This window comes from Ancylobacter sp. VNQ12 (genome assembly GCF_049445835.1).
Classification (GTDB): Bacteria; Pseudomonadota; Alphaproteobacteria; order Rhizobiales; family Xanthobacteraceae; genus Ancylobacter.
The window spans coordinates 1-56,063 of sequence record NZ_JBMSDU010000021.1 but is presented as its reverse complement, the minus strand read 5'-3'; the positions used below and the strand labels follow the sequence as shown (position 1 = coordinate 56,063).

The window sequence follows — 56,063 nt, the reverse complement described above, 5'->3', positions numbered from 1 at the left end:
GCGGCCGAAATGCCGAAGCGGGGGCGGCAGGTCGTTGTTGCGTGCATTGAGCGCCTCGCGCGGCGCCGTGGCGAACGGCGCCGGTCGTGTAACGAGCCGGGCGAAGGCATCGAACAATATCGGCGCCGCCGCCTCGCGGCCGATCATGCCGGGCACCGGCTGGCCGTCGGGCCGCCCGACCCAGACCGCGATCGTCCGCCGCCCGTCGAAGCCGACCGCCCATGCGTCGCGATAGCCGTAGGACGTGCCGGTCTTGAAGGCGATCCGACCCGCCCGCTCGTTCTGCGGCGCGGGCGTGCCCAGCAGCGCCTGCGCCAGATACCAGGCTGCGACGGGGCTCATGAGCTGCCGCGCCGGCCTCTCTTCGATAACCGCTCCGTCCATACGCTCGCGCAAGGCGTGAGCCATGCCGCCATTGGCGACGCCGGCATAGAGCCCGGCAAGCGCGTCGAGGCTCATTCCGACGCCCCCCAGCCCGACCGCCAGCCCCGGCACCTCGCCCGGCGGCAGGCTCAGCGCGAACCCCGTCTCGCCGAGCCGGCTGGCGAGCCGCTGCGGCCCCACCGCCTGAAGCAGCACCACCGCCGGCACGTTCAGCGACAATTGCAGCGCCTGTCGTACGGGGACCGTGCCCTGATATTCCCGGTCGAAATTGCGCGGACGATAGGCACCGAAGCGCACGGGCCGGTCGTCGATCAGCGTCTCGGGATGGGCGATGCCGTCCTCGAACGCCAGGCCATAGATGAAGGGCTTCAGCGTCGAGCCGGGCGAGCGGATGGCGCGCGTAAGGTCCACCGCCCCGGCCCGGCTCGCATCGAGCGGGTCGGCGCCGCTGACGCGGGCCAGCACCTCGCCGGTCGCATTATCCAGAACCACTATGGCCAGCGAGACGCCGTTGCCGAGCGTGCGCACCCGCTCGCGCGCCAGTTCCTCCAGTCGGGCCTGCACCGCCGCATCGATGGCAAGGCGATGCACGCTTGCGGCCGGCCGCTCGGCCCGCGCGTGTTCGGCAGCATGGGCGGCGAGCATCGGCATCGCGATACGCCGCGTCGGCACGCCGGTACGTTCGGCGAACTCCGCCTCGGGTGCGCCGAACAGACCCGCCCCTTTCAGCCGCGTCAGCACGCCGTCGCGGGCGCGCTGCGCCCGCTCGGGGAATCGGTCCGGCCGGCGCGATTCCGGCGCCTGCGGCAGAGCGACGAGCAAGCTCGCCTCGGCCAGCGAGAGCCGACGCGGCTCCTTGCCGAAATAGGCAAGGCTCGCCGCCCGCACGCCTTCGATATTGCCCCCATAGGGCGCCAGCGTCAGGTAGAGGCTGAGGATCTCCCGCTTGGAAAGCTGCGACTCCAGCTGAATGGCCCGGCGCATCTCCTGCCACTTCGCCCGCCATTTCGCGGCAAGACCGCGCCCGTCGCGCGGCTGCATGAGGCGCGCCACCTGCATGGTGAGCGTCGAGCCGCCGGAGAGGATGCGTCCATGCGTCAGCATCTGCCATGCCGCACGGATCTGCGCCAGCGGGTCGACCCCGCCATGCTGGAAGAAGCGCTTGTCCTCATAGGCAACCAGCATGTCGACATAGCGCCGGTCGACATCGGCCAGTTCCGCCTTCAGCCGCCAGCGTCCATCTTCCAGCGCGAAAGGACGCAGCAGGCGCCCGTCGCGGTCCAGCACCTCGACCGATGTGGCAAGCGCTGGCACAGGCGGGGCCGCCGCGCGCACCCCGGCCAGCCACGCGTAGAGCCCGCCTGCCAACAGCATCGCGCAGAGCACCGCGATGCCGGCGAGGCGGGCAAGGACCCGCCTCACCGCCCTGCCCTCCTCATCTGGCGGCCCCCGTCACCTCGACCCGTCCCGCATCGGTGCGGGCGAAGCGGCCCGGCCGGTACATGTCCTCGACGATCGCCGGCGGGTGAGCGTAGCTGCCGGGCGAGACGGCACGCACGACATAGGCCACGCGCAGGTTCAGCGCCTCGTCCCCGTCCTGAGTCCGGTCGAAGGCCGCGGCGAAGAAGGCGTCGCGGAATTCGACATGAGCGGTATCGCTGGTCTCGCCAAGCCAGGCCAGCGCGCCGGCATCCGAACCCACCGCCAGAGCGGGGTTGTCGATTTCGAAACCGGCCGGCAGGTAGTCGACCAGCAGCACATGCGAGGGACCGGCCTCGTCCTCCTCCGCTTCCAGCACCACGACAAGGCGCTGGTTCTGCGCCACCTTGGCAGGATCGACCGGCTTGCCCTCCAGCGTGAAATAGCTGCGCGTCAGGGCAAAGCCGGCCGCGTCGGCGGGTTCCGGCGTCGAGGGCGGACCGTCGATGGACACGGCGACGTCGAGCGGGGCGGTGCCGCGATTGGTGATGACCACCGGCTTGGCCGCCAGTTCCTCCGGCGTGAGCGCACGCTCATAGATGCCGGTATGCGCGGCGCCATCGATGTCCAGCGCGATGCCGCGGCCCTCGCGGGCGGCGCGGGCCGCGAGCAGCAGCCAGGCATCTTCCTGCGTCGAGGTCGGTCCGGCATCGATGAAGGCGGTGGCGAGCCGGCTGCGGGCGGTGCGTGCCGTGCCGGTGAAGCCGGCCTCGGAGGCGAGCGTCGCCACCCCGGCCGCGTCGCGCAGGATGGAGCCGAAATCCGGCCGGCCGGAGGTCAGCGTCTCCGGTGCGTCCGGCAGCAGCTCCAGCGCCGCGCCGAACACGCGCTCGGCCCGCCCCTTGTCGCCGAGCATGGCCAGCGCCGCGCCGAGCTGGCCGCGCGCGAACGGGCTCTGCACCTCCTCCAGCTTGGCGTCGACGACATAGCGCAGGTCACCCACCGGCGCCCTGCCGTTGCGCGCCAGCACATAGATGGCGTAGGCCGCGCCGTCGTCCGTCGCGCCGTCGCTGGCGAAAGCGAGCGCGTTGCGCAGCCGGTCCAGCGCCAGCGAGAAGGGCTGATCCGGGACATGATGGCCCTTTTCGCGCGCGCGGGTCAGGAAATCGGTGACATAGGCGTCGAGCCACACATCATTACCGCCCGCCTGCCACAGGCCGAACGAACCATCCGAGCCCTGCCGGGCGACCAGCCGGGCAATGGCACTGGCGATGGTCTCCTTGGGATCCTTGGTCAGGCGGAAGCGCGAGGCATTGCCGAAATCGCTGAGATAGAGCAGCGGCATGGCCGTGCTGGTCAGCTGTTCCGAACAGGCGAAGGGATAGCGGTCAAGCGCGCCGAGCAGCGCCGGCACGTCGAGCGCAGGGTCGGGACCGGCGAACACCGTCACCCCGCCCCGTCCGGGCACGAGGTCGGCCACCAGATCGCGACTGAGCGTGATGGACGCGCCCGGCGCGATGCTCTCCACGCTGCGGCGGGAGATCGCGGGATAGGCGGGCCGGACGTTCAGCCGGTAGTCGCGGACCACGGCAAGGCCGCCGGGGCCGGAGAGCCGCACCGAGACCTTCGCCTCGCCGAGCCCCTTGCCGTTCACCTGGAGGTTGAACGCCTGCCGTCCGCCCTTCTCCAGCGGCACGGTCCTGGGCGCACTGGCGACCGACACCGGACCATCCGTCACCACGTCGAGCGCATAGTCGCCGGCCTCGCCGTCGACATTGGCGATGGCGAGGTTGAGCGTCGAGCGGTCGCCATTGGCGAGGAAGCGCGGCAGCGTCGCGGTGATCACCACGGGATCGCGGATGGTCACGTCTTGCTGCGCATGGCCGACCGCCGCGGCCGACCACGCCACCGCCATCAGCCGGCCGGTGCCGTCGAAGGGCGGGATGGCGAAGTCGACGGTGCCCTTGCCGTCGGCGTCGAGCTTGACCGGACCGGAGAACAACGCGAGCGGCGGCTGCGTCGGCGGCTCGGCCTGCAACCCGGCATCCATGGCATCGCCGCCCGAGCGCAGGCGTCCACGCGCGCCCAGCATGCCGTCGATCAACTGGCCGTAGAAGTCGCGCACCTGCGTCCCCAGCGCCCGCTGGCCGAGATAGAAGCCGTCCGGGTCCGGCGTCTTGAAGCCGGTGAGGTTGAGGATGCCGACATCGACGAGGGCCAGCGTCACATAGGCTTCGCTGCCCCGTCCCGGACCGGACACCGAGATCGGCACGGACAGCGTCGTCTCCGGGCGCACCAGCGTCGGCGCGTCGAGCTTCACCTCTAGCGCGCGGGCGGCACGGTCGACGCCGAACCAGGCGAGGCCGATGGCCCGGCCGGGATTGCGGCCGGCCGCGACATCGAGCGGACGGTGCAGGAAGGCGAGCGCATAGGCACCCGGTCCCCAACTGGCGGCAACGTCGAACTCAACCGCGCTGTCGCCTGCCGGCACGTCGAGGGTTTTCGAAGCCAGCACGCCGTCGCCAACGATCAGCACCGTGGCCGAGCCGGCATAGCGGCTAGCCAGATTGACCTTCAGCGTCTCGCCGGCCGCGTATTGCGCCTTGTCGAGAGCGACTTCCAGACGATCGGGCGCATCGGCCGTCGCGCCGCCCCCCCAGCCCGCCTCGAAAGGCACAGCGGTGGCGATCTTGCCGTCGCTCACTTCCAGCCGGTAACGGCCCCACTCGACCGGCACGTCGAGCCGCGCCGGCGCGCCGGCGCCTAGTTCCAGCTTGCCGTCGGCAACCTTGCGGACTGACTCGACCGGCTCGAAATCCCAGTTGCTGCCAAGGCGATACCATTGGTAGCGCGTCTCGATGCGATAGAGCGTCCACTGCGCGCCGGCGAGCACCACGGGCTTGCCCGCCGCATCGAAGGCCTGCACCTCGAAGCCGGCATGGGCGTTCTCGCCCGGCCCGTTGCCGTCGAACAGCGGCTTCACGCCGATGCCGTTGCCGGAAGGCCGGACGGGCAGCACCACCGAGCGGCGCACGGCGCGCCCGCCGCCTTCGTCGAGGCCGACGAACACTTCCGCTTCCAGCGGGCGCGCGGTCGGCGGCAGGACCGGCAGCACCACCGACAGGCTCGCCTTGCCCTGCGCGTCCGTCACCGGTGTGTCGGCAAGCGGCTGGCGCTCCGGCGCGAAGCCGTCATCGGGGCGGCCGAAGCGCCAGCCCGGCAGGCCGGGACGCGCCTTGGCGACGCGCACCTCGATCTCGCCGGTGATGTCGAGCCCGGCGGCGGGCGGACCGAACAGCCAGCGCCCGTCGGCCCGGACATTAACGGCGGTATTGGGGGCGATGGAGGCGGCATCGGTGGACAAATCGAGCGCCAGCCGCTCGGGCACATAGTCTTCCAGCAGGAAGGTGGTCTCGCCCACCGGATTGCCGCGCGGATCGACATAGGCCTCGATGCGCCAGACACCGGTCATGGCATCGCCCATCAGCGCGAAGCCGACCGCGCGCCCGCCGGCGCCGCCGTCCTGCGCCAGCACGCGGCGTTCCTCGACGCCGTCGGGCCGCTTGAGGATCAACGTAAGCGGCGTGCCCGCCACGGCCTGAACCTGCGGATTGCGCAGCAGCGCGGTGACATGCACCTCCTCGCCCGAGCGGTAGACGCCGCGCTCGGTGGTGACGAAAGCGTCGAAGCGCTCCGGCGCCGCCCGCCCGCCGACGCCGCGGTCGGTGAGGTCGAAGGCCTGATCCTCCAGCGAGAGGAAGGCGTAGTCGCCCTCCTTCGCCCTGGCGACGACCACGGCAGGGGCGAAGCCGTCCTTGCCGCGCATCAGCCCGGCATCGAACGTTGCCGCGCCGGACGCATCGGTGCGCACGGTCGCCAGCACCTCGTTCGACTTGGCGAGCAGGCGCAATTCGACATCGGCCAGCGGCTGCGCGCTGCCGAGCGCGCGCACGATCACGTTCAGCCCGGTATCGCCCGACAGCGCGGTGAGGCCGAGATCGGAGACGACGAACCACTGTGTCGAGCGCGTGTTCCACTCATCGTCCGGACTGGCGGCATCGCCCGCCGGACGGGCCGCGAGCACATAGACGCCGGGCGCCAACGTGCCGACCGCCTCGTCGACCGGGAAGGAGGTGGTGACGTCCTCGTTCAGCGGCGAGCCGGTCTCCAGCTCGCCCTTGAACACGAGTTCGGCCTGGCCGTTCTTCAGCTTCTCAAGGTCGAAGGCCGCGAGGTCGCGACGGAATTCGCCGTCGAGCGCGGTCGGTATCAGGCTGCGGTCGCCGATGCGGTAGAGTTCGACGCCGACGCGCGAGGTGTTGACGGAGACGACCGGAATGCCGCGCGGACCCGTGCGCGGCAGCACATAGTTGCGTCCGGTGAAGCGCACGCCCGGCTTGCGGTCGCGCACATAGATGGTGAGGTCGGCGGCCTCCGGAAGCGACTCGGCGGCAATCGAGGAAGGCAGTCCCTGCCGCAGCCCGACCTCGTAGGTCTCGCCGTGCTTCAGCCCTTCGATGCACAGCTGGCTGTCGTCGACCGTCACCGCCGGCCGGTCGACCGCGCCCCCCGGCCCCTTCAGCGTCGCGAAGCTGGAGAAATCGACACCGCCCTTCGCCAGCGGTTCGGAGAACTGCACGCAAATGCGCGGGTTCGAGGCGTCCGAATCCACGCTGTAGTCGAGCATGCGAAAGCCGCGCTCGGCACGCAGCTTGTCATAGAAGGCACGCTGGTCCGGCACGTTGGCATAGGTGAGCGCCAGCGCCAGCGTGTCGAGCGCTCCGCGCCATAGCGAGCGCTGGTCATAGAGATGGCCGATGGCGAACAGCGCATCGGCCTGCGCCACGCGCGTCGTGGCATTGCGATAGGCCATGAAGGCGGCACCCTGCGCGCGATCGAGGAAGGTGTCCTCGCTCTCGTTCTCGTTCGGCTTGATGCGCGCGAGGGCCCGCGAGAGCCGCAGCCAGGCGCCGGCATCCACGCTGCCGCGGGCGAGCCGGCCATAGATATCGGCAGCGGTGCGCGCATCGCCGGCGGCGAGCGCCGCGTCGGCGTCCTTGCGCAACTGCGCCGCCGGCTTGGCGAGCGGCGTACGGTCGCGATCCAGCAGCGACTGAAGGCGACGGGCGGATTCGATGAGGTCGGGGCGCGAGAAGGTCTTCGGCAGCGCATCCGAGACCGCGGCGGGCGGGGCCGCCGCCGGCGTGGCCTGCTGCGTCGTCGTCGCCTTCTGCTTGGCCGCCTGTTTCGGGGGCGGCGTCTGGGCGAGGCCGGGGCCCGCCGTCATCGCCAGAACCAACATTAACGCGGCGCTTCCGCGCCAGAACCGCGACAAGCCTGCCGAAGACACGAACATACCACCCACCCCGAGACGCGCCGGCCGAACCGGCGCGCTAAGATTAGGACGGAATTGTCTGCAGGACCATGACCGTAGGTGATGGTCCTTACCTTTGCCCCGGCAGTTCAATGAACCATGCGGTGAATGACACGGATGTCACACTGCCGAGGATTGCCACGCCGGTGCCATTGAATAGCCGTTCGCGCTTCGGTATACGGGCCGTCATCCATTTCGGGCCTGCCGTCGCGACAGTGGCGGAGGAGCGTTCCGATTCAACCGTGGCCGGACGCGGCCGCCGAGACCAGAGGCATTCCATGTCGACCACGTTCGAGACCGTCGCCAACATCATCGCCGAGACGTGCGACATCCCGCGCGAGAACATCACGCCGGAAAGCCACGCCATCGATGATCTCGGCATCGACAGCCTGGACTTCCTCGACATCGCCTTCGCCATCGACAAGGCGTTCGGGATCAAGCTCCCGCTCGAGAGCTGGACGCAGGAAGTCAACGAGGGCAAGGCGACCACCGAGCAGTACTTCGTGCTGAAGAACCTGTGCGCTCGCATCGATGAGCTGATCGCCGCCAAGACCGCCTGATGACGGTTTCGCGACGTAGTGGCAGGACGGGGTAATGCGGCTCGAATATTTCCAGATGATCGACAAGGTGCTGTCCCTCGACCTTGAGGCACGCACCCTGAAGACCGCGAACACCGTTCCGACCGAAAGCCCGATCTTCGAAGGCCACTTCCCGGGGCACCCGTTGCTGCCGGGCGTGCTGCTGTTCGAGATCATGGCCCAGAGCTGCGGCATGCTGCTGCTGCGCCTGCATAATTACGACCGAATGGCCTTCCTTGCCTCGGTGGACAAGGGCAAGCTGCGCACCTTCGTCACGCCGGGTCAGGTCATCGAGGTCGAGGCGCGCATGGAGCATGACGGCTCGGGTTTCGCCCGGCTGAAAGCCGATGGCCGCGTGGACGGCAAGCTCGTCTGCAACGCCGATATCACTCTGAAGACCATGCCGTTCCCCGCGCCGGAACTGCGCGGCTATCTTCTCTCGACCGCCGAGCGTATCGGCATGCCGATGGGCGATGCCGCGCCGGATGCCGAGGCGACGCGCTCAGGAAATCTCTCGCATGTCTGACCGTCGCGACGTCTGGATAACCGGCATCGGGCTCGTCTCGTCGCTCGGTGAAGGCCTCGAAGCTCATTGGCAGGCCCTCTCCGCTGCGCCGCAGCCCGTCATCGACCAGACGGGCTTTGCTCCCTACGTCGTGCATCCGCTGGCGAAGATCGACTTCGACAAGCAGATCCCGAAACGGGGCGACCAGCGGCAGATGGAGCCGTGGCAGCGCATCGGCACCTATGCGGCCGGCCTTGCCCTCGCCTCCGCCGGCATCGCCGGCAACAAGGACATTCTCGGCACCACCGACATGGTGGTGGCGGCGGGCGGCGGCGAGCGCGACCAGTCGGTCGACGGTGCCATCCTCACCGACATCGAGAAACAGTCGAAGGCCGACGTCTTCCTGAATGAGCAGCTGCAGTCCAACCTGCGCCCGACGCTGTTCCTGGCCCAGCTGTCCAACCTGCTGGCCGGCAATATCTCCATCGTGCACGGCGTGACCGGCTCCTCGCGCACCTTCATGGGCGAGGAAAGCTCGGGCACGGATGCCGTGAGAATCGGCTGGTCGCGCATCTCTGCCGGCACCAGCGAGATCGCGCTGGTCGGCGGCGCCTACAATGCCGAGCGGCGCGACATGCTGCTGCTGTTCGCGCTGAAGCGGCTCGCCATGCATGCCCCGTGGGCGCCGGTCCTGGCCGACCCCAAGGGCGTGCCGACCGGCTCCGCCGGCGCCTTCCTGGTGCTGGAATCGCCCGAGCATGCGACCGCGCGCGGCGCCAAGCCGATCGCCAAGCTGTCCGGCGTCTGGTCCGAGCGCGCGCGCCGCGGTGAGCCCGGCGCGGTCGAGGCGACCATCGAAGCCCTCGTCAATACCGCCGCCGGCGACGTGACCGAGGGCACCGCCATTCTTTCCGCCGCGTCCGGCGCGCCTGAGCCCACGCGGGCCGAGGTCGCCGTTCTGGAGCGCTCGGGTCTGCCGGTGCGCTCCGTCACCGATCGCGTCGGCCACAGCCTCGAAGGGCAGCTTCCGGTCGCGCTGGCGCTTGCCGCCCTTGCGGTGTCCGAGGGCAAGCTCTTCGCGCCGCTTGCCGGCGAGCCGCTGGAAAAGCCTTTCGAAGGCGCGCTTACCCGTGCCATCGTCACCGGAGTGGGGCATTGGCGCGGGGAAGGCGTCGCGCTGGTCGAGCGCGTCGACTGACCCAACTTGCGGAAGCACGCCGCTTCCGAGGAGCAGATCATGGCTTCCTATACCGACAAGGCCGGTCGGCCGATCGTCGTCGTCACCGGCATGGGCATGGTGACATCGCTCGGCCAGGGCAAGACGGACAACTGGGCGAAGCTGACGGCCGGCAAGTCCGGCATTCATCGCATCAGCCGTTTCCCGATCGACTCGCTGCGCACGACCATCGCCGGCACGGTCGACTTCCTCCCCGAGAGCGGGCGCACCGCGCCGGACCTCTCCGAGGAGCTGGCGCAGCTGGCGGCGGAAGAGGCGATCGCCGAATCCGGCATCGGCTCGAAGGGCAATTTCCCCGGCCCGCTGTTCTGCGCCGTGCCGCCGATCGAGCTGGAATGGCCGCAGCGCCGTATCCTGGCGCAAGAATCGGCCGCCAACGGGCCGATTTCCTATGATGACCTGCTGCGCGCCGCAGAGGCGAACGGCCACGACGCCTGGCACGAGCGTTTCCTCTATGGCTCGATCGCCGACCACCTTGCTGACCGCTTCGGCACGCGCGGCCAGCCGATCTCGTTGTCCACCGCCTGCGCCTCGGGCAACACCTCGATCCAGCTCGGCGTCGAGGCGATCCGGCGCGGCGATTGCGACGCGGCGCTCTCCATCGCCACCGATGGCTCGGTGACGGCGGAAGCTCTGATCCGCTTCTCGCTGCTCTCCGCGCTGTCGACCAACAACGACAATCCCGAGGCGGCCTCCCGTCCGTTCGCCAAGAACCGCGACGGCTTCATCATCGCCGAGGGCGCCGGGGCGCTGGTGCTGGAGAGCATGGAGCATGCCGTGGCGCGCGGGGCGCAGATCCTCGGCGTGCTGGAAGGCGTCGGCGAGATGGCCGACAGCTTCCACCGCACCCGTTCCTCGCCGGACGCCAAGCCGGTGATCGGCTGCATGCGCAACGCGCTGGCCGATGCCGGCGTGGCGCCGGAGGAAATCGACTACATCAACGCCCACGGCACCTCGACGCCGGAGAACGACCGCATGGAGTTCACCGGCATGAGCGCGGTGTTCGGCGAGCGGATCGGCTCGATCCCGCTGTCGTCGAACAAGTCGATGATCGGCCACACGCTGACCGCGGCCGGCGCCATCGAGGCAGTGATCTCGCTCCTGACCATCCAGAACGGTCGCATCCCGCCGACCATCAATTACGAGCTGCCGGACCCGGCCATTCCGCTGGACGTGGTGCCGAACGTCGCCCGCGACACCCAGGTGAACCGGGTGATGTCGAACTCCTTTGGTTTCGGCGGGCAGAATGTCTGTCTGATCCTCACCGGCGAGCCGGCGTGAGGCTGTTCGCCTCGACACGTGCTCATCGCGATGGCCGGGCTCGTCCCGGCCATCTGCTTTCTGCGCCGGCCCCAACCTTGCCCGTGCGCCGCTAACCGGGACCATCCCTGAAAGGTCGGGTGTCATGACCCAGCGCGTTCTCGTGACCGGCGGCGGCCGCGGCGTCGGTGCGGCCATCGTGCGGGCGGCCGCGCTGGCGGGCTTCGAGGTGGTGTTCACCGTGCGCACCGCCGCAGCCGAGGCCGAGGCGCTGATTGCCGACATCCTGGCCGAAAAGCCCGACGCAGTGGTCGAAGCCCGCGCTCTGGACCTCGCCGACAAGGTCGCGGTGGAGGAATTCGCCGCCGTGCTGGCCGAGGAGCCGGCCTATTATGGCTTCGTGCACAATGCCGGCATGAGCTACGACACGCTGGCGGCCATCGTCGACCAGTCCCGCGCCGAGCAGCTGATGCAGGTCAATTACTGGTCCTTCGTGAAGCTGGTCGGCGCGCTGGTGCGGCCGATGACGCGCGCCCGCGCCGGGCGGATCATTGCCATCGGCTCGATCGCCGCCGACGTCGCCAATGCCGGCAACGCCATCTATGCCGGCTCCAAGGCGGCGCTGGCCGGCTATTGCCGCACGCTGGCGATCGAGAGCGCGCGGCGCGACGTCACGGTGAACGTGGTGGCGCCCGGCTTCGTCGACACGGCGATGCTGGCGCCCTATGCCGCCTATCGCGCCAATGTGGAGAAGCAGATTCCCGCCGGCCGCTTCGCAGGCCCCGCCGATGTCGGCGCCGTGGTCGGCTTCCTCCTCTCGCCGGCGGCGGCCTATGTCACCGGCACAACGCTGCCGGTCGATGGCGGTCTGTCCGCCGCACTAGCCATCCAGCGCTGATTTCGATATCCACCCTAGTCCTTTTCCGGACGGTCCTATCCCCTCGCCTCCCAAGGGCAAGCGGGAGGTGGCCGCGCCGGTGATGCCCCGGAGTTGTCCATGCGCGCGCTTCAACTGGTTTCCGACCGCGAACTGACCCTTGTCGACCTGCCCGAGCCGGAGGCTCCGGCGCCGGGCGAAGTGCAGGTGAGCGTCAAGGCGCTGGCGCTGAACCATATCGACGTCTGGGGCTGGCGCGGCATGGCCTTCGCCAAGCGCAAGATGCCGCTGGTCGTCGGCGCCGAGGCGGTGGGCGAGGTCGTCGCCATCGGCGAGGGCGTCACCCGCTTCAAGCCGGGCTCGAAGGTTGCGATGTATGGCGCGCTGACCTGCGGCCAGTGCCGCATGTGCAAGTCCGGCCGCGACAATCTGTGCGAGGAAGTCGCCGGCGTCATGGGCTTCCATGTCGACGGCTTCGCCCGCGACACCCTCAACATCAAGGAGCGCCTGTGCGTGCCGATCCCGGAGGGCATCTCCTGGGTCGATGCCGCCACCGCGCCGGTGACCTTCTCCACCGTCGAGCACATGCTGTTCGACAACGCCAAGCTCGAACCGGGTGAGACCGTGCTGGTGCATGCCGCCGGATCGGGCATCGGCACGGTGGCGATCCGCATGGCCAAGGAGATCGGCTGCACGGTGATCACCACCGCGGGCGACGACGAGAAATGCGCCAAGGCACTGAAGCTCGGCGCCGACCACGTCATCAACTACAAGACCGATCGCTTCGAGCACGAGGTGCGCAAGATCACCAAGAAGAAGGGCGTGGACGTCGTGTTCGAGCATGTCGGCGCCGAGACCTGGAACGGCTCGCTGCTCTCCATGCGGCCGGGCGCGCGCCTCGTCACCTGCGGCTCGACCTCCGGTGTCTCGGTGAACATGAACCTCATGCAGCTGTTCCAGCGCCAGTACCGCATCATCGGTTCGTTCGGCGCGCCGATCCGCGCCATCGCCGACGGCCTGAAGCGCATGGAGCGCGGCGTGCTGCCGGTGATCGATTCGCAGTTCCCGCTGGAGGATTTCGGCAAGGGCCTGGAGCGGCTGGAAACCCGCCGCGTCTTCGGCAAGGTGGTCATCACCTTCTGATGCGCCGCCCCGGCACACTGACATGACGTCCGAGACCAAACCTTCCCAGCGCTGGACGCTGAGGGCACGCGACAGCGCGCTCTCAGCCGGCGTCTGGGCGTTGATGCGCGTGCTGCGCCTGCAACCGCCACAGTTCTCCGCCTGGGTCGGCAGCTTCTGGGCCCGCGCCATAGGCCGGCACACGCGCGTGCACAAGGCGGCGCTGCGCAACCTGCGCCTCGCCTTCCCCGAAAAGACCGACGCCGAGCGCGAAGCCATCGCGATGGGGATGTGGGACAATCTCGGCCGCATGGCCGGTGAGTTCGTCCATCTCGACCGTATCTGGCAGTACAATATGTGGGAGCCGGCCAAGAGCCGGATCGAGACCACGGGTGTCTCCAACTTCGTCGCCATGCGCGTCGACGGCAAGCCGGCGCTGGTGTTCACCGCCCATCTCGGCAATTGGGAACTGCCGGCCATCGCCGCCGCGGCGCAGGGGCTCGACAGCGCCGTGCTGTTCCGTGCGCCGGACAACAGCTTCCTCGCCGACCTGCTGTTCAATGCCCGCAGCCGGGTGATGGGCGAACTCGTCGCCGCCTCGCATGTCGCGGTGTTCGAGCTGGCGGCCATGCTCGACCAGGGCAAGCATCTCGGCATATTGGTCGACCAGTCGCGCTCGGGCGGACCGATGGTCGACTTCTTCGGTCATCAATGCACCTCGAACCCAACGATCGCCCGCCTCGCGCGGCTCTATGAGTGCCCGGTGCACGGGGTGCGGGTGATCCGCCTGCCCGGCGGGCGCTTCCGCATCCAGTGCACGCCGGCGCTCGACCTGCCGCGCGATGCCGGCGGCAAGATCGACGTCAACGGCTCGATGCAGATGATCACGTCGGTGGTCGAGGGCTGGATTCGCGAATATCCCGAGCAGTGGACGTGGTTCTACCGCCGCTGGCGGCATTTCGGGAAAGAGTTCTGAACTCCCCTATAACGAAAAAGGCGCCCGGTCCGACCGGGCGCCTTTCTTTTTATGTCCTGTTCGGGACTGTTCACTTGCCGCGCTTGAAGTCGCTCCAGGTGCGGGTAACGACGCGCTGCACCTTCTGCGGATAGGTGGTCACGGTGAACAGCTTCTCCTGCGTGTCCTTCGTCGGGTAGATCGCCGGATTGTCGAGGATCTCCTTGTCGACGAACTGCTGCGCGCCGAGGCTGCCGCTCGCATAGGAGATGTAGTTGGAGTTCTTCGCCGCGACCTCCGGCTTCATCATGTAGTTGATGAAGGCCAGCGCCGCATCCGGATGCGGAGCATCCTTCGGGATGGCGAAGTTGTCGAACCACATGAGCGCACCTTCCTTGGGGATGATGTACTCGATCTTGACCGCCGGCTTGCCGGTCTTTTCGGCGGCTTCCTCGGCGCGGGCCTTGGCCTGGAACACGTCGCCCGACCAGCCGGTGGCGAGGCAGATGTCACCGCCCGCCAGCGCGTTGATATAGCCCGAGCTGTCGAACTTCTTGATGAAGGGACGGATCTTGCTCAGCAGCTTGCCCGCCTCCTCGATGTCCTTGGGGTCCTTGGAGTTCGGATCCTTGCCGAGATAGCGCAGCGCGGTCGGGATGATCTCTTCCGGCCCGTCGAGCATGTAGACGCCGCAATCCTTCAGCTTGCCGAGGATTTCCGGCTTGAACACGATGTCCCAGCTGTCGAGCGGGATGTCGCCGAGGCGCTCCTTCACCTTGTCGACGTTTATGCCGATGCCGGTGGTGCCCCACATGTAGTTGACGGCGTACTGGTTGCCCGGGTCGTACACGCCGAGACGGTCGGCGATGAGCGGCCACTGGTACTGGATGTTCGGCAGCTTGGCCTTGTCGAGCTTCAGGAACACGCCCGCCTGGATCTGGCGCTGCAGGAACGAGCCGGTGGGAACGACCACGTCGTAGCCGGTCTTGCCGCCGAGCAGCTTGGTCTCCAGGACCTCGTTGGAGTCGAAGACGTCATACCGGACCTTGATTCCGGTTTCCTTGGTGAATTCCTCCAGCACCGACTCGTCGATGTAGTCGGACCAGTTGTAGACGTTCACGACCTTGTCCTGCGCGGAAGCCGGCGCGACGGCCAGCGCTGCCAGCAGACCGGCCGCGATTGTCGTTAGGAGGCGAGACATCCTTTTCTCCTTGGGAGAGTTGAGGGTTTTTAGGCGCGAATGCCGTCACGAGAACTCAATTCGCCAAGGCTAGTGCGTTGCCGGGCTCTGCTCAAGCCTTGGTCACGCTCACAAATAGGTCTCATACTCCAGAGGATTGATCCGGCGCTCGAATGCGAGCAGTTCCGCCTCCTTCATGATGGCGAAGACGCGCTGATATTCGGGTCCGAAGGCGCGGCCGACGAAGTCCGAACCGGCAAAGTCGCGGATCGCCTCGCCCATATCGTAGCTGAGGCTCGGCGCCTTCGCCTCATAGGCGTTGCCGGTCAACGCCGCCGGCGGCTCCAGCCCCTTCTCGATGCCTTCCAGCATGCCGGCGAGGATCGCCGCCAGCACGAGGTGGGGATGGGCATCCGCCCCGGCGATGCGGTGTTCGAGGCGGCGCGCCTTGGGCGGGCCGTTCGGCACGCGCACGGCAACCGCGCGGTTGTCATAGCCCCAGGAGATGCTGGTCGGGGCGTAGCTACCCGGCACCAGCCGGCGGAAGCCGTTATAGCTCGGCACATAGAGCAGCGCGGTGTCGACCATGGTGGCGAGCATGCCCGCCGCCGCGTTGCGCAGCAGCCGGTCGCCCGCCTCGCCGGCGCCGAAGGCGTTGGCGCCCTCATTGTCGGTCAGGCTGACATGGACATGCATCCCCGAGCCGGCGAATTCGAGGAAGGGCTTGGCCATGAAACTGGCGCGCAGCCCGTGCTTGCGGGCAACGCCGTCGATGAGCCGCCGCAGCAATATGGCGTCGTCCGCCGCCGCCATGGCGTCGCGGCGGTGATAGAGGTTCACCTCGTACTGGCCGGGCGCCGCCTCGGAGATCACCGTGTCGGCGGGCAGCCCCTGGATGCGCGCCGCCTCGCGAATGTCGTGCAGCAACGGGGCGTAGGCGTCGAGATCCGACATGGAATACATGTTCTGCCGCGCCGGCCCCGAGGACGAGGTGGCGAACACCGGCTCCGGCACCCCGCCCGGACCCGGCGCCGGCTTCATCAGGTAGAATTCCAGCTCGAAGGCCACGCACGGATGCAGCCCGCGCGCGGCGAGCCGCTCCACCTGTGCCGCGAGCTTGTGGCGCGGATCGAGCTCCCAGGGCTTCTCGCCGCCGCGCCCGTCCGGCTCGTACATCGAGATCATCACCTGCGCCGAAGGGCGCGGCGACCACGGCACCGGCTTCAACGTACCGGGCACCGGGCGGCACATGCCGTCGCGATCGCCGGTCTCCATGTGGATGCCGGTCTCCTCGACCTCGCGCCCCCAGATATCGAGCCCGAAGATGGAAAGCGGGATGGCGACGCCGTCGACCCAGATCTTGCCCCCTGCTCCGCCCGGGATCCATTTGCCGCGCAGCACGCCATGCGTGTCGGGCAGCAGCACTTCGACGATCTCGGGCGCGCCGTGCTCGGCGACATAGGCAGCGAACTCGTCAGCCGTGCGTTCGGTCTCGTGTGCGGTGGCCGCGGAGATGTCCGCAGCGTCGGGCAATGGCATGATCCACCTGGTTGAATGCGTCACATCGATTTTGCTCATGGCTGCCGGGCGACGGTCAAGTTCCCCCTCCAGCCATCAGATGGGCATGTTGTGCCATGCCGAGACGCTTGACGCACGCTAAATGTGATCACATTGTTCGTCTCAACCAACCGACACGCTCAGGTGCGCCATGTCTCTGCCGAAAACCACCGCCGAACTGCGCGCCCTCGATGCCGCGCATCATCTCCATCCCTTCAGCGATACCAGGTCGCTGAACGAGGAAGGCTCGCGCATCATCGTCAAGGCCGAGGGCGTGTGGCTCACGGATTCGGAGGGAAACCGCATCCTCGACGGCATGTCCGGCCTCTGGTGCGTCAATGTCGGCTATGGCCGCGAGGAGATCGTCGAGGCGGTCGCCGCGCAGATGCGCGAGCTGCCCTACTACAACACCTTCTTCAAGACGACCCACAAGCCGGCCATTGAGTTGTCCGCCAAGCTCGCGGAACTGACCCCGCCGCAGTTCAACCGGGTGTTCTTCACCGGCTCCGGCTCGGAATCGAACGACACGGTGATCAAGCTCGTCCGCCGCTATTTCCAGATCAAGGACAAGCCCGAGAAGAAGATCATCATCTCCCGCCGCAACGCCTATCACGGCTCGACTGTCGCTGCCGGCAGCCTGGGCGGCATGGCGCCGATGCACGGGCAGAGCGCGGTCATCCCTGATGTCGTCCACATCGCCCAGCCCTATTGGTGGGGCGAGGCGCAGCAGGGCGAGACGCCGGACGAGTTCGGCCTGCGCACCGCCCGCGCGCTGGAAAACACCATCGACGCGCTGGGCGAGGACCGCATCGCCGCCTTCATCGCCGAGCCGGTGCAGGGCGCCGGCGGCGTCATCGTCCCGCCGCCGACCTACTGGCCGGAAATCGCCCGCATCTGCCGCGAGCGCGACATCCTGTTCATCTCCGACGAGGTGATCTGCGGCTTCGGCCGGACCGGGAACTGGTTCGGCTGCGAGACCTTCGGGACGCAGCCGGACATGCTGGTCATGGCCAAGGGCATCACCTCCGGCTACATGCCGCTCGGCGGGGTGATGGTGGCGGACCGGGTGGTCGACGCGCTGCTGGAAGGCGGCGACTTCAACCACGGCTACACCTATTCCGGTCATCCCGCTGCCTGCGCCGCGGCGATCGCCAATCTCGACATCATGGTGCGCGAGAAGCTGGTCGAACGCGTCGCCGGCGATGTCGGCCCCTATCTCAAGGCGCAGTGGTCCAAGCTCGCCGAGCATCCCCTCGTCGGCGAGGCGCCGATGGTCGGGCTGGTCGGCGCGCTGGAGCTGACGCCGGACAAGATTGGCCGCACCAAGTTCGCCGATGTCGGCAAGGTCGGCACGCTGGCGCGCGACTTCTCCTTCAAGAACAACCTCGTCATGCGCGCCGTGCGCGACCGGCTGATCATCGCCCCGCCGCTGGTCATCTCGCATGGCGAGATCGACGAACTCGTGGCCCGCGCCCGCAAGACGCTCGACCAGACCTATGACGAGCTGAAGCGTTGGGGCTGGCTGCGGTGAGCCGTCAGCACGCGGGCGGGAAACGTGCTTATATGGACGTCTGTGGCCAACTGCGCCGGGTGACGGCAAGATGAACATAGTCGCTCCGTTCGCCGAGGGATCGGGCATCAGCCCGGCCCGTACCGCCGCGTTGCGTTCCGAGGCCGAGGCGCTCTATCTCGGCATGCGGCCGAAGACCCGCGCCGCGGCCGGCGCCGCCGCCCACCTGTTCCAGGGCGTGCCGATGCACTGGATGGTCGACTGGTCGACCCCGGTGCCGCTGGTAGTGGCGGAGGCAACGGGTGCACGGCTCCTCGATGTCGACGGCCACGGCTATGACGATTTCTGCCTCGGTGACACCGCTTCGCTGTTCGGCCATGGGCCGGCGCCGGTGGCGGAAGCGCTGACCCGGCAGGCAAGGCTGGGCCTTGCCACCATGTTGCCGAGCCCCGACGCTGCGGCCGTCGGCGACCTGCTCACCGCCCGCTTCGGCCTGCCCTATTGGCAGATTGCCACCACGGCGACAGATGCCAACCGCTTCGCGCTCCGCGCCGCGCGGGCGGCGACCGGGCGCCCGCGCATTCTCGTCTTCGACGGCGCCTATCATGGCGCGGTCGATGAGACGTTCGTGGAGATCGCCGCCAATGGCCGCCCGGCGAACCGGCCGGGCCTGATGGGCGAACCACGCGACCTCACCCAACTCACCCGCGTCGTGCCGTTCAACGATCTCGACGCGCTGGAAGAGGCGCTGTCGGACCGGACGGTGGCGTGCGTCATCACCGAGCCGGCCATGACCAATTGCGCCATGGTGCTGCCGCAGCCCGGCTTCCATGAGGGCCTGCGCGACATCTGCAGCCGCCACGGCACGTTGCTGCTGATCGACGAGACCCACACGCTCTCCTCCGGCCCCGGCGGCTATACGCGCAAGTTCGGCCTCGCGCCGGACCTGTTCGTGGTCGGCAAGGCGATCGCCGGCGGCATTCCGGCCTCGGTCTGGGGCATGTCGGCGGAAGTGGCGGCGCGCCTGAAGCACGCGCAGGAGCACCGGCCGGAAGGCCATTCCGGCATGGGGACGACGCTGTCGGGCAGCCCGCTACAGCTCGCCGCCCTGCGCGCGACGCTGGAGCATGTCGCCACCGACGCCGCCTATGCCCATATGAACCGCCTGGCGGACCGGATGGAAGCCGGGCTGTCGGCGGTGCTGAGGGATGCGCGCCTGCCCTGGCACATCGCCCGCTGCGGTGCCCGCGTGGAGGTGGTGCGCGCGCCCCGGCCGCTCACTGATGGCGGCCAGGCGAAGTCGGCGCATTTCCCGGATCTGGAGGCGGCGATCCATCTCGCCATGCTGGTGCGCGGCGTGCTGATCTCGCCGTTCCACGACATGATGCTGGCCTCGCCGGCAACCGGCGAGGATCAGGTCGAGCGGCTGATCGAGGCGACGCGCGACGTGGTGCGCCGGCTGACGGACTGAAGGACGCTCAGCCCTTCTCCGTCTCGAAGCCCGCTTCCTTCCAGGCGAGGATGCCGCCCGCCATGTGACGGAACAGCTCGACGCCCGCCGCCTGGGCCGCCGCGGCGGCCTTCTGCGAGCGCTGGCCGGAGCGACAGGAAAAGACGAGCGTCTTGTCGCCGGGATCGGGCAGAGCCCTCGCATCGAAGGTCGAGAGCGGGAATTCGACCGCGCCGGGAATGCGCTCGGCCGCGAGCTCGTTGGGCTCGCGCACGTCCACCAGAAGAATGGTGCCAGCCTCGAGCCCGGCCTTGACCTCGTCGACCGACAGATTCTCGATCACGCCACCGAAGGGATTAGGCTGCATCGTCATGCTCCTTGCTACCAGGCGAGGAGGTAGACCCGCCGCCGCCTCTCCGCAAGGGCGATTGGAGGCGTGGTCAGGAGCCCGGTGCGCGCGGCGGGCGGGCGACAACGACGCCGGCGACCACCATGGTTCCGCCGATCGCCACGACCAGCGAGGGAATCTCGCCGAACAGGAACGCGGCCAATATGGTGCCGACGACGATCTGCAACAGCAGCACGGTCGAGATGAGCCCCGCCGGCAGGCGGCCAAGCGCGAAGGTCGTCAGGCCCTGCCCAGTCGCATGCGCGATCAGCCCGAGGCCGATCACCGCCAGCAGTCCCTGCATGCTGCGGGGGATGATGATCTCCCCGGTTGCCAGCGCCCAGGAGAGGCAGAACACCGCGCCGACGCTGCTGGCGATCAGCGAGAGCATGCCGCCGCCCATCGCGCTGGCGGCGTGCTCGCCGCCCCGCCGCAGCAGCCGCGATACCAGCATGTAGCCGGCATAGCAGAGTGCCGCAGCAACGCAGAGCGCATCGCCGAACACGCTGGCGGCGTCGCTCACCGTGGCGGTGGCGCTGCGCGAGATGATCAGCGCTGTGCCGGCCAGGGCCAGGCCCAGCGCCATGAGCAGGCCGCGCGTGGGGCGCTCACCGAGACAGAGCCAACCGAAGACCAGCACGAACACCACGGCGAGATTGCCGAGCAGCAGCGCATTGGCCGTCGTCGTATGGGCAAGGCCGATATGAAAGGCGATGAGGTCGGCGCCGAAAAACAGGCCGGCGAACGAGGCGAGCAGGAACTGCCGGACGGTGAACAGCGGTGCCGGCCGTGTATCACCCATCGCGACCCGCCGCCCGTGCGCCGTGCGGCGCTCGGCATAGGCCCAGATGATCGTCGGTCCGAGCGCGAAGAACAGGCGCCAGAAACCGATCGCCGCCGGCCCGACATCCGACAGCCGCACCAGGATGGCCGAGAAGCCGATGCAGAACGCCGCCAGCACTACCGCGAAGAAGGCGTTGCGGCGCAGAAGCGCCTCGTGCGCCTCGCTGGTGACGGGGGCGAAGAGATGGACGCCGGCGGCGGCGGCCGGAACGATTGCGGCGGCGGGAGGGGGAGACATCGCGGTCGAGGACCAGAATTGCACGTGCAGGGAAAAATGCTGCGGGTCCCATCCGCCCGCCACGGCGCGCGCCAGTGACGAAGCGCCGTGTGCAGCGATCTACACCCGGCGCTGAAATCGCCAAAGTGAATTTATTTTGTCGTTACATCGACAAAAGTGATATGAAAGGCCGATATGCACTTTGGGCCGGCCTCCAGGGTCGGCGATCACTCCGGCGGGTCCCTTCATGCGCCATCTCGACACAGAATCTCTCGGCATGCTCATCGCCATCGTCGACACGGGCGGGTTCACCGCCGCGGCGGAGAGGGTCGGACGCACGCAATCGGCGGTATCGGCCCGCATCGCCCAGCTGGAGGAAAGCCTCGGCGTGCGACTGCTGGAGCGTTCGCGCCGCGGCATCGCCCTGACCGAGACCGGCGAGCGCCTGGTCGCACATGCCCGCCGCCTGCTGTCGTTCGAAAGCGAGGCGCTGGCCGACCTCAAGGGCGGCACGCCCGAGGGAAGCGTGCGGCTCGGCATGCCGGACGACTATGTCGACGCTTATTTCACCCCGACGATCGCCCGCTTCGCGGCGGCGTATCCCCGAGTGGAGATTTCCATTCGCTGCGATCTCTCGAAGAATCTCGAGCCGGAAGTGGAGCGCGGGCAGATCGACGTGGCGCTGATCACCCGCGACCTGACGCGCCCGACCGGCGAACTGCTGAAGAAGGAGAAGCTGTTGTGGCTCGCCGCCCGCGGCCACCGGCCCGAGCGCAGCGAGCAGTTGCCGCTGGCGTTGTTCCCGACCGGCTGCCGTGCACGCCCTCACATCGCCGCCGCGCTCGACAAGGCCGGACGGAACTGGCGTGTCGCGTGCACCTCTTCCTCCCAGGGCGGCATCCATGCGGCGGTCGAGACCGGCCTGTGCATCACCGCGCTGGCGGAATGCGCGGCACCTGCCGACTGGCGCCGGCTCGGCCCGGCGGACGGACTGCCTCCCCTGCCCGACATGGAAATCGGCCTTCTGCTCGCGCCGGCCGCCTCCCCCGCCGCGCGCCGGCTCGCCGACACGCTGCGCACCGCCATGTCCATGCCGGCGGCGGTCGCGGCCGCTTAGTGCTGGCGCTGTCATAGAAAATTCGCGTGCGGCAGCACGACTGGCGCGGTAGCTGTTGCCCATTATGACAGCCCGTCGAACAGTCCCCGCCGACGTCTCCTCGCCCGCCGGCACGCCGGGCGAGGTGTTCCTGGTTTTCCTCCGGCTCGGCCTGACCTCGTTCGGCGGCCCGGTCGCCCATCTCGGCTATTTCCGAGAGGACATCGTCACGCGCCGCCGCTGGCTCAGCGAGGACGCCTACGCCACGCTGGTCGCGCTCTGCCAGTTCCTGCCGGGCCCGGCTTCCAGCCAGGTTGGCATGGCGATCGGGCTGATGCGCGCCGGAATGGCCGGCATGACGGCCGCCTGGCTGGGCTTCACCCTGCCCTCCGCGCTGCTGATGCTGGCCTTCGCCTATGGCGTCACCAGCGCCGGTGCCGCAGGCATCGGCGGCGGATGGCTGGCCGGGCTCAAGATCGCCGCTGCCGCCGTGGTCGCCGACGCGGTGCTCGGCATGGCGCGCAATCTGTGCCCGGATCGGCCGCGCCGGACCCTCGCCCTTCTCGCCGCGGCGGGTGCCGCCGTCCTTCCCGGCGCGCTGGGGCAGATCGGCGTCATCGCCTTCGGCGCGGCGGCGGGCCTCGCCTTTCTCGCCGTGGATGGAACGCCTGTTAAGCCCCCCTCCGGCCATCTGCCGGGGCGAACCGCTTCCCTCGTCTCCCTTGCGCTGTTCGCAATCCTGCTCGCCGGACTGCCGCTGCTGGCGCAGGCGACCGGCGACAGTGCCGCCGCGCTGTTCGATACGCTGTACCGGGCCGGAGCGCTGGTGTTCGGCGGCGGGCACGTGGTGCTGCCGCTGATCGAGGCCGAACTGGTCCATCCGGGCGGGCTGACCCGCGAGACCTTCCTTGCCGGCTACGGCGCGGCGCAGGCGGTGCCGGGCCCGCTGTTCAGCTTCGCCGCCTATGTAGGCGCGGTGATGCCGACAGCGCCCAACGGCGTCGCGGGCGGCCTGCTCGCCCTCGTGGCGATGTTCCTGCCCTCGGCGCTGCTGGTCTATGGCGCGCTGCGCTTCTGGACCAGGCTGGCGGCCGATGCCCGCATCCGCAAGGCCATGAGCGGCGTCAACGCCGCCGTGGTCGGGCTGCTCGGCGCCGCCTTCTGGAACCCGGTGGTGACGTCGAGCATCACCTCCAGCCTCGCCTTCGCCATCGCCGTCATCGCCTATCTCGCGCTGGCGCTGTGGCGCGTGCCGGCATGGGCGGTGGTGCTCGGCGCCGCCGCCGCCGGCGCGCTGCTTCTGTAGCTTCTAGCCCCGCGTCACCTTCAGCGGCGAGAAGCTCTGGCAGGTGGGCAGCACCTGCAGGCGATTGACGTTCACATGGCGCGGCAGGGTGCAGGTGAAGAACACCTGTTCGGCGATGTCCTCGGCCGTCAGCGGCTGGAGATTGGCATAGACGCTGCCGGACTTCGTCTCGTCGCCGTGGAAGCGCACCAACGAGAACTCCGTCTCCACCATGCCCGGCTCGATATTGGTCACGCGGACCTGCGTGCCGGCGAGATCGGCCATCAGGTTCAGGGTGAACTGCTTCACGAAGGCCTTGGTCGCGCCATAGGTATTGCCGCCGGGATAGGGATAGTCGCCGGCGATCGAGCCGGTGAACACCACATGGCCCTCGCCGCGCGCGACCATGGCCGGCAGCGTCGCCTTCACGGTGTAGAGCAGGCCCTTGATGTTGGTGTCGATCATCGCCTCCCAGTCGTCGAGGCTGGCCGCCTGCGCCGGCTCCAGCCCGAGCGCGAGGCCGGCATTGGCGAACACCACATTGATGGCGCTAAAGCCTTCCGGCAGGCCGGCGAGCGCGGCGAGCAGCGCGGCATTGTCGCGCACATCGACCTCCAGCGGGTGGAAGTTCGGCCCCAGTTCGTCACGCAGGGCGATCAGCCGATCGGCGCGACGGCCGGTGCCGATGACGCGCGCGCCCGCCAGGGCGAAGCGGCGGGCGCTCGCCGCGCCGATGCCCGACGTCGCACCGGTCACCAGAACCGTCAAGGTGGCGGGGTCCAGCATCTGGTACATGGCGACATCCTTTATCCTGCGGGCGTGAATTGCTGCGCTGCAAATAGCCCGTCCCGAGCCTTGCGTCCATGCGCCACGCGCGGTTCCCTCGGCCCGGCCGTGCGACGTTAACCGCCTGTTGACCATCCGGCGGCGATTCATCGGCGACAGGCTGCCGCCTCGGCAAGGTCATGCTCACGCCACGATCCTTGGCGACACAAGAAGATGTGCCCTATCGTATGAAAATACCGATGCGGCACCGAACGGGAACCAACGTCTGCAGGCCATTGCAGGCGAGGAGTTGAAGGTCGATGAACCTCAAGATCGTCGTGACGACTACCGCAGTTGCGCTCATTTTGGGCGGCTGCAGCACGACGCTGGACGGCTTCGGAAGTCAGCAGGCCGCTGTCGAACCCAGCCAGATCACGCCGGCCCCCTCCGGTTCCATCGAGAGCTCCCCGGTGCCCGCCCTTGCCGATGCGACCCATGGAACGGCACAGACGACCGGGAATGGCGCCACTGCCGCGACCGCCTCTGCCGCGGCGACGCCGCGCGCACCGGAAACGCCGGTCGCCCTGTCGCCCGCGCCGGCCGCTGCCCCTGGCGGCGTGGCCTTTGCCGAACCCGGCGCGGCGCGCACCCAGCTCGCCGGCGTCTGGAGCTTTGGCTGGGACAACGGCCAGAAGACCTGCAAGGTCACGTTGTCGACCGACCGCGGCATGTCCGGCTTTGCCGCCAATGCCGATGTCGGCTGCCCGAACGATATCTTCATGACCAAGGGCTGGGACGTCTGGGGCAACGACATCGTGCTGCAGAACCACCTCGGCAAGGTCACCGCCCGCCTGCAGCCGGCCGGCGGCGGCCAGTATGATGGCACCGCGACTGCCGATGGGTCGAAGGTCTCGCTGACGCGATCCTGATATTCAGGCCGAATGACTGCACGGTTCCAGTCATTCCTTCACACAACCAACCCCCATCTACGCAGATTGCCGTATTCAGGCTCCGTGGTGTTGCACGGCACAAAGGTTGCCGTCATGCGCGTGTGAAAAAATCCGTCCATATTCGAAATATAACGGGCACGACTTCGTATTCTATCGGATTTCGTCAGTACCCGACTGTGAGATCTTGAGCACAGTTGCCGATCACATGAACGGGAACTGGAAAATAGTTCGTGCGTTAGGCGCAGGAGCGGTCCATCGTATCCATCAGGAAAGCTGATTGATTCGCTCGTCCAATCGGAGGGACTTGTGATGCTGCAAGCGGCGGTGATGACCAAGCGTTCGATGTCCTCCGCCCCGGGGCGCGAGGTTGCTTCACTTGATCTCGAAGCCGGGCGTCCCCTGTTCGCGCGGCGCGATGCGGCGTCGGTATCGCAGCTGATGATCCAGATGCTCGACCTGACCCGCCCCGGCTCCGACGCCGAAGCGCTTCGCCTGCTGCGCGAGGCCTTTCCGGCAGCTCCGCTGACCGCGCGGGTCGAAGCCATGGCCCGCCGCGCCCGCTGAGGCACAGTCGCCAGATCCAGAAGCACCTTGGTAGGCGTCTTCCTTACCGACACGGCGCCCCTGTGGGCGCCGTTTTCGTTAGTACCGAGCTGCGGGCCGACCCGTCAGTTCAGATGGCTGTGGCGATCATCGTCATGGGCAGAACCCAGGTGGGCATCGGGCCCGATCGCCGCCGCCGGGTGGCGCGCCACATATTCGCGCATCAGCCGGGCGTAGCGCAGCGCCGAGAAGGGCAGCGCCGCGAGATAGGCGACGCACAGCACCGCGAGCGTCGCCCAGGGCCAGGTCACCAGCACGGCGACGAACAGAACCACGCAGACGAACAGCGGCATCACCTTGTCGCGCGGAATGCGCGAACCGAAGCGCTTGCCGGACCAGGCCGGCAGCTTGGAGACCATCAGCAGCGCGATGCCGAAGCAATAGGCCGCCGCCACAGCCGGCGAGGCGACGAGGCGCGGCAGGCCGACCAGTTCGAGATAGACCGGCAGCAGCACGCAGATCGCCCCGGCGGGCGCCGGCACGCCGGTGAAGAAATCGCCGGCGAACGGGGGCTTGTTGGGGTCTTCCAGCATCACGTTGAAGCGGGCAAGACGCAGCGCCGCGCAGATGGCAAAGGCGAGCGCGGCGATCCAGCCAATGGAGCCGAGCGACTCCAGCCCCCACATGTAGAGCACCAGCCCCGGCGCCACGCCGAAGCACACGAAATCGGACAGGCTGTCCAGCTCCGCGCCGAAGCGCGAGGTTCCTTGCAGCAGGCGCGCCAGCCGGCCATCCATGCCGTCGAGCACTGCGGCGATGACAATCGCCCCCAGCGCCAGTTCCATGCGCCCCTCGATCGCCATGCGGATGCCGGTGAGGCCGGCGCAAAGCGCCAGCAGCGTCACCAGATTGGGGAGCAGCAGCCGAAGCGGCACTGCCTGGAAGCGGCGGCGGCGCGGCTCGGGAGCGTCCGGCTCGAAGGGGGGAAACAGATCGGACATCGCGTTCCTCGCGAGGCTACGGGTCAGTCGATGCGGAAGGTCGGCTCGACGCCGATGGCGGCGAGATCGGCAAGCACGGTCTCGCCCGCGACCGCGCGCTGGCCCTCGGCGACCGCCGGGCGGGTGCCGGCGGGAAAATAGACGTCGACCCGCGAGCCGAAGCGGATCAGGCCGAAGCGCTCGCCCGGCGCCAGGCTGTCGCCCTCGCGCACGAAGCTGACGATGCGGCGGGCCACGAGCCCGGCGATCTGCACCACGCCGACGGCGCCGATGGCGGTATCGAGCACCATGCCGGAGCGTTCATTGTCCTCGCTGGCCTTGTCGAGATCGGCCGAGAGGAACTTGCCGGGGCGATAGGCGATGCGCGTCACCCGTCCCGCCAGCGGAGCGCGGTTCACATGCACGTCGAACACGTTCATGAAGATGCACACGCGCGGCAGCGGCGCCTCGCCAAGGCCGAGCTCAGCTGGCGGCACGGCGGGACCCACCAGGCACACCCGCCCATCGGCCGGCGAGACTACAAGGCCGTCGCGCACTGGCGTCACCCGCTCGGGATCGCGGAAAAAGTAGCAGATCCAAACGGTGATCAGCACCGCGATCCAGCCGAGCGGCGGCACCAGCCACAGGAACAGCGCCGAGACGGCGGCCCCGATCAGGATGAACGGGTAGCCCTCCCGATGGATCGGCGCGAGGCCGCTGCGGATCGAATCGAACACGGACATCAAGCACGTTTCCCGGTGCGGTGCCGCCCATCATCGGGCAGGCGGAGAGGTAGGGCCAGAGTGACCATCCGTCAAATGCTTGGCGAATCCGTCAGGGCTGTGGCGGAACGTTGAGGGTCCGCCCTTCCAGCGCGCCCCGACGCGGCCAGAGCGTCTCGTCGGTCAACAGGCGCGGCGCCATCTCCTCGCCGCGCGCCATGAGCTCGTCGATCAGGCTGGGGCTGCGGTCGATCTTGGAGGCGGAACCGAAGCGCGCCTGCTCCAGCCCGGCATCCAGCAGATGGATGGCGACGGAAGTATAATATTCGGTGCGAGCCCCCTGCTTCCTGCGCTTCAGCCTGCCGTTGATCGCCACCAGCTCGTTGATCTTGTCGACGAAGTGCAGCTCCTGCGCCAGCGACATGTTGCCGGCCAGCTGGTCGCGCCGGTCGCGAATTTCCTCGAAGCTCCTGGGCTCCTTGCCGACGCTGAGCGGGCTGATCTGGATCACCCACAACTCGTCGAGATCGAGCTCCAGCAGGTCGCGGATCGGCGGGTTGACGCTGAACAACCCGTCCCACAGCACATGTCCGCGCGTGTGCACGGCCTTGTACAGAAAGGGTATGGCGGCAGATCCGGCGAGATCGGGATAGTCGAGATCGACGCCGCTGAAGATGCAGCGGTCGCCGGTCAGCACGTCGGTGGCGCCGACGAACAGCTCCGGCGCCCGCCGGCGCGCCGCCCTGGTCAGCTCGCGCAGCCGCAGGAATTCCTTCATCCAGCCCGCCAGTACGCGGTCGGCGCCGTTGTCGACGCGATAGGGACTGACATCGACGCTCCACGGCAGGCTGGCCATGGCGAGCCCCCAGTAATTCTGCCAGGCGTCGATCGGGGTATCGGCCTTCACCCGGTTCCAGAAGCCGGTGAGGCGCTCGCGTGCGTCTTCCGGCCCCTCGCTCGCGAGCCCCGCCCAGGCGAGCGCCGCGCAGATCGCCCCGCCGGAGGTGCCGCTGATGCCCGCCAGCTCGAAGCCGTCACGATGCTCCACCGCCAGCAGGCGCCGCAATACGCCGGCGGTGAAGGCGGCATGGCTGCCGCCGCCCTGGCACGCAATGCCGACACGCCTGCGCATCCGCTCTCTCCCATCGATTCCGTGGGAGCTTAAGCCGCCGCGTCGCTCGTCGTCTTGCGCTCGCTCAGAGGCTCGATCGGCTCGTCGGCGGCCTTGAGCGTCTCGCGGGCACGCTCGGCCTCGCGCTGGCGCTCCCACATCGAGTGGTAGAGCCCGTGCCGCAGCATCAGCTCGGCATGGGTGCCGCGCTCGGCGATGCGGCCGTGCTCCAGCACAATGATCTCGTCGGCGCCGACGACGGTGGAGAGCCGGTGCGCGATGACGAGGGTGGTGCGCCCGCGCGAGACGCGCTCCAGCGCATCCTGGATCTCGCGCTCGGTGTGGCTGTCCAGCGCCGAGGTCGCCTCGTCGAGAATGAGGATCGGCGGGTTCTTCAGGATGGTGCGGGCGATGGCCACGCGCTGCTTCTCGCCACCGGACAGCTTCAGTCCGCGCTCGCCGACCTCGGTTGCGTAGCCCTTGGGCGTACGGCGCACGAAACCGTCGATCTGGGCGAGTTCGGCGGCGCTCTGCACGTCCTCGTCCGACGCACCGGGGCGTCCGTAGCGGATATTGTAGGCGAGCGTGTCGTTGAACAGCACGGTGTCCTGCGGAACCATGCCGATGGCGGCGCGCAGGGAATCCTGCGTCACCTCGCGAATATCCTGCCCGTCGATGACGACGCGCCCGGAATTGACCTCATAAAAGCGGAACAGCAGGCGGGAAATGGTCGACTTGCCCGCACCCGACGGGCCGACAATGGCCACGGTGCGCCCGGCCGGCACCTCGAACGACACGCCCTTGAGGATTTCCCGGTCGGGATCGTAGGAGAAGCGGACATCCTCGAAGCGCACCGTGCCGCCCTTGAGTTCAAGCGGGTGGGCGACGGCCGCATCCTTGATCTCGGGCGGACGGGCAAGGATGGCGAACATCGCCTCGATGTCGATCAGCGACTGCTTGATCTCGCGATAGATCATGCCGAGGAAGTTCAGCGGCTGGTAGAGCTGGACCATCATGGCGTTGACCATGACGAAGGAGCCCACCGACTGCCGACCGGCGCGAATGTCGAACACGCACAGCGCCATCACGGCGGTCAGGCCGAGGGTGAAGATGGTCGCCTGCCCGGCATTTAGCCAGGCGAGCGAGGTGTCGGTGCGGATCGAGGCCCGCTCGAAACGCGCCATGGAACGGTCATAGCGCTCGGCCTCCCACTTCTCGGCGCCGAAATACTTCACCGTCTCATAGTTGAGCAGGCTGTCGACCGCCTTGGCGTTGGCGTCGGTGTCGCTCTCGTTCATCGCGGCGCGAATGCCCATGCGGAATTCGGTCATCATGAAGGTGAAGACCGTGTAGGCGATGATCATCAGCACCGAGGCCAGCACATAGCGCCAGTCGAACTGCCAGAGCAGCACGCCGATCACCATCGCGAATTCGAGGATGGTCGGCGCCAGATGCAGCACCAGCATGCGCACGATGGTCTCGATGCCCTCGCGCGCACGTTCCAGAACGCGCGTCAGCCCGCCGGTCTTGCGCTCGAGATGGAAGCGCAGCGACAGCGCGTGCATGTGCTCGAAGGTCAGCAGCGCAAGGCGCCGCACGGCATGGAGCGCCACCTTGGCGAACAGGCCGTCGCGCCATTGGGTGAGCCCCGCCATGACGATACGCGAGAAGCCATAGGCGAGCGTCAGCACCAGCGGCGTGGCGATGAGCAGGCTGATCGCATCGGTGGAGATGCGCGCGCCCTCGCCCTCCGCCACGGCGTCGGTGGCCCATTTGAAGAAGAAGGGCGTGGTCATGGTGGCGGCCTTGGCCAGCACCAGCAAGCCGAGCCCCCAGGCGACACGCGCGCGCAGATCGGCCCGGTCGACCGGCCAGAGATAGGGCCAGAGCCCCTTCAGCGCGACGAGCAGGCTGCCACGCGGATTGACCTCCGAGGCCTTGGTCGGGCGCGAGGGCGCCGCGCCGCCGTCAGATGCGGACATGAGACTTCCAGTTCGACATGCTCGTTCGGACCGTCATCGGCCCGATTTCCCGTATTTGTTGTCGTTCAGATAGGCGTCGCAAGGCTCGAAACCAAGCCGCCGCCGCGCGGCGCAGGGTTGCGCGCGGCGCCGTCCAGCGCCGCGAGCAGCGCCTCGAACTGTTCCGCCAGCGCGGCGACGTTTTCCTTGTCGAGGCAATAGCAGGAGCGCGGTCCCTCAATCGTGCCGGCGATCAGCCCGGCCTCCTTCAGCACCTTGAGATGCTGGGAAACGGTGGACTGTGCGAGCGGCAGCGCGCGCACGATCTCGCCGCACTGGCAACGGTCGGCCGCCGCCAGAGCCCGCACGATGGCGAGCCGGGCAGGATGGGCCAGCGCCCGCAGCCGCAGCGCGAGGAGATCGTCGTCGGAGAAATCCATGCCTATCGTCTATCGACGATGAACGATGGCCTCAAGACTTATTTCCAGCTTTCGCGCGTATTTTACCACTGGCGCCCATTGCTCGCCTCCGCCCGATTGCACCGGCAATCCGACGATGCCATGTGAGGACCGAACGCGGCGCTTGTCGGCGCTGCTGTTGCTGTGCACCATGGCAGGCATGACAAAGATCAAAAGCGTATGCGTCTATTGCGGCGCGGCCCCGGGAAACGATCCGGTCTATCTCGAATCGGCGGTGGAGCTCGGACGCCTCTTCGCGCGTGAGGACATCCGCCTCATCTATGGCGGCGGCGGCGTGGGATTGATGGGCGCGGCGGCGCGCGCCTGCGCCGAGGCCGGCGGCAAGGTCACCGGCATCATCCCCGACTTCCTGATCGGCAAGGAACAGGCGTTCGAGCACGCGCACGAGCTGATCGTCACCAAGGACATGCACGAGCGCAAGCGGCTGATGTTCGAGCGCGCGGATGCCTTCATCGCCCTGCCCGGCGGCATCGGCACGCTGGAGGAGCTGGTCGAGCAGCTGACCTGGGTGCAGCTCAACCGGCACGCCAAGCCGGTGCTGGTGCTGAACATCGCCGGCTTCTGGGATCCGCTGCTGTCGCTGTTCGACCACATGCAGTCGACGGGCTTCGTCAACATCGCCCGGCCGATCAAGCTGCAGGTCGCCCACAGCGTGCGGGCGGTGATGCCCAAGCTCAACGCCATCGTGTCGCATATGAGCGCGCACGACCTGCACGGCGAGGCCGAGGAAAGTGTGCTCGACCGGATGTGACGACGTCAGCTGCCGCTCGGCGGCGCCAGACCGGGCATTTTCGGCGCCGCCTCCTCGACATTGGCAATGGCGTGGCCGTCGCGGCCCCGCCGCTTGACGGCGTAGAGCGCGCGATCGGCGTCCTCCATGATCGTCGCCGCATCGACATGACGCCCCGCGTGCCACACCGCGATGCCGATGCTCACCGACAACGCCAGGGTGCGGCCGCTCCACGACACGGGGTGTGACCGCAGCCGCTTGGCAAGGCTGGCAGCGGCACTTTCGGCGCTGGTCTCGTCCGCTTCGGGCAACAGCAGGCAGAACTCGTCGCCGCCCAGGCGGGCGAGCAGGTCCGTCTGGCGCAGATCGATCCGCGCCTGCTGGCTGAAATGAGCGAGGCAGGCGTCACCGGCCGCATGGCCATGAGCGTCATTGATGCGCTTGAAGTGGTCGAGGTCGATGACCATGAGGGCAAAGCTGCGCCCGGTCCGCCGGCTCCGCGCCACCTCGTCGGAGACCCGCTGCAGCAGCACACGCCGATTCGCCAGCCCGGTCAGTTCGTCGATAACCGCCAGGGCGCTCGCGTCGGCATGCAGCCGGTCGACAACCAGCAGAAGGAAGCCGAAATTCAGCAGCAGCCCGCCGAACACCGATCCCAGTATCGTGACGAACAGCACGGTGCTGTAGGCATCGCCGGTGATCATCTCGCTCGCGTGCAACGCCATGCCGACGGCGCGCGCAAGGATGGCGACGAACGTTCCGATGGCGGCCCAGGCAGCGAACAGGGCTCCCGCTCGCCCGCCCCGCTCGCGAAAGAGCAGCGCGATCGACAGCAGAAGGGGTATGCCCTGCCCGACGGCGTAGGTCAGGTTCCGGACAATGCGGTCGTCCTGAAAGCCGACGAGCACCAGCGCGCAGGCAAGCGTCGCAAGGAGGCTCGACCGCCATGGCAAGGGCCGATCGTAGAAGCGGCAGAACCCGATCCAGATCAGGAAGTAGCCGAAGATCACCACGAGGTTGCCGACAATGGCGGATGAGAGCGGCCCCGGCCGGCTCTCGACGATCAGCACCAGCCCGCCGACAATATAGAGCAGGTTCGAAGCCAACCAGATCTTGGCCACATCGATGTCGCTGTAGCAGCGCCAGATGGCGAACCACAGTACCGACAAAGTGGCCGACTTCACCATGATGACGACATAGAGGGTGAAGAGGTCGATGACCAAGGCGCGTGTCCGGTGTGGTTCGCGGCGTCCGGCACCGACCATCAGGGCCGTGCAAACCGCGCTCGACGCAACCGAATTAGCAATAAAATCTCGATATAATGCAAGTATTACATCGGCTAGTCTGAGAAAGCCCTCAATGAGGGTTTCAGAATACCTCCGACTCCGCAATATCCCGCCCAGACGCCGGCCGCATCCAAGATCATCGTACCCCGCAAGGCTGGATCAGTGAATCGTGCCTTCGGCGACGAGACTTTTTTCCATCGTGGTATTGCCGAGCCAGACGCCGCCGCGCGGCACGGTGTTGCGTTGCTTCGGCACATAGCCGCGCTTCTGGAAGAAGCCGAGCCCCGTATCGCTCGCATCCACGCTCAGGCTCTTGGCGCCGCGCGCGGCGGCCAGCTTCTCGATGGCGTCGCACAGCAACGCGCCGATGCCCTCCCCTGCGACTTCAGGGTGCACGTAGAGGAAGTCGATGCGCTTGTTGTCGGCGAGTGCGATGAAGCCTACAGGCTCGCTGTCGCGTGTCGCCACCAGCGTGAGGCTATCGGCGAGCCGCTCGGCCAGCGTCTCCTCGTCGCCGGCTGTGGAGGCCCAGGCCTCCTGCTGGTCGTGGTCGTAATCCTCGCCGGTCAGTTCAAAGATCGCCGCGGCCGCGATGGCGGCGAGGATCGGCGTGTCACCCGGCAGCGCGGGACGCAGCGAAGCCGCGGGGGCGCTGGCGGCACTCACCGCTTCGGCTCCCAGCTGGTGGTGCCGTCCTTGTTGTCCTTCAGCGCCACGCCGAGGGCGAGCAATTCGTCGCGGATGCGGTCCGAGGTCGCCCAGTCGCGGTTGCGGCGGGCCTCGATGCGCTCGGCCAGACGCGCCTCGATCTCGTGGTCGGGGATGGAAAGCTCCGGCGCGCGCGAGGCGAGCCACTCCTGCAACGGGCCGGGCGTGAAGCCGAGGAAGGCGAGCGTGCCTGCCAGCGCCTTCTTGCCGGCATGGTCCTTCAGCCCGTGCATCTCGGCGATGGCCTTCGGGGTGTTGAGGTCGTCGGCCAGCGCTTCCAGCACCGAGGGCGCGGGACGCGGATAGGCGTCGATCGCCGCGGCGTCGAACCATTGCTCCAGCGTGCGGGCGCTCTCCTCCAGCCCCTTCACCGTCCAGTCGATCGGCTGGCGGTAGTGGGTCTTCAGCATGTTGAGACGCAACACCTCGCCGGGCCAGTCGGCCAGCAGGTCGCGGATGGTGACGAAGTTGCCGAGCGACTTCGACATCTTCTCGCCCTCCACCTGCAGGAAGCCGTTGTGCATCCAGACCTTGGCCATGATCCCGGAATGGAACGCGCAGCGCGACTGCGCCACCTCGTTCTCATGGTGCGGGAAGACGAGGTCGATGCCGCCGCCATGGATATCGAAGGTCTCGCCGAGATGCTTCCAGCTCATGGCCGAGCATTCGATGTGCCAGCCGGGACGGCCCGGCACCTCGATGCCCGCCGGCGAAGGCCAGCCCGGCTCGCCGGGCTTCGACGGCTTCCACAGCACGAAGTCCATGGCGTCCTGCTTGTAGGGCGCCACATCCACCCGCGCCCCGGCCAGCATCTCGTCCAGCGGACGATGCGAAAGCTTGCCGTAATCGGGCATGGAGGGCACGGAGAACAGCACGTGGTTCTCCGCGACATAGGCATGGCCGGAGGCGACCAGCTTCTCGATCAGCACGCGCATCTCGACGATGTGCTCGGTCGCGCGCGGCTCGACATCGGGATGCAGCACGCCGAGCGCTTCGAGGTCGTCGTGAAACTGCGCCTCGGTGGTGAAGGTCACCTTGCCGATGGCCTCGTTGAGGTCGAGACCGGGATATTCCTGCGCGGCGCGCGCGTTGATCTTGTCGTCCACGTCGGTGATGTTGCGGACATATTTGACGTGCTCGGCGCCATAGAGGTGGCGCAGCAGCCGGTACAGGAGATCGAACACGATCACTGGGCGGGCATTGCCGATATGCGCGAAGTCATAGACCGTCGGGCCGCACACATACATGCGCACCTTCGCCGGATCCAGGGGCGCGAATGCCTCCTTGGCGCGCGTGAGCGTGTTGTACAGCTTCAGCTCGGGAAGACCCGACCCCGATATGCCCGACATGAATTCTCATCTCCTCGGCGCCCCCAAACGCGGGGCAACCTTCGCGCCCCTGCGGGCGAAAAAAGCGTCTGTCGTCGGTTTGGCCCGCCACGTCAAGCAGGCGACCGGAAAAGCCGCGCCTGCCGGCCGTTCGCGCCGGAAATCGCCCCGCGGCCGCCGCATGGTAGCCATACCCGGGAACGGTTGACGGTCCTTCCGCGGCAGCGCTATTTCCCACCCTCGCTTCCCCGGACGGGTCGTCACCGAAGATTCGTTAAGGGTCGCTTCAAACCTTTTCGCCACATTCGCGTTAGCTAGCCGGACGCCCCCGCGCCCGCTGCCTTCGTCCCCGTCGCCACCAACCGCAAGTCCCTTCCCATGCGCCCCGCTTCGCGTCTCCGCACCGCTTTCGTCGCCGCCCTGCTCACTCTCTCCCCGGTCATCGCGACCGCGCAGGAAGCCCGCGAAATCTTCATCGTCGACTCCTCGGACGGCTACGGCATCGATGCCTGCGTCGCCTCAGGCGCGTCCTGCGGCCAGGCCATGGCCGATGCCTGGTGCCGGGTGCACGACTATGAGCGCGCCGTCGGCTTCGGGAAGGTGAAGTCCGACGCCACGATCGGCGCGGTTTCCAGCACCCCGGTGCGCACCGCCTGCTACGGCGCGGGCTGCGCCGAGACGGTCGCCATCACCTGCAGCAAGTGAGCCTGCCGCAGGACGCTGGCAGGTAGATGAAGCGCGACGTGGCGGCCGGATCGTTCCGGCCGCTTTTTCATTTCACGAAGTCGGCGCATTTGGGCGCCTCGTTCGTCGCGCCCCACGGCATGATCGGCACCGTCGAGGTCGAGTTCTTCGGACTGCCGTCGATCAGCTTGTCCGAATAGACGAGATAGACCAACACATTGCGCTTCACGTCGCAGCCGCGCACGATCTGCATCTTCTTGAAGATCAGCGAGCGGCTCTCGCGATAGACCACGTCGCCCTGCTCGAACTTCGCCTTGAAGGCGATCGGCCCGATCTGACGGCAGGCGATGGAGATGTCCGACACCTCCTCGGCGACACCCAGCATGCCCTTCACCCCGCCCTTCTCCGGCACGGTGTAGTGGCAGGCGACACCCTCCACCACGGGATCGTCGATGCCATAGGTGGCGAGCTTGTCGTCGGGAGTCAGGAACTTCCAGACCGTCGACTTCCTGAAGATCAGGTCGGGCTCCTGCGCCAGGGCGGGCGCGAGGCCGAAGCCTGTAAGCACGAGCAGGGCGGCAAGCGGCACGAATCGGTTCATGCGAGGGTTACTCCAGAAAATCTCGCGCATGATATGGGCCCGCGGTGCCGCAGGGAGAAGACCGCGTCGTTCCCATGGAGGAGATTCCGATCGGTTCAAAATTTCGACAAGCTCGCCGTGCTCATTGCCTGTTGTCATTGCCCTTGCCGCGCAATTCCGGCACACAGCCGGGCAGCCGAGTGAAACAGCCGATCAGATGATGCTTCAGAACCGCCGCCCGTTCCGCGCCTTCATTACTTCCGCCATGCTCATGGGGCTCGTGGGAGCGATGAACCCGGGTGCAGCCTGGGCGCAGGACCTGCCACCCGGCGCCATCGGCGGCGGCGCTCCGCAGGTCGACCGCTCGGTCTGCATCCGTCTCGAGGGCCAGCTCGCCTCGCTCGATCGCGGAGGCGGCAATGCGGACCAGCCGGACCTCGGCGCGCAGATCGAGCAGCAGCGGCGGGAAATTGCCGACCTCACCGCGCAGGTGCGGCAGATCGGCTGCGACAAGCGCGGCTTTCTCATCTTCCAGCCGCAGCTGCCACCGCAATGCGACGCGCTCAACCGCCGGCTGACTCAGGCCCGTTCGGCGCTCGACCGCACCATGATGTCCGCGCAGGGCCAGCGCGGCGGCATCGACGAGCAGCGCCGCCAGCTGATCTATGCCCTCGCGCAGAACAATTGCGGCGCGCAGTACCAGGCTGCGCTCGGCCAGCCCCAGGGCGGCAATGCGCCGGCGCAGCGCCGCGCGCCGCGAAATTTCTTCGAGCAGCTGTTCGGCGTGCCGCGCACCATCGACGAGGAGTCCGGCCCGCTGGATGTCCAGCCGCTGGAGATGCCGAAGGTCTCGACCTATCGCACCGTGTGCGTGCGCACCTGCGACGGCTTCTTCTTCCCGGTCTCCTACGCCGCGACGCCGGCCAAGTTCTCCTCGGATGAAGCACAGTGCCAGCGCCAGTGCCCCGGCACGGAAGCCAGGCTGTTCGCCTATCGCAATCCGGGCGAGGATATCGAGCAGGCGGTCGGCACCAATGGCCAGTCCTACATGTCGCTGCCCAACGCGCTGCTCTACAAGAAGCAGTACGTCGCGGCGTGTTCCTGCCGTCCGGCGGGCATGAGCTGGGCACAGGCGCTGACCCAGCAGGACGACCCGACCCTGCGCAAGGGCGACATCGTCGTCACCGAGGACGCCTCGCGCGAAATGGCGCAGCCGCGCCCGGCGACGCCGGCTCCGGCCAGCAAGAAGCCCTGAGGAAATTCAGGCCCGCTCGCCCCTGAGCCGGGCGGCGGCCCGTTCCCGCCCGATCAGCGGCAGCAGCGCCTTCAGCTCCGGCCCGCTTTCGGCTCCGGTCAGTGCGAGGCGCAGCGGATGGAACAGCCCCCGCCCCTTGCGGCCGCTGGCCGGCTTCAGCGCGCTCAGCCACGCGGTGTAGACCTCGCCGTCCCACGGCTCGGGCGGTAGCAGCTCCGCCGCCTGCTTCAGAAAATCGACATCCTCCGCCTCGACCGCCGGATCCAGCGGCCCCTCGACCACGGCCCACCAGCGCGGCGCGTCAGCGAGCCGGGCAAGGTTGCCCCGGACCGCCAGCCAGAACGTCTCGCCACCGCCGACGCCCAGTGCCGCAAGGCGATCGGCCACCGCCGGATAGGGCAGATGGTGCAGCGTGGCGGCGGTGAGCGCATCGAGGTCGGCGGGATCGAAGCGCGCCGGCGCGCGGGAAATCTTGGTAAAGTCGATCTTGGCCGCCAGCGCGTCGAGGTCGGTGACCGGCTCAACCGCCAGCGACGTTCCGGTCAGCACGGCGAGCGCGGCGACCGCCAGCGCCTCCTGCCCTTCCTCACACAGAGCGTTCAGCGACAGGTGCCCGAGCCGCTTGGACAGCCCCTCCCCGCTCGGCAGGGTGAGCAGATTGTGATGGCCGAACACCGGCACCGCGCCGCCCAGCGCCTCGATAATCTCGATCTGCACGCCGGTATTGGTGACGTGGTCCTCGCCGCGCACCACATGGGTGACGCCCATCTCGATGTCGTCGACCACCGAGGTCAGCGTGTAGAGATAGGAGCCGTCCGCGCGCACCAGCACGGGGTCGGACAGCGTCGCGGTATCGACCGTCTGCTCGCCGCGCACGAGATCGCTCCACGCGACCTTGCGCCCGTCCAGCCGGAAGCGCCAATGCGGGCGACGTCCCTCGGCCTCCAGACGCGTACGGTCGGCATCGGTGAGCTTGAGCGCCGCGCGGTCGTAAAGCGGCGGCAGGCCGCGCCGGCGGCGGGAGAGCCGGCGCGTCTCCAACTCCTCCTCGGTCTCATAGGCGGGGTAGAGCCGCCCGCTCGCCTTCAGCGCCTCCACCGCCGCGTCGTAGCGCGGCAGCCGGTCCGACTGCCGCTCGACCCGGTCCGGCACCAGCCCCAGCCAGCCAATGTCGCGGGCGATGGCGTGCGCGAACTCTTCCGTCGAGCGCGCGGTGTCGGTGTCGTCATAGCGCAGGATGAAGGTGCCGCCCTCGCGCCGGGCATAGAGCGCGTTGTAGAGCGCGGTGCGGGCATTGCCGACATGCAAGAGGCCGGTCGGCGAGGGGGCGAAGCGAAGGACGGGTGCGTTCATGATGCCGCCTTATCGCCGCGATGGCAGCGGCAGGCAATGCGGATGTCTGCCGGCCCGGCCGCGCCGAGTGCCTACACCGTCTCGCGGAAGCGATTGGTGATGGGGTAACGCCGGTCGCGGCCGAAATTGCGCGTCGTCACCTTCACCCCCGGCGCGGCCTGCCGGCGCTTATATTCGGCGATGTTGAGCATGCGCTCCACCCGCGCCACCAGCACCGGCTCAAAGCCTTCCGCAACGATGTCGGCGACGGGGAGTTCGCGCTCCACCAGTCGCTCGAGGATGGCGTCGAGCACATCATAGGGCGGCAGGCTGTCCTGGTCCTTCTGGTTCTCGCGCAGCTCGGCGGTCGGGGGCTTGGTGATGACATTCGCCGGGATCACCATGCCGTCCGGCCCCAGCGCGTCCGCCGGCTTCCAGCGGTTGCGCAGGTGGCAGAGGCGGAACACCTGCGTCTTGTAGAGGTCCTTCAGCGGGTTGTAGCCGCCATTCATGTCGCCATAGAGCGTGGCGTAGCCGGTCGACATCTCCGACTTGTTGCCGGTCGTCACCACCATCGAGCCGAACTTGTTGGAGATCGACATCAACAGCGTGCCGCGCACGCGCGATTGCAGGTTCTCTTCGGTGACGTCGGGCCCGCGATTGCCGAAGACGGGCGCCAGCACATGCTCCAGCGCCTCGACTCCCTCGGCGATCGGCACGATGTCGTAGCGCACGCCGAGCGCCTGAGCGACGGCTGCCGCGTCGGCCAGCGACTCGCCCGAGGTGTAGCGATAGGGCAGCATCACGCAATGCACGCGGTCGGCGCCCAGCGCGTCCACCGCCATCGCGGCGACCAGCGCGGAATCCACCCCGCCGGACAGTCCGAGCACCACGCCGGGGAAGCGGTTCTTCTCGACATAATCGCGCAGGCCGGTGACACAGGCGGCGTAATCCGCCTCGTCTTCCGTGATCAGCGGGGCGCGGGCGCCCTCCTCGCAGCGCCAGCCATCGGCCCAGCGCTCCCAGCGGGTGATGCGGACGCGCTCCTGGAAGTTCGGCAGCTGGATCGCCAGCGAACGGTCGGCATTCAGCACGAAGGAGCCGCCGTCGAACACCAGTTCGTCCTGCCCGCCGGCCTGGTTGAGATAGGCCAGCGGCAGCCCACTCTCGACCACGCGCGCCACCGCGACATTCATCCGCTCGTCATAGACCGTGCGGCGATAGGGGGAACCATTGGGGATGAGCAGCAGTTCCGAACCGGTCTCCGTGAGGCACTCGATCACGTCCTGCGACCAGATGTCCTCGCAGATCGGCACGCCAATGCGCACGCCCCGAAACGGGATCGGTCCCGGCATGGGGCCCGGCACGAAGACGCGCTTCTCGTCGAACGGGCCGTAATTGGGCAGGTCGACCTTGTAGCGCAGCGTCGCGACGCGCCCTTCCTCCAGCAGCGCCACGGCATTGTGCAGCTTGCCCTTGTCGACCCAGGGCAGGCCGATGAGCATGGCCGGCCCACCGTCGGCGGTCTCGGCGGCAAGCTCCTCGATCGCCGTGCGGCATGCGGCCTGAAAAGCCGGCTTCAGCACGAGGTCTTCCGGCGGGTACCCGGCGATGAACAGCTCGGTGAACAGAATGAGGTCCGCGCCCTGTTCGGCCGCCAGTTTTCGCGCCGCGCGCGCCTTGTCCGCATTGCCGGCGATGTCGCCGACGATCGGGTTGAGCTGCGCGAGCGCGATGAGAAGCTGGTCGGCGGGTTCTGCGGACATGAGCGTCATTTAACCTTCCGCCGACCGCTCGGCAATCGGCGCGCTAGTCTTCCCAATAGGTGCCGGGAACGCGGGCGGCAACCGCGCGATAGCCGGCCTTGCGGACCACTAGCGGGAGTATCCGCTCCAGCCCGTGCAGGAGCGTGCCGTCGTCGAGAACCGGCTCGGCGGGATAGTCCTCCCAGCGCAGGTCGAGGTCGAGCAGCGCGGCGAGCGCCGCCGGCCGGACCGCGAACATGTTGCCGACCGGAAATTCGACATAGGTCGTCATCGGCTCGTCGAGACCGAGCGAGCGCCGCAGCGTCTGCGCCACCTCTTCATTGCGTCCCCAGTCGAGCACATGGCTGTCCTCGGGGAAGACGAGGCCGGTGGTGGGGTCCTCGGCGAACCGCGCGACGATGGAATCCAGCATCGGAAAGGCGCCGCCGATCATGTTCTCCCACAGGAAGTTGCGCCAGGGATCGCCGATGTTGCGGCGGCGGCCCTTGGTCTTCTTGCCGTGGACATGGAAGAACACGTCATAGTCGCCCTTCAACAGCGGCTCGCGCAGCGCGGTAAAGAACGGCCCGATGTCGCGCCCGAGATTCGGCACGATGGTGATGTCCACACGCGACGGATAATCCTTCGTCGCGGCGCGCATCTGCGCCACCTTGGCCTCGCTGTCCGTCGTCAGGAAGAGGTCGGGACGGGTGGCTCCGCGCTCCAGCCGCGTCAGCATCTCCGGCAGCAGGTCGGCGTAGAAGAAATGGCCATGCAGCGCTACCTTCACCCCGGCCGTCATCGCGTCGCCGGGATGGATCACCTCGTAGGCCCAGGGGCCCGGCGGCTGGCCCTGCTCGATCCAGTGCGCCAGCGGATAGCGCCGGTTGGCGAGGCAGGCCCGTGGATGGGCTTCCGCATAGATCAGCGGGTTGAAGCCGGAACAGGGCCTATGCAGAATCCGGCGCATCCTGCGCGTGCCGCCGGCGTGGCTGCGGCGCCAGGCGATCACCTGCTCGCGCAGCGCCACGGCGGGATCGCGATCGGGCCGGTCGGCGGTGAGGATTTCCAGCCGGTCGGGGCCTGCCGTGAGGGCGAGCGCGACCTCATCCTCAACGCGGCGCGCGGCACGGCCGGCCACGACCCTGATGAGGTCCGCGCCCGCGCCGAGAGGCTCCTCGACGACATGGAGATAGTCGCGCCCGGCAAATCCGGGAAAGGCCGCCTCCGCGGCCCCGCGCGCCGCATGCGAGGGAAAGACGACCTCGGTGACCTCGCGCAGCATGGTCTCCGGGGCGCCGGGATTCGCCAGGAAGACCACGGGTATCTCGCGCAGTTCGCAGGCCAGAGCGGCGTCGGCCGTGGCGGCACCGACAGCGACCGCGACGCGCGGTTGCAGATCGCGCAGGCGCAGCGCGAGAGCGCTGAGCAGCACACTGCGCGGCACTCTGGAGCCGGATGCCGTGAACGGCACCAGATGCGCCGGCGCGCGTTCCATCTCGTCGCCATCGATCAGCACGAGGACGACCGCGTATTGCTGTGAAAGCGCCTCAACGAGGCGGGCGGCGCCGGCCGTGGAGCCGTGGCAGACAACCAATGCCACGTCGCGGCGCAACTCGCCGGACGGCGGCAGACGGAGATGCTCCACGAGCGGCAGCAGCTCGACATCGGCATCCGCCATCCATTGGGCGAAGGCGCGCTTGGGCTCACCGTTCCGCCGCAGAACCAGCGATGCCGTCGCTGGCCGCGGACGCCGGTAGCGATCGAACACCAGCGGGCGTACCCATGCGCGGGGGCTGCCGTCGGCGTCGAAAACGAGACGCGCCAGCGAGCGGCCGACAAGCTGGGCGCGGTTCGTCAGCCAGCGGCGGTAACGGCCGCGTTGTTTCACCTTGCCGTGGGCGACTTTCGGCAGCCCGCTGATTGCCGGCGCATCAGCCTGACTGGTCTTCGGCGTATCCAAGGAACCTCCGGCTCGCCCCGCTTCCGCTCGGCATCACCCAATGCAGGCGTTGCCACGGATTGGAATCATGCTCGTCTAAAGCACAAACTCCGGAAGGTCTCCAGCAAGGACAACCCGCTGCATGCGAGCCATGCGTGGCTCAGGCCGGGCGCCGCTCCGGCACGAGGGCCGGCGACGGGACGTTGCGCGCCGCGAGCCGCCGGTCGAGAAAGCGCTCGATGCAGTAGTAACGGAAGCGGCGGAAGATGCCGGTGCGCTTGCGGGCGCGAATCTTCTCATAGGTCGGCGTGGTCTTGCGCAGGCTCCACAGCCTGGCTTCGAGAGTCGGTCCGTCGAAGCGATCACCGGCAATGTCGAAGATGACGCTTTCCAGCAGGCCGCATTCCTGCACGAAGCCGATGGAGCCGTGCCCGCTGAAATAGGTGCGCACGAGTTCCGCGTCGATCTCGCTCCGCAGCCGACGGACATGGCGACGGTCAAGGTTCAGCGGGTCGTAGATTACATAGACCTTCGCCTCGCGCCGCGGCGGATTGCGGTCCCACATCAGGCGATTGCCCTCGGGCGCCCAGCGCGTCTCCCACGGCACGAGCTTGGGGTCCACGCTCGCCTGCGGCGAAAAGGCGATGATGGTGTCGATGGCAAGCGCTTCCGAGAAGCGGATGGCGGCGTAGCTGCCCATGCTGGTGCCATAGGCGATCACTCGCGCGCCCTTGGGCATGTCGGCGCGAACACGCGCCAGCGCCTCGGTCATCTCGTCGAGCTGGTACCAGGAATTGGTGTGGGCGAGGAAATGATAGGCGGCAACGCCGCGCCGCGCGAAAAAGGGCTCGCCAAATCCTTCGCGACCATCCGTGCGTGACGGATTAAGGGGCTCGAAGGTCACGAAGACGATGTCGCTGCGCTGACCGGGAACCTTGATGACCGAGAGTTCTTCGCTCTCGAAAATGCTCTGCCGCACGCCGGCCGCCCCCCTCCGAGCTGGCAACTGCCGCAGGCCCGCACCTGCGACAGCTCCAAACTAACGAGAGGGTAGCCCTCCCGGCAACATTTTTGTCCGAACATTGCCGGATATGTTGCCAGGTGTTGCTCTGATGTTGCTCTAGCGTTGCCGCTATTCGGCCGCCTCGATCACGGGGCGGGTGCGGCCGGCACGTTCCTGCTTCAGCAACTCGGCGACGAGGAAGGCCATCTCGATGGCCTGCTCGGCGTTGAGCCGCGGGTCGCAATAGGTATGGTAGCGGTCCTTCAGATCCGCGTCCGAGATCGCCCGCGCGCCGCCGGTGCATTCGGTGACGTTCTTGCCCGTCATCTCAAGATGCACGCCACCGGCGAAGGTGCCCTCGGCCGCGTGGACGGCGAAAAACTCCTTCACCTCCTTGAGGATCTGGTCGAACGGACGCGTCTTGTAGCCCGAGCCGGCTTTGATCGTGTTGCCGTGCATCGGATCGCACGACCACACCACGGTGCGCCCTTCGCGCTTCACCGCCCGCACCAGCGCGGGAAGGTAATCGCCCACCTTGTCGGCGCCGAAGCGCGCGATCAGCGTGAGGCGACCGGCCTCGTTCTGCGGGTTCAGCGCGTCGATGAGGCGGATGAGATCATCCGGCTTCAGCGACGGACCGCATTTGAGGCCGAGCGGATTCTTCACGCCGCGGCAATACTCGATGTGGGCATGGTCCGCCTGGCGCGTGCGGTCGCCGACCCAGATCATGTGGCCCGACGTCGAGTACCAGTCGCCCGTCGTCGAATCGACGCGCGTCAGCGCCTGCTCGTAGCCGAGCAGCAGCGCCTCGTGGCTGGTGAAGAACTCGGTCGAGCGCATGTCCGGGTTGGTCTCCGGATCGATGCCGATGGCGCGCATGAAATCGAGCGCCTCGGTGATGCGATCGGCGAGCGCCTGGTAGCGGCCGGACTGCGGGGAGTCCTTGATGAAGCCGAGCATCCACTGGTGGGCATTTGCGAGATTCGCATAGCCGCCATTGGCGAAGGCGCGCAAAAGGTTCAGCGTCGCCGCCGACTGGCGGTACGCCTCAAGCTGCCGGCGTGGATCCGGGATGCGCGCTTCCGGGGTGAAGTCGATGTCGTTGACGATGTCGCCGCGATAGGACGGCAGCTCGACGCCACCGATGGTCTCCATCGGCGCCGAGCGCGGCTTGGCGAACTGCCCGGCGATACGCCCCACCTTCACCACGGGCGAGGCACCGGCATAGGTCAGCACCACCGCCATCTGCAGGAAGACGCGGAAGAAATCGCGGATGTTGTCGGCCGAATGCTCGGCGAAGCTCTCGGCGCAGTCGCCGCCCTGGAGAAGGAACGCCTCGCCGTTCGCCACCTTCGCAAGCTCGCGCTTCAGGCGGCGCGCCTCACCTGCAAAAACCAACGGGGGAAACGAGGCAAGCTGACGCTCCACCGAAGCAAGGGCTTCGGCGTCCGGATATTCCGGCACCTGCTGAATGGGCTTCGCCCTCCAGCTATCCGGCGTCCAGCGATCAGACATGACTGCCTCCTAGAAACTCAAAACGGCCCTGCGGAACACCATCCCGCACGGGAAAGGCGGGCCTTATACACCCAAGCGTCGAGCCAAAGCCAGTATGCTGCCGCACGGGCGTTCTTGCACGATTGCCCAACGGGCAGCCGACGGCGTCGAGGTCAGATCGCCGGGGTCGCTCCGGCCGATACTTCGGGGATCGGGTCACTCGACGCATGCTTCGTGCGCAGCGTCACCAGTTCCTCCGCGCTGGAGGGGTGCAGCGCCATGGTGCGGTCGAAATCCGCCTTGGTGGCGCTGAGGTTGAGCGCGATGGCGGCGACCTGCACGATCTCGGCGGATCCCTCGCCGATGAGATGCACGCCGAGCACCTTGTCGCTGGCCTGATCGACGACGAGTTTCATGAAGATACGCGACTTGCTGCCCGACAGCGTCGCCTTCAGCGAGCGGAAATCGGTCTTGTAGATGTCGAGGCGACGCCCCTGCGCCCGCGCCTCGGCCTCCGTGAGGCCGACGACGCCGATCTCGGGCTCGGTGAACACCGCCGTCGGAATGACATCGTAGTTCACCGACCACGGCTTGCCGCCGAACACCGTATCGGCAAAGGCGTGGCCCTCGCGAATGGCGACGGGGGTGAGATTCACCCGGTCGGTCACGTCGCCCACGGCGTAGATGGAGGGGATATTCGTGCGCGAGCGGTCGTCGACAGCAACCGCACCGGATGCATTCAGCTGCACGCCGACCTTGTCGAGGCCAAGCCCGGTGGTGTTCGGCGTCCGGCCGATCGCCAGCATCACCTCGTCGGCGAAGAGGTCGCGCCCATCATTCAGACGGATGCGCTTGCTCCCCTCTCCCACGTCGAAGATGCCATCGATGGTCGTGCCGAACTCGAAGGCGATGCCCGCCTGTACCAGTTCGCCGAGAATGCGCTCGCGCACCTCCTCGTCGAAGCCGCGCAGCACCTTGTCGCCGCGATGGACGACCGTGACCCTGGAGCCGAGCCCGGCGAACAGGCTGGCGAATTCCAGCGCGATGTAGCCGCCGCCCTGGATGACGATGCTCTTCGGCAGCCGCTCCAGATGGAACGCCTCGTTGGAGGTGATGCCGAGCTCCCGGCCCGGAATGTCCAGCCCCAGATTGGGATGCCCGCCCGTCGCGATGAGGATCGTATGTGCCGTCACCCGCGTGCCGTCGGCGAGACGGACGTCGTGCGGCCCTTCCACCGTCGCGCGCTGGCGCACGATCTCGACGTTGGAACGCTCCAGATTGGCGCGATAGGCGCCTTCCAGCCGGGCGATCTCCTTGTCCTTGTTGGCGATCAGCGTCGGCCAGTCGAAGGTCGCGCCCTCGACGGTCCAGCCGAAACCGGCGGCCTCCTCGAACTCGTGCGCGAAGCGGGCGGCATAGACGAACAGCTTCTTGGGCACGCAGCCTCGGATCACGCAGGTCCCTCCGAGACGATATTCCTCGGCGATCCTCACCCGCGCACCGTGATTGGCCGCGATGCGGGCAGCCCGCACGCCGCCAGATCCCCCGCCTATGACGAACAGATCGACGTCATAGTCGGCCTGGGTGACGTGGCTGAACATGGGCGGCCTCCGCATCTTGGCGCTATCCACGGCGCCCGTGGCAGGCATGTCGCCCCGCCGGCCCGAGCCGTCAAGGCGACACATGGCAGCTCTACGACCTTTTCATGGCTTCGCCCACCTCGACACCGACCGGGCGAGGTTCTAGCCTCCAGCACCCACAAGGGGCGGGAACAGCCTCAGGAGCTCACGCTCCCGCGCCTAAATCGGAGGAAACCAATGACCAAGATGTTCCGCGGAGCCCTTGTCGCCGCCGCGCTCGCCGCCCTCATCCCGGCGGGCAGCGCGCATGCCGAGATCAAGGAGCTGAAGATCATCGCCCCCGCCGCGCCCGGCGGCGGCTGGGACCAGACGGCGCGCTCCATGCAGCACGTGCTGCAGAGCGACAAGATCGTCGGCAACGTCCAGGTGCTGAACATTCCCGGCGCTGGCGGCACGATCGGCCTGGCGCAGTTCGTCAACGGCTCCAAGGGCGATCCGAACGCACTGATCGTCGGCGGTTACGTGATGGTGGGCGCCATCATCACCAACAAGTCGCCGGTGAACCTGTCGCAGGTCACTCCGATCGCCCGCCTGACCGGCGAATATGAGGCGATCGCCGTGCCGGCCAGTTCGCCGCTCAAGTCCATGGCCGATCTCGTGGCCGCGCTGAAGGCGGACCCGCAGAAGGTGTCCTGGGCCGGCGGATCGGCCGGCGGCACCGATCACATCACCGCGGGCCTGATCGCCAAGGCGATTGGCGTCGACCCGACCAAGATCAACTACATCGCCTTCTCCGGCGGCGGTGAATCGCTCGCCTCGATCCTCGGCGGCAAGGTCACGGTCGGCATTTCCAGCCTCTCCGAGTATGACGCGCAGGCCAAGGCCGGCAAGCTGCGCATCCTCGGCGTCTCCAGCGCCCAGCGTCTGCCCGAAGCCAAGGACGTGCCGACCTTCAAGGAATCCGGCGTCGACGTCGAGATTCAGAACTGGCGCATGGTCGCTGCCGCTCCGGGCATCACGCCGGAGCAGAAGAAGGCCCTCGCCGAAACCGTCGACAAGATGGTCAAGTCGAAGGCCTGGACCGACATGCTGGCGCAGAAGGGCTGGGCGAACACCTATCTGGCCGGCGACGCCTTCGACGCGCAGCTCGCCAAGGACATCGCCTCCACGCAGGCGATCCTGAAGGATATCGGCCTCTCTCAGTAAGGCGTGACCTTTTCACAAATTTCCGCTCCCCCCGGGCCGCGAGGCTGCGGGGGGAGCCTTCGTTAGGCATACCGGGAGCCCGCGATGAGCGATCTTCACCCCTCAACAAAACGGCCCGACAAGGCCGGTTTCGTCATCGCCTTCGGGCTAGCGGTCCTCTCGCTCGTGGTCGGCTGGGACGCCTGGCGGCTGTCGAGCGTCAATGCTCATTCCGCTGTCGGGCCGGCGGCGTTCCCCACCATCATCGCTGGCGGCCTCGCCCTTCTCGCGGTCGCCACCGCCGTCGAGGCGATCCGGCAGGGAGCGGTCGAGCGCCCCCGCGACGAGATCGGTCCGATGGCCTGGGTGCTTGCCGGTCTCATCGGCCAGATCGCACTGCTGCCGTTCCTGGGCTTTTCGATCGCCACCGGCTGGCTGTTCGCGGCGACGGCCAAGGGCTTCGGCCGGGGACCGGTCTGGGCGCATTTCCTCGCCGGCACCGTCCTGTGCTTCGTCATCTACGTCATCTTCGCCAAGGGCTTGCAGCTCGCTCTGCCTGCGGGCCCGCTTGAACGACTGATCTGAGGGCGTCGCCATGGATACTTTCGCCGCCCTCAGCCAGGGCCTGATGGTCGCCCTGCAACCGATGAACCTGCTGTTCGCCTTCGTCGGCGTCATGCTCGGCACTGCGGTCGGCGTGCTGCCGGGCATCGGCCCGGCGCTCACCGTCGCGCTGCTGCTGCCCATCACCTTCAAGCTCGACCCCGCCGGCTCGCTCATCATGTTCGCCGGCATCTATTATGGCGGCATGTATGGCGGCTCGACCGCTTCCATCCTGCTCAACACGCCGGGCGAAAGCTCCTCCATCGTCACGGCGCTGGAGGGCAACAAGATGGCCCGCGCCGGGCGCGGCGGGCCGGCGCTCGCCACCGCCGCCATCGGCTCCTTCGTCGCCGGCACCCTCGCCACCATCGGCCTCGCGCTCATCGCCCCGACCGTGGTGGACATCGCCATATCCTTCGGGCCGGAGGACTATTTCGCGCTGATGGTGCTGGCCTTCACCACCGTCTCGGCGGCCTTCGGCTCCTCGGTGACGCGCGGTCTCACCAGCCTGTTCATCGGCCTCGCGCTCGGCCTCATCGGCATCGATCTTCAGAGCGGCCAGGCGCGCCTCTCCTTCGGCGTTCCGGACCTGCTCGACGGCGTCGAGGTCACGACGCTCGCCGTCGCCCTGTTCGCCATCGGCGAGACGCTGTCGGTGGTTGCGGCGGGTGCCCGTGCGGATGAGATCATCGAGCCGGTCAAGGGCTCGGTGTTCATGAACAAGGAGGACTGGAAACGCTCGTGGAAGCCGTGGCTGCGCGGCACCTTCCTCGGCTTTCCCATCGGCGCCATGCCGGCGGGCGGCGCGGAAATCCCGACCTTCCTGTCCTACGCCCTGGAAAAGCGGCTGTGCCGCAAGCCCGACGAGTTCGGCAACGGCGCCATCGAGGGCGTCGCGGGTCCCGAGGCGGCGAACAACGCTGCCGCCGCCGGCGTGCTGGTGCCGCTGCTGACGCTCGGCCTGCCGACCTCGGCGACTGCCGCCATCATGCTCGCCGGCTTCCAGCAATACGGCCTCAATCCCGGCCCGCTGCTGTTCGCCACCGCGCCAGACCTGGTGTGGGGTCTCATCGCCTCGCTGTTCATCGCCAACGGCATGCTGCTCGTCCTCAACCTGCCGCTGGTGGGCTTGTGGGTCCGACTGCTCGCCATTCCGCGCCCGTGGCTCTATGGCGGCATTCTGGTCTTCGCCACGCTCGGCACGCTCGGTGCCAACCCGTCGCTGGTCGAGCTGGGCATGCTGCTGGCGTTCGGTCTTCTCGGCTATGTGCTGCGCCGCTACGACTATCCCATCGCCCCAGTGGTGGTCGGGCTGATCCTCGGCCCGCTCGCCGAACAGCAACTGCGCCGGGCCCTCGCCATCAGCGTCGGCGACCCGACGGTGCTGTTCCAGTCGCCGATCGCGGTCACGCTCTACGTGCTCTCGGCGCTTGCCCTGTTCGGACCGCTGCTGTTCTACCTCATCACCGGCCGCAAGGCCCCGGTGGGTGGCGACGAGGACTGATCCTCGTCATCCACCGAGCCCGCAAATGAAAATGCCCGGCGCGAGCCGGGCATTTTCATTTCCAGGCATCATGGTGCGCGTCAGATGGTGTAGCCGCGCTTCTTCATTTCCTCACGCACCTTCACCTCCATCTCGCGGGCGAACTGGGCGCTCCAGGTCTGGATGCCGCGCAGCCCCTCGTCGAGCAATTGCTGGCGGCGTTCCACCAGCTTGCGCCCCACCGGCGAGCGGTAGAAGGTCAGCAGCTCGGTCAGTTCCGCTTCGGAGAACTGCTGCGCATAGGCGCGGGCGAGAATCTGCACGATCTCGTTGCGACGGCCCTCATATTGCGGCGCCATCGCCTTGGCGACCTCGCGCAACTCCCGGATGAGATCGGGATTGGCCTGCACGAAACTGCCGGCGGCCTGCTCGATGATGCCCGGAATCAGCGAATCGAAGCTCGATGCCTCGCCATTGGCGACAAGGAGTTCGTTGGCGAGCTTCAGCTGCACGGCGCTCGGCTCGGCCGCCTTGGCCGCGCCGGTCGCCGCCGCCTGGCTCATCTGGAACGGCGCCTGCTGCTGTGCGAAGGCCGAGCCCGCCGTGAGAATGAGCGCGGCGAGGCCGGCGCCGATCAGCCGCTTCCCGTCACGTCCTGCAAAAGCAACCCGCATGAAATTCTCCCTGACGAACTTGGTTCACGCGCGGTCGAGGACCGTCACGCCATCGGCGCCCGCGACAATGACGCGGCTTGCCAGATTGATGAAGAGGCCATGTTCCACGACGCCCGGCACTTCCGCGAGCCCGGCGGCCAGCGCCACCGGATCGCGAATAACGCCATAGGCGGCATCGAGAATGAGGTGTCCCTGATCCGTGACGAAAACATGGCCGTCCGGACGGCGGCGCAGCGTGAGCAGGCCCTGGCAGCCGGCCTCGCGCGCCGAACGCTCGATTCCGCGGCGAATGGCGGCGACGCCGAAATCCACCACCTCGATCGGCAGCGGGAAGGCACCGAGCTGCGCCACCACCTTGGAGGCATCCGCGATGACGATCATCTCCTGCGCCGCGCTGGCGACGATCTTCTCGCGCAACAGCGCGCCGCCGCCGCCCTTGACCAGCGTCAGGTCGGGACCGACCTCATCGGCGCCGTCGACGCACAGGTCGAGCACGGGATATTCGTCAAGCGTGCCCAGCGGAACACCCAGGCTTTCCGCCTGCGCCCGCGTGACTTCCGACGTCGGCACGCCGACGACCTCCAGCCCCTGCCCCACGCGCTCGGCGAGCAGATCGACGAAGTGCTTGGCGGTCGAGCCGGTCCCGAGCCCGAGCCTCATCCCCGAGCGCACATGCTCCAGCGCGCGGGCGGCGGCCTGGCGCTTGAGGGCCTCGGCGGGGGAAAGAGCGGCTTTCGACATGGAGGTCTCTGCGTCTTGAAATTGGACCGGCAACTGGAACGGATCGAATGTGCCGTGTTGGGTAGCGCCGAATGGCCGGCGCGACAAGGCTTCGCGCCAGCTCATCCTCTGTTGCGCGCAGGCCGCGCGCTTCAGCGCGCGAGCGCGGTGCACACGACGGAAGGCTCGACCCCGCCGCCTTCCTTGGGCATGTCGCGCACATAGCACACGCTCATCTGCCCGGTCTGGGTGTTCACCCGGAAGATGCCGGTCTCGCCGGAATAGCGGGTCGAGACGATGTCGTAGTCGCCCGTGCCACCTGCATTGGCGCTGCTGTCGCGCGGGAAGCACTTGGTGATGCCCACCACGCTACCCTCCGGCCGTTCGAACTGGCAGGCATTCACCTCGCCGTTGCGCACGTTCACCGAATAGACGCGATTGGCCTGGGCGGAAGGCGGCGCGCTGAATACGTAGGGCCCGTCCGCCGGAGGCGCCGGCTGGGGCGTGGCAGCCTGCGGCGCGGCGGCGGGAGGCGGAGTGGTCGAAGGGCCCGCAGCCTGTGCCATGGCGCCGCTTCCCGTGCCCAGCATCAGCATCGCAGCAAGGGCCGCGGCCGCAGGAAGGCCCATGCCGGCTCCCTTCGATCCGAACGTCAGCGTCATCAAATTCAACTCCCGAAAGCCTTGCCTCATTATCACCCTGCCTCCGCCGGCGCATGCGCCCGATGGACGCGGTACGCTGGACAGGAAAAGCGGCAGGATTGTAGGCATTTGATCGAAGCTCGTCTCGCGGCGGCGGGCATTCACCGCCAATTCCTGTGTCACCCACTAGGGAAACGCCACATGCCCTCCACTCCCGCCGTCATCGCCTTCGACCTCGATGGAACCCTGGTCGACACCGCGCCGGACCTGCTCGACACGCTGGATGTCATCCTCGCCGAGGCTGGCGCGCCGCCCCTCCCACGCGAGGACACCCGCCGGATGATCGGCGCCGGGGCCAAGGCACTGGTCAATCGCGGCCTCACGGCGGCCGGCATCAGTGTCGATGCGCCGACCTTCGACAAGCTCTACGAGCGCTTCCTCGACCATTACGCGACGCACATCGCCGATTCCTCGCGCCCCTTCCCCGGGCTCATCGCGGCGCTGGACGAGCTTTCCGCGCGCGGCCACGTCCTTGCCGTGTGCACCAACAAGCTGGAATATCTCTCGCGCCTGCTGCTCGATCGGCTCGGCCTGTCCGAGCGCTTCGCGGTCATCGCCGGCGCCGACACCTTCCCGGTCTACAAGCCCGACGCGCGCCATCTGCTCGGCACCATCGAGCGCGCCGGCGGCTCGGCCGACCGCGCGATCATGGTCGGCGACAGCGCGACCGACGTGCTCACCGCGAAGAATGCTCGCATCCCGGTCATCGTGGTGCCGTTCGGCTATACGGAGACGCCGGCCCACGAACTGGGTGGCGACGTGCTGATCGAGCACTATGACCGCCTGCCGGTGACGGTCGAGAGTCTTCTCTCCCGGGGAAGATGATCCGAGCGCGCTTGACACCGGCAAGCCCGGTACACTAAATCCGCGCCACGATGGACGACTGCCTCGGAAACAAGCCTCCGGGGCCGGCGGGCGATTAGCTCAGCGGGAGAGCACTCCCTTCACACGGGAGGGGTCGCAGGTTCAATCCCTGCATCGCCCACCATCTGCTTTAAGATCAACGACTTAGCTGTCACTATCGCCCGGTGGAACATCCGAGTGGACCACGTCGTTGCTCAATCCAACCTACCTCCAGCTGTCACGGAATGGCATCTTCTACTTTCGGTGGCCGATCCCTCGTAGTCTGCATCCGAGACAAATCGCCACGACGATCCGAACGTCCCTGCGAACAAGGGAACCCAAACAGGCCTTGCGTCTGTCCCGTGTTCTGACGAACCTCGCGGAATCGGCCACTACGGAAGCGATGGCACGAGGCATGAACTTCGGAGAGATGCGCGAGCACCTGCACGCACGGCTGTCATACTGGCTGAGCGAGGCCAAGCAGCGCGTCCATGAGCAAGGCCCGCCTAGCCAAGACAAGATCGACGATGTGGAAGCCCAGGTCGCATTGGTTGATGAGGCGATCCGGCAAGATATGCCGCTTCGCACCGGACGCACCGAACGGGAGTCGTTGGAGTACTACGCTAAGGGCTTCGGACTTCAGATACCGGACGATCCTGCGGCATTCGACAGGTTCAATGCCGAGTTCAAGTTTGCCTACCGGGACTATCTGAAGGCCTTCGTTGCACACCTGCGCACGTTTGACGGCTACGATTTCACGACGGCGGCATCGGCAGGCCGGGCAAGCCAGCGGAGCGGTGCCGAACCCAACTCAGAGGCTGGGATCACACTTGGAGAGTTGATCAAGCGCTTCACAGCCGACAGGCAGAAGGCGCAGGCATGGGGACCGCGCACGGCGGACGAGAAGGAGAAGCACTTCAACCTGCTGCGGGAATTGCTGGGCGCCGACAAGGACTTGAAGTCCATCGCGATAGCGGACGCTCAGCGAGTAAAGAGTGTCGTCACCCGTTATCCAAAGAACCGTACCAAGAACCCCAAGCTCCGGGGGCTGTTGCTCGACGACATGATCAATGACCCATCTATTGAGACGATAGATGTGCTGACAGCGAATAAGTACATTCAGACATTCTCGTCGCTGTTCCAGTGGGGCGTTGATAATCTCTACGCCGACCGGAACCTGTTTGAACGCATGGTGATTCATAACTCTTCGTCAGGGGAGACGCGTGAAGCGTTTAGCAAGGAGCAGATTCAGCGGATTATTGCGGAAGTGACGGACGACAACAGCCTGCGGGTCATTCAGGACTACCAGAAATGGGGAACGCTGATTGGCATCTACACTGGCGCCCGCCTCAATGAGATCGCACAGCTTCGACTCGACGACCTGAAGACAGATTCGGAGACGGGAATTTGGTTCTTCGACCTCAACGAGGATGGTCACGGGAAGCAGCTTAAGAACCAAGCCTCCAAGCGCAGAGTCCCCGTACACAGTCAGCTCGTTGCCTTGGGGCTGCCCGCATACGTTGAACGGTTGCGAACGGCAGGCCGCCAACGCCTGTTCCCCACCTTCACCAAGGACTTGAAGAACGGCTACGGTCGCGCTCTGGGACGATGGTTCAACGAGCGCCTGTTGCCGGAACTACGGTTTAAGAGCAGCAAGGTGAGCTTCCACAGCCTACGGCATACAGCCATCACGACCATGATGCAGGCTGGCGTTGAGGAACCTGTCGTCAAATCGGTGGTCGGCCATACCAAAAGCGGCGTTACTCAGCAGCACTACTTCAAGGCAGGTTACACGCTCCACCAGCTTCAGAGCGCGGTAGAGGAAATACAGTTCACTTGATCCTTTAGCTATTACTGAGGGCATTATAAGCTAGCCCCGTCCAATCAGTTACGCATGTTTGCGATACGCGCTGTTGGGAAATGATGGAAGAGCTCGGTACGATTGACCTCAGCGCCTATCACAGCGCCATCGTGCGGATCGCGACGCTTCGCACGGGCGATCGCCCTCAACTAATCTTTGCAAGCGTCGAGCTGGTGACATCGAGACGGCCAATTCCGGATAGCACACCAATTAACAGAAAGGGCATCCCCCAAGTTTGGGAGTCAAGTCCCCGTGGCATCAGCCTCGCCTTCAGAAGGGTTGCGATGAGTGCAGGTGACGCCGTCACTTGGTACCGTTCGCTAGGTCGTGCCGCGACCCTTCCTGTTCCTCGCGCTGATGAGGAGCGGGGCAAATACGATGGATGCTCGATCACTGTTTGCCCTCTCGCAGACGAGCCCGCATGGCCCCACCTGTCGACGCCACTAGCCGACGCATCCTTGTTCGGCTCAGATGATGACTTCTATCCTACGCCGTTCATTGGTGCTGGTGGGCAACCTGCACGTGTTCATCGGCGGCTTGCAGAACCTGACGACGCGCTGCTCGCTCTTTCGCGTGACGCTGAAGCTTGTGCTTGGCTACGGCGACGAATTCATTTCGACATATCGCGACACGATGAACTGATTGGCGGTGCAGTGTTGGTCGTTCCCGATCCAGACGTGCGACGCGTAAGTTCGTTCATGACACGCAACGCGCAAGGAAAAGAATACCTTGTGGCTGAAGTTTTACCCTACCATACACGACGGTTGGATGGACTGACCATGATGGTCTTTGAAGAGCGGTTCGGTGCGATGAATCTCTTCAAGACATCAGAAGTCCGTGACGAATTGATAATCGTAGAGGCTACAGATCAGTTAGAGCACACTGGGCATGCGCTCTGGCACGAGAATCGGGGCCTCATAGCGCAGCAGAAAGCTCTTCCTTATATCCGATCGATTAACATCGACTTCGGTGTCATAAATCGTCGCGTGAACATCAATACAAGAGACACCCGGCGAAATGAGAGTAATATAACCTCACATACGATAGACGAAGTGGGCCATTCTTCCAAAAGCATCGTTGCGTTAGAGGAAGAGGCTCCAGACAGAATGGCGATAGCAGCACGATTCTACGGCAGCTCTCACCGAAGAGAGCGGGAACGTGCGGCTCGTAAGCAGGATATGCAATGGTTCGCCGATCGCAAGTCGGCGGCTCACTTTATCCGAGAACGGATCGGCCGAGCCAGTCAGACGATCATGGTCGTTGATCCCTATGCTGATGGTGAAGACCTCTTCAATTTCGGACACTTTGTTAGGCGTACGGATATATCTCTACGCTTGCTGACCTCACGTCTAGCTGCGGACGACTCGGCTACCTTGCGCAGGAATTTCGCGGCGTCGGCGGCTACATTCGTAACTCGGGGCCTTGCCAAGCCGGAAGTGCGTATAATGAAGGTAAGCGTGGTCCCGGCGGCACCTTCATAGGTTGGGCGTGAAAGCGCAGTCTGACGATCCTGATTGGAGGATCGTTTTGTGTCTGGGCTTGACCATAGACTTGAGCCGGAGGTTGAGGTCCGGCGCT

General features: G+C 67.1%; 47 protein-coding genes and 1 tRNA gene (1 of these 48 running past the window's edge). 23 read left to right on the top strand and 25 right to left on the bottom strand.

Annotated elements, in window-relative coordinates:
* Both pbpC and ACO2RV_RS21180 read right to left on the bottom strand, forming a co-directional pair.
* Window positions 1–1,758: the 5' portion of a penicillin-binding protein 1C gene (pbpC, locus tag ACO2RV_RS21185; protein ID WP_423296239.1), read on the bottom strand. It extends 315 nt beyond the left edge of the window; only the first 1,758 of its 2,073 coding nucleotides appear in the window; the start codon lies at window positions 1,756–1,758; its stop codon lies off the left edge, out of view.
* Window positions 1,759–1,819: 61 nt separating this feature from the next.
* The gene (locus ACO2RV_RS21180) at window positions 1,820–7,105 is read right to left on the bottom strand and encodes an alpha-2-macroglobulin family protein (protein ID WP_423296223.1); all 5,286 of its coding nucleotides are present in this window, start codon (window positions 7,103–7,105) and stop codon (window positions 1,820–1,822) included.
* 350 nt (window positions 7,106–7,455) lie between these two features.
* Here ACO2RV_RS21180 and ACO2RV_RS21175 point away from each other — a divergent pair, with 350 nt between their 5' ends.
* From ACO2RV_RS21175 to ACO2RV_RS21145, 7 genes are all read left to right on the top strand, one after another.
* Window positions 7,456–7,737, top strand: coding sequence for an acyl carrier protein (locus tag ACO2RV_RS21175; RefSeq protein WP_163074070.1), 282 nt, complete (start codon window positions 7,456–7,458; stop codon window positions 7,735–7,737).
* A gap of 34 nt (window positions 7,738–7,771) precedes the next feature.
* On the top strand, window positions 7,772–8,281 hold the full coding sequence (locus ACO2RV_RS21170; RefSeq protein WP_423296222.1) for a 3-hydroxyacyl-ACP dehydratase FabZ family protein: 510 nt from the start codon (window positions 7,772–7,774) through the stop codon (window positions 8,279–8,281).
* Complete coding sequence (locus ACO2RV_RS21165; protein WP_423296221.1) at window positions 8,274–9,458, top strand: beta-ketoacyl-ACP synthase; 1,185 nt, start codon at window positions 8,274–8,276, stop codon at window positions 9,456–9,458. The genes ACO2RV_RS21170 and ACO2RV_RS21165 overlap by 8 nt, the downstream gene beginning before the upstream one ends.
* A gap of 39 nt (window positions 9,459–9,497) precedes the next feature.
* Window positions 9,498–10,778: a beta-ketoacyl-ACP synthase gene (locus tag ACO2RV_RS21160; protein WP_423296220.1), complete on the top strand. Its 1,281-nt coding sequence runs from the start codon at window positions 9,498–9,500 to the stop codon at window positions 10,776–10,778.
* Between the two features lie 124 nt (window positions 10,779–10,902).
* Window positions 10,903–11,655, top strand: coding sequence for an SDR family oxidoreductase (locus tag ACO2RV_RS21155; protein WP_423296219.1), 753 nt, complete (start codon window positions 10,903–10,905; stop codon window positions 11,653–11,655).
* 99 nt (window positions 11,656–11,754) lie between these two features.
* Complete coding sequence (locus ACO2RV_RS21150; protein ID WP_423296218.1) at window positions 11,755–12,777, top strand: zinc-binding dehydrogenase; 1,023 nt, start codon at window positions 11,755–11,757, stop codon at window positions 12,775–12,777.
* Between the two features lie 22 nt (window positions 12,778–12,799).
* On the top strand, window positions 12,800–13,732 hold the full coding sequence (locus tag ACO2RV_RS21145) for a lipid A biosynthesis lauroyl acyltransferase (protein WP_423296217.1): 933 nt from the start codon (window positions 12,800–12,802) through the stop codon (window positions 13,730–13,732).
* Window positions 13,733–13,802: 70 nt separating this feature from the next.
* Here the strand turns inward: ACO2RV_RS21145 and ACO2RV_RS21140 are convergent, their stop codons facing one another.
* Together ACO2RV_RS21140 and ACO2RV_RS21135 are read right to left on the bottom strand one after the other, a co-directional pair.
* Window positions 13,803–14,912, bottom strand: coding sequence for a polyamine ABC transporter substrate-binding protein (locus ACO2RV_RS21140; RefSeq protein WP_423296216.1), 1,110 nt, complete (start codon window positions 14,910–14,912; stop codon window positions 13,803–13,805).
* Between the two features lie 108 nt (window positions 14,913–15,020).
* Complete coding sequence (locus tag ACO2RV_RS21135) at window positions 15,021–16,430, bottom strand: glutamine synthetase family protein (protein ID WP_423296215.1); 1,410 nt, start codon at window positions 16,428–16,430, stop codon at window positions 15,021–15,023.
* Window positions 16,431–16,599: 169 nt separating this feature from the next.
* On the opposite strand from ACO2RV_RS21135, the gene ACO2RV_RS21130 reads away from it, so the two are divergent.
* Window positions 16,600–17,979, top strand: a complete 1,380-nt coding sequence (locus ACO2RV_RS21130) for an aspartate aminotransferase family protein (RefSeq protein ID WP_423296214.1) — start codon at window positions 16,600–16,602, stop codon at window positions 17,977–17,979.
* Between the two features lie 70 nt (window positions 17,980–18,049).
* The gene (locus ACO2RV_RS21125) at window positions 18,050–19,429 is read left to right on the top strand and encodes an aspartate aminotransferase family protein (protein WP_423296213.1); all 1,380 of its coding nucleotides are present in this window, start codon (window positions 18,050–18,052) and stop codon (window positions 19,427–19,429) included.
* A 7-nt stretch (window positions 19,430–19,436) separates the two neighbouring features.
* On the opposite strand, the gene ACO2RV_RS21120 is transcribed toward ACO2RV_RS21125, so the two are convergent.
* Complete coding sequence (locus ACO2RV_RS21120) at window positions 19,437–19,775, bottom strand: rhodanese-like domain-containing protein (protein ID WP_423296212.1); 339 nt, start codon at window positions 19,773–19,775, stop codon at window positions 19,437–19,439.
* A 73-nt stretch (window positions 19,776–19,848) separates the two neighbouring features.
* Window positions 19,849–20,877 carry a DMT family transporter gene (locus tag ACO2RV_RS21115; protein ID WP_423296211.1) on the bottom strand — a complete coding sequence of 343 codons (1,029 nt, stop codon included), beginning with the start codon at window positions 20,875–20,877 and terminating at the stop codon, window positions 19,849–19,851.
* Between the two features lie 226 nt (window positions 20,878–21,103).
* On the opposite strand from ACO2RV_RS21115, the gene ACO2RV_RS21110 reads away from it, so the two are divergent.
* Both ACO2RV_RS21110 and chrA read left to right on the top strand, forming a co-directional pair.
* Window positions 21,104–21,973 carry a LysR substrate-binding domain-containing protein gene (locus ACO2RV_RS21110; protein WP_423296210.1) on the top strand — a complete coding sequence of 290 codons (870 nt, stop codon included), beginning with the start codon at window positions 21,104–21,106 and terminating at the stop codon, window positions 21,971–21,973.
* A 64-nt stretch (window positions 21,974–22,037) separates the two neighbouring features.
* A complete protein-coding gene (gene chrA, locus ACO2RV_RS21105; protein WP_423296209.1) occupies window positions 22,038–23,258 on the top strand; it encodes a chromate efflux transporter in 1,221 nt (406 codons plus the stop codon).
* Between the two features lie 3 nt (window positions 23,259–23,261).
* Here chrA and ACO2RV_RS21100 read toward each other — a convergent pair whose 3' ends face one another.
* Window positions 23,262–24,032: an SDR family NAD(P)-dependent oxidoreductase gene (locus ACO2RV_RS21100; RefSeq protein WP_423296208.1), complete on the bottom strand. Its 771-nt coding sequence runs from the start codon at window positions 24,030–24,032 to the stop codon at window positions 23,262–23,264.
* A 290-nt stretch (window positions 24,033–24,322) separates the two neighbouring features.
* Here ACO2RV_RS21100 and ACO2RV_RS21095 point away from each other — a divergent pair, with 290 nt between their 5' ends.
* Both ACO2RV_RS21095 and ACO2RV_RS21090 read left to right on the top strand, forming a co-directional pair.
* Complete coding sequence (locus ACO2RV_RS21095) at window positions 24,323–24,931, top strand: protease inhibitor Inh/omp19 family protein (protein WP_423296207.1); 609 nt, start codon at window positions 24,323–24,325, stop codon at window positions 24,929–24,931.
* A 330-nt stretch (window positions 24,932–25,261) separates the two neighbouring features.
* On the top strand, window positions 25,262–25,516 hold the full coding sequence (locus ACO2RV_RS21090) for a transferase (RefSeq protein WP_423296206.1): 255 nt from the start codon (window positions 25,262–25,264) through the stop codon (window positions 25,514–25,516).
* A 104-nt stretch (window positions 25,517–25,620) separates the two neighbouring features.
* Here the strand turns inward: ACO2RV_RS21090 and pssA are convergent, their stop codons facing one another.
* From pssA to ACO2RV_RS21065, 5 genes are all read right to left on the bottom strand, one after another.
* Window positions 25,621–26,496 (bottom strand): CDP-diacylglycerol--serine O-phosphatidyltransferase, encoded by an 876-nt coding sequence (gene pssA, locus ACO2RV_RS21085; protein ID WP_423296205.1) that lies wholly within the window; start codon window positions 26,494–26,496, stop codon window positions 25,621–25,623.
* A gap of 23 nt (window positions 26,497–26,519) precedes the next feature.
* A complete protein-coding gene (locus ACO2RV_RS21080) occupies window positions 26,520–27,218 on the bottom strand; it encodes a phosphatidylserine decarboxylase (RefSeq protein ID WP_423296204.1) in 699 nt (232 codons plus the stop codon).
* A gap of 91 nt (window positions 27,219–27,309) precedes the next feature.
* Window positions 27,310–28,329, bottom strand: a complete 1,020-nt coding sequence (locus ACO2RV_RS21075) for a patatin-like phospholipase family protein (protein WP_423296203.1) — start codon at window positions 28,327–28,329, stop codon at window positions 27,310–27,312.
* 29 nt (window positions 28,330–28,358) lie between these two features.
* On the bottom strand, window positions 28,359–30,290 hold the full coding sequence (locus ACO2RV_RS21070) for an ABCB family ABC transporter ATP-binding protein/permease (RefSeq protein ID WP_423296202.1): 1,932 nt from the start codon (window positions 30,288–30,290) through the stop codon (window positions 28,359–28,361).
* Between the two features lie 65 nt (window positions 30,291–30,355).
* The gene (locus ACO2RV_RS21065) at window positions 30,356–30,709 is read right to left on the bottom strand and encodes an ArsR/SmtB family transcription factor (RefSeq protein WP_423296201.1); all 354 of its coding nucleotides are present in this window, start codon (window positions 30,707–30,709) and stop codon (window positions 30,356–30,358) included.
* A 178-nt stretch (window positions 30,710–30,887) separates the two neighbouring features.
* On the opposite strand from ACO2RV_RS21065, the gene ACO2RV_RS21060 reads away from it, so the two are divergent.
* On the top strand, window positions 30,888–31,499 hold the full coding sequence (locus ACO2RV_RS21060; protein WP_423296200.1) for a TIGR00730 family Rossman fold protein: 612 nt from the start codon (window positions 30,888–30,890) through the stop codon (window positions 31,497–31,499).
* 5 nt (window positions 31,500–31,504) lie between these two features.
* Here the strand turns inward: ACO2RV_RS21060 and ACO2RV_RS21055 are convergent, their stop codons facing one another.
* The 3 genes from ACO2RV_RS21055 to cysS all read right to left on the bottom strand — a co-directional run bounded on the left by ACO2RV_RS21055 (window position 31,505) and on the right by cysS (window position 34,821).
* Window positions 31,505–32,701, bottom strand: coding sequence for a GGDEF domain-containing protein (locus tag ACO2RV_RS21055; protein ID WP_423296199.1), 1,197 nt, complete (start codon window positions 32,699–32,701; stop codon window positions 31,505–31,507).
* A 222-nt stretch (window positions 32,702–32,923) separates the two neighbouring features.
* Window positions 32,924–33,430 carry a GNAT family N-acetyltransferase gene (locus ACO2RV_RS21050; RefSeq protein ID WP_423296198.1) on the bottom strand — a complete coding sequence of 169 codons (507 nt, stop codon included), beginning with the start codon at window positions 33,428–33,430 and terminating at the stop codon, window positions 32,924–32,926.
* Window positions 33,427–34,821: a cysteine--tRNA ligase gene (cysS, locus tag ACO2RV_RS21045; RefSeq protein ID WP_423296197.1), complete on the bottom strand. Its 1,395-nt coding sequence runs from the start codon at window positions 34,819–34,821 to the stop codon at window positions 33,427–33,429. Before cysS ends, ACO2RV_RS21050 begins: the two co-directional genes overlap by 4 nt.
* A 357-nt stretch (window positions 34,822–35,178) precedes the next feature.
* Between cysS and ACO2RV_RS21040 the strand changes: the two genes are divergently transcribed.
* Window positions 35,179–35,505 carry a hypothetical protein gene (locus tag ACO2RV_RS21040; protein WP_423296196.1) on the top strand — a complete coding sequence of 109 codons (327 nt, stop codon included), beginning with the start codon at window positions 35,179–35,181 and terminating at the stop codon, window positions 35,503–35,505.
* Window positions 35,506–35,572: 67 nt separating this feature from the next.
* Here the strand turns inward: ACO2RV_RS21040 and ACO2RV_RS21035 are convergent, their stop codons facing one another.
* Window positions 35,573–36,085, bottom strand: coding sequence for a CreA family protein (locus ACO2RV_RS21035; RefSeq protein ID WP_423296195.1), 513 nt, complete (start codon window positions 36,083–36,085; stop codon window positions 35,573–35,575).
* Between the two features lie 196 nt (window positions 36,086–36,281).
* On the opposite strand from ACO2RV_RS21035, the gene ACO2RV_RS21030 reads away from it, so the two are divergent.
* On the top strand, window positions 36,282–37,319 hold the full coding sequence (locus tag ACO2RV_RS21030) for a DUF2865 domain-containing protein (protein WP_423296194.1): 1,038 nt from the start codon (window positions 36,282–36,284) through the stop codon (window positions 37,317–37,319).
* Window positions 37,320–37,325: 6 nt separating this feature from the next.
* On the opposite strand, the gene ACO2RV_RS21025 is transcribed toward ACO2RV_RS21030, so the two are convergent.
* The 6 genes from ACO2RV_RS21025 to gor form a co-directional block, all read right to left on the bottom strand.
* Window positions 37,326–38,675: a glutamate--tRNA ligase gene (locus ACO2RV_RS21025; protein WP_423296238.1), complete on the bottom strand. Its 1,350-nt coding sequence runs from the start codon at window positions 38,673–38,675 to the stop codon at window positions 37,326–37,328.
* A gap of 68 nt (window positions 38,676–38,743) precedes the next feature.
* Window positions 38,744–40,417 (bottom strand): NAD+ synthase, encoded by a 1,674-nt coding sequence (locus ACO2RV_RS21020; protein WP_423296237.1) that lies wholly within the window; start codon window positions 40,415–40,417, stop codon window positions 38,744–38,746.
* Between the two features lie 43 nt (window positions 40,418–40,460).
* Complete coding sequence (locus ACO2RV_RS21015) at window positions 40,461–42,359, bottom strand: rhamnan synthesis F family protein (RefSeq protein ID WP_423296193.1); 1,899 nt, start codon at window positions 42,357–42,359, stop codon at window positions 40,461–40,463.
* 139 nt (window positions 42,360–42,498) lie between these two features.
* Window positions 42,499–43,317, bottom strand: a complete 819-nt coding sequence (locus ACO2RV_RS21010) for an alpha/beta hydrolase (RefSeq protein ID WP_423296192.1) — start codon at window positions 43,315–43,317, stop codon at window positions 42,499–42,501.
* Window positions 43,318–43,470: 153 nt separating this feature from the next.
* Window positions 43,471–44,856, bottom strand: coding sequence for a class II 3-deoxy-7-phosphoheptulonate synthase (locus ACO2RV_RS21005; RefSeq protein ID WP_423296191.1), 1,386 nt, complete (start codon window positions 44,854–44,856; stop codon window positions 43,471–43,473).
* A gap of 152 nt (window positions 44,857–45,008) precedes the next feature.
* Window positions 45,009–46,436, bottom strand: coding sequence for a glutathione-disulfide reductase (gene gor, locus ACO2RV_RS21000; protein WP_423296190.1), 1,428 nt, complete (start codon window positions 46,434–46,436; stop codon window positions 45,009–45,011).
* Window positions 46,437–46,652: 216 nt separating this feature from the next.
* On the opposite strand from gor, the gene ACO2RV_RS20995 reads away from it, so the two are divergent.
* The 3 genes from ACO2RV_RS20995 (at window position 46,653) to ACO2RV_RS20985 (ending at window position 49,707) form a co-directional block, all read left to right on the top strand.
* Complete coding sequence (locus tag ACO2RV_RS20995) at window positions 46,653–47,621, top strand: Bug family tripartite tricarboxylate transporter substrate binding protein (RefSeq protein ID WP_423296189.1); 969 nt, start codon at window positions 46,653–46,655, stop codon at window positions 47,619–47,621.
* A gap of 84 nt (window positions 47,622–47,705) precedes the next feature.
* Window positions 47,706–48,185 carry a tripartite tricarboxylate transporter TctB family protein gene (locus tag ACO2RV_RS20990; protein WP_423296188.1) on the top strand — a complete coding sequence of 160 codons (480 nt, stop codon included), beginning with the start codon at window positions 47,706–47,708 and terminating at the stop codon, window positions 48,183–48,185.
* A 10-nt stretch (window positions 48,186–48,195) separates the two neighbouring features.
* Complete coding sequence (locus ACO2RV_RS20985) at window positions 48,196–49,707, top strand: tripartite tricarboxylate transporter permease (RefSeq protein WP_423296187.1); 1,512 nt, start codon at window positions 48,196–48,198, stop codon at window positions 49,705–49,707.
* A gap of 80 nt (window positions 49,708–49,787) precedes the next feature.
* Here the strand turns inward: ACO2RV_RS20985 and ACO2RV_RS20980 are convergent, their stop codons facing one another.
* The 3 genes from ACO2RV_RS20980 to ACO2RV_RS20970 form a co-directional block, all read right to left on the bottom strand.
* Window positions 49,788–50,360: a DUF2059 domain-containing protein gene (locus ACO2RV_RS20980; RefSeq protein ID WP_423296186.1), complete on the bottom strand. Its 573-nt coding sequence runs from the start codon at window positions 50,358–50,360 to the stop codon at window positions 49,788–49,790.
* Window positions 50,361–50,384: 24 nt separating this feature from the next.
* Window positions 50,385–51,101, bottom strand: a complete 717-nt coding sequence (gene rpiA / locus ACO2RV_RS20975) for a ribose-5-phosphate isomerase RpiA (RefSeq protein WP_423296185.1) — start codon at window positions 51,099–51,101, stop codon at window positions 50,385–50,387.
* Between the two features lie 131 nt (window positions 51,102–51,232).
* Window positions 51,233–51,742: a hypothetical protein gene (locus ACO2RV_RS20970; protein ID WP_423296184.1), complete on the bottom strand. Its 510-nt coding sequence runs from the start codon at window positions 51,740–51,742 to the stop codon at window positions 51,233–51,235.
* Between the two features lie 180 nt (window positions 51,743–51,922).
* Between ACO2RV_RS20970 and ACO2RV_RS20965 the strand changes: the two genes are divergently transcribed.
* From ACO2RV_RS20965 to ACO2RV_RS20950, 4 genes are all read left to right on the top strand, one after another.
* Window positions 51,923–52,606, top strand: a complete 684-nt coding sequence (locus ACO2RV_RS20965; RefSeq protein WP_423296183.1) for an HAD-IA family hydrolase — start codon at window positions 51,923–51,925, stop codon at window positions 52,604–52,606.
* A gap of 88 nt (window positions 52,607–52,694) precedes the next feature.
* Window positions 52,695–52,769 (top strand) — tRNA-Val (locus ACO2RV_RS20960).
* Window positions 52,770–52,835: 66 nt separating this feature from the next.
* Window positions 52,836–54,464, top strand: a complete 1,629-nt coding sequence (locus tag ACO2RV_RS20955) for a tyrosine-type recombinase/integrase (protein ID WP_423296182.1) — start codon at window positions 52,836–52,838, stop codon at window positions 54,462–54,464.
* An 80-nt stretch (window positions 54,465–54,544) separates the two neighbouring features.
* The gene (locus ACO2RV_RS20950) at window positions 54,545–55,966 is read left to right on the top strand and encodes a VPA1262 family N-terminal domain-containing protein (RefSeq protein ID WP_423296181.1); all 1,422 of its coding nucleotides are present in this window, start codon (window positions 54,545–54,547) and stop codon (window positions 55,964–55,966) included.
* Window positions 55,967–56,063 lie beyond the last annotated feature (97 nt).

Bases quoted from the DNA above. Each gene is read 5' to 3' on its own strand.
- ACO2RV_RS21180 (WP_423296223.1), bottom strand. From the start codon at position 7,105: ATGTTGGTTCTGGCGATGACGGCGGGCCCCGGCCTCGCCCAGACGCCG.
- ACO2RV_RS21150 (WP_423296218.1), top strand. From the start codon at position 11,755: ATGCGCGCGCTTCAACTGGTTTCCGACCGCGAACTGACCCTTGTCGAC.
- ACO2RV_RS21120 (WP_423296212.1), bottom strand. From the start codon at position 19,775: ATGCAGCCTAATCCCTTCGGTGGCGTGATCGAGAATCTGTCGGTCGAC.
- ACO2RV_RS21160 (WP_423296220.1), top strand. From the start codon at position 9,498: ATGGCTTCCTATACCGACAAGGCCGGTCGGCCGATCGTCGTCGTCACC.
- ACO2RV_RS21165 (WP_423296221.1), top strand. From the start codon at position 8,274: ATGTCTGACCGTCGCGACGTCTGGATAACCGGCATCGGGCTCGTCTCG.
- ACO2RV_RS21090 (WP_423296206.1), top strand. From the start codon at position 25,262: ATGCTGCAAGCGGCGGTGATGACCAAGCGTTCGATGTCCTCCGCCCCG.
- cysS (WP_423296197.1), bottom strand. From the start codon at position 34,821: ATGTCGGGCATATCGGGGTCGGGTCTTCCCGAGCTGAAGCTGTACAAC.
- ACO2RV_RS20950 (WP_423296181.1), top strand. From the start codon at position 54,545: ATGATGGAAGAGCTCGGTACGATTGACCTCAGCGCCTATCACAGCGCC.
- ACO2RV_RS21115 (WP_423296211.1), bottom strand. From the start codon at position 20,877: ATGTCTCCCCCTCCCGCCGCCGCAATCGTTCCGGCCGCCGCCGCCGGC.
- ACO2RV_RS21095 (WP_423296207.1), top strand. From the start codon at position 24,323: ATGAACCTCAAGATCGTCGTGACGACTACCGCAGTTGCGCTCATTTTG.
- ACO2RV_RS21005 (WP_423296191.1), bottom strand. From the start codon at position 44,856: ATGTCTGATCGCTGGACGCCGGATAGCTGGAGGGCGAAGCCCATTCAG.
- ACO2RV_RS21065 (WP_423296201.1), bottom strand. From the start codon at position 30,709: ATGGATTTCTCCGACGACGATCTCCTCGCGCTGCGGCTGCGGGCGCTG.
- ACO2RV_RS21035 (WP_423296195.1), bottom strand. From the start codon at position 36,085: ATGAACCGATTCGTGCCGCTTGCCGCCCTGCTCGTGCTTACAGGCTTC.
- rpiA (WP_423296185.1), bottom strand. From the start codon at position 51,101: ATGTCGAAAGCCGCTCTTTCCCCCGCCGAGGCCCTCAAGCGCCAGGCC.
- ACO2RV_RS21125 (WP_423296213.1), top strand. From the start codon at position 18,050: ATGAACATAGTCGCTCCGTTCGCCGAGGGATCGGGCATCAGCCCGGCC.
- gor (WP_423296190.1), bottom strand. From the start codon at position 46,436: ATGTTCAGCCACGTCACCCAGGCCGACTATGACGTCGATCTGTTCGTC.
- ACO2RV_RS21175 (WP_163074070.1), top strand. From the start codon at position 7,456: ATGTCGACCACGTTCGAGACCGTCGCCAACATCATCGCCGAGACGTGC.
- pssA (WP_423296205.1), bottom strand. From the start codon at position 26,496: ATGTCCGATCTGTTTCCCCCCTTCGAGCCGGACGCTCCCGAGCCGCGC.
- ACO2RV_RS21140 (WP_423296216.1), bottom strand. From the start codon at position 14,912: ATGTCTCGCCTCCTAACGACAATCGCGGCCGGTCTGCTGGCAGCGCTG.
- chrA (WP_423296209.1), top strand. From the start codon at position 22,038: ATGACAGCCCGTCGAACAGTCCCCGCCGACGTCTCCTCGCCCGCCGGC.
- ACO2RV_RS20990 (WP_423296188.1), top strand. From the start codon at position 47,706: ATGAGCGATCTTCACCCCTCAACAAAACGGCCCGACAAGGCCGGTTTC.
- ACO2RV_RS20995 (WP_423296189.1), top strand. From the start codon at position 46,653: ATGACCAAGATGTTCCGCGGAGCCCTTGTCGCCGCCGCGCTCGCCGCC.
- ACO2RV_RS21130 (WP_423296214.1), top strand. From the start codon at position 16,600: ATGTCTCTGCCGAAAACCACCGCCGAACTGCGCGCCCTCGATGCCGCG.
- ACO2RV_RS21080 (WP_423296204.1), bottom strand. From the start codon at position 27,218: ATGTCCGTGTTCGATTCGATCCGCAGCGGCCTCGCGCCGATCCATCGG.
- ACO2RV_RS21060 (WP_423296200.1), top strand. From the start codon at position 30,888: ATGACAAAGATCAAAAGCGTATGCGTCTATTGCGGCGCGGCCCCGGGA.
- ACO2RV_RS21145 (WP_423296217.1), top strand. From the start codon at position 12,800: ATGACGTCCGAGACCAAACCTTCCCAGCGCTGGACGCTGAGGGCACGC.
- ACO2RV_RS20985 (WP_423296187.1), top strand. From the start codon at position 48,196: ATGGATACTTTCGCCGCCCTCAGCCAGGGCCTGATGGTCGCCCTGCAA.
- ACO2RV_RS21075 (WP_423296203.1), bottom strand. From the start codon at position 28,329: ATGCGCAGGCGTGTCGGCATTGCGTGCCAGGGCGGCGGCAGCCATGCC.
- ACO2RV_RS21110 (WP_423296210.1), top strand. From the start codon at position 21,104: ATGCGCCATCTCGACACAGAATCTCTCGGCATGCTCATCGCCATCGTC.
- ACO2RV_RS21040 (WP_423296196.1), top strand. From the start codon at position 35,179: ATGCGCCCCGCTTCGCGTCTCCGCACCGCTTTCGTCGCCGCCCTGCTC.
- ACO2RV_RS21070 (WP_423296202.1), bottom strand. From the start codon at position 30,290: ATGTCCGCATCTGACGGCGGCGCGGCGCCCTCGCGCCCGACCAAGGCC.
- ACO2RV_RS20980 (WP_423296186.1), bottom strand. From the start codon at position 50,360: ATGCGGGTTGCTTTTGCAGGACGTGACGGGAAGCGGCTGATCGGCGCC.
- ACO2RV_RS21135 (WP_423296215.1), bottom strand. From the start codon at position 16,430: ATGCCATTGCCCGACGCTGCGGACATCTCCGCGGCCACCGCACACGAG.
- ACO2RV_RS21155 (WP_423296219.1), top strand. From the start codon at position 10,903: ATGACCCAGCGCGTTCTCGTGACCGGCGGCGGCCGCGGCGTCGGTGCG.
- ACO2RV_RS20965 (WP_423296183.1), top strand. From the start codon at position 51,923: ATGCCCTCCACTCCCGCCGTCATCGCCTTCGACCTCGATGGAACCCTG.
- ACO2RV_RS21100 (WP_423296208.1), bottom strand. From the start codon at position 24,032: ATGTACCAGATGCTGGACCCCGCCACCTTGACGGTTCTGGTGACCGGT.
- ACO2RV_RS21170 (WP_423296222.1), top strand. From the start codon at position 7,772: ATGCGGCTCGAATATTTCCAGATGATCGACAAGGTGCTGTCCCTCGAC.
- ACO2RV_RS21020 (WP_423296237.1), bottom strand. From the start codon at position 40,417: ATGTCCGCAGAACCCGCCGACCAGCTTCTCATCGCGCTCGCGCAGCTC.
- ACO2RV_RS21030 (WP_423296194.1), top strand. From the start codon at position 36,282: ATGATGCTTCAGAACCGCCGCCCGTTCCGCGCCTTCATTACTTCCGCC.
- ACO2RV_RS20970 (WP_423296184.1), bottom strand. From the start codon at position 51,742: ATGACGCTGACGTTCGGATCGAAGGGAGCCGGCATGGGCCTTCCTGCG.